General features: G+C 64.1%; 55 protein-coding genes (2 of these 55 cut by a window edge). 31 read left to right on the top strand and 24 right to left on the bottom strand.

Translation table 11 applies throughout. The features are described 5' to 3' along the window. From AC1DX6_RS20665 to AC1DX6_RS20635, 7 genes are all read left to right on the top strand, one after another. Positions 1-515, top strand: partial view of a sterol desaturase family protein gene (locus AC1DX6_RS20665; protein ID WP_477316705.1) — the 3' portion only. The gene continues 505 nt to the left of window position 1, outside the view; the window shows 515 of its 1,020 coding nt (coding positions 506-1,020); the start codon falls outside the window, past its left edge; it ends in the stop codon at positions 513-515. Between the two features lie 94 nt (positions 516-609). After that, positions 610-1,590: a sugar ABC transporter substrate-binding protein gene (locus AC1DX6_RS20660; RefSeq protein WP_477316703.1), complete on the top strand. Its 981-nt coding sequence runs from the start codon at positions 610-612 to the stop codon at positions 1,588-1,590. A 262-nt stretch (positions 1,591-1,852) separates the two neighbouring features. Then, positions 1,853-2,854 (top strand): ABC transporter permease, encoded by a 1,002-nt coding sequence (locus tag AC1DX6_RS20655; RefSeq protein WP_477316701.1) that lies wholly within the window; start codon positions 1,853-1,855, stop codon positions 2,852-2,854. After that, positions 2,854-3,678 (top strand): ATP-binding cassette domain-containing protein, encoded by an 825-nt coding sequence (locus AC1DX6_RS20650; RefSeq protein ID WP_477316699.1) that lies wholly within the window; start codon positions 2,854-2,856, stop codon positions 3,676-3,678. Before AC1DX6_RS20655 ends, AC1DX6_RS20650 begins: the two co-directional genes overlap by 1 nt. A gap of 111 nt (positions 3,679-3,789) precedes the next feature. Further along, on the top strand, positions 3,790-4,101 hold the full coding sequence (locus tag AC1DX6_RS20645; protein ID WP_477316697.1) for a MocE family 2Fe-2S type ferredoxin: 312 nt from the start codon (positions 3,790-3,792) through the stop codon (positions 4,099-4,101). A gap of 1 nt (position 4,102) precedes the next feature. Then, positions 4,103-4,885: a TIM barrel protein gene (locus AC1DX6_RS20640; RefSeq protein WP_477316696.1), complete on the top strand. Its 783-nt coding sequence runs from the start codon at positions 4,103-4,105 to the stop codon at positions 4,883-4,885. A gap of 9 nt (positions 4,886-4,894) precedes the next feature. Then, the gene (locus AC1DX6_RS20635; RefSeq protein WP_477316694.1) at positions 4,895-5,707 is read left to right on the top strand and encodes a 3-methyl-2-oxobutanoate hydroxymethyltransferase; all 813 of its coding nucleotides are present in this window, start codon (positions 4,895-4,897) and stop codon (positions 5,705-5,707) included. Positions 5,708-6,309: 602 nt separating this feature from the next. On the opposite strand, the gene AC1DX6_RS20630 is transcribed toward AC1DX6_RS20635, so the two are convergent. Then, entirely contained in the window at positions 6,310-6,894 is a 585-nt protein-coding gene (locus tag AC1DX6_RS20630) for a hypothetical protein (RefSeq protein WP_477316692.1), read from the bottom strand. Positions 6,895-6,927: 33 nt separating this feature from the next. Between AC1DX6_RS20630 and AC1DX6_RS20625 the strand changes: the two genes are divergently transcribed. Beyond that, positions 6,928-8,595: a glycosyltransferase gene (locus AC1DX6_RS20625; RefSeq protein ID WP_477316690.1), complete on the top strand. Its 1,668-nt coding sequence runs from the start codon at positions 6,928-6,930 to the stop codon at positions 8,593-8,595. Here the strand turns inward: AC1DX6_RS20625 and AC1DX6_RS20620 are convergent. Together AC1DX6_RS20620 and AC1DX6_RS20615 are read right to left on the bottom strand one after the other, a co-directional pair. Continuing rightward, positions 8,571-9,089, bottom strand: a complete 519-nt coding sequence (locus tag AC1DX6_RS20620) for a hypothetical protein (protein ID WP_477316688.1) — start codon at positions 9,087-9,089, stop codon at positions 8,571-8,573. The two genes, AC1DX6_RS20625 and AC1DX6_RS20620, sit on opposite strands and share 25 nt — an antisense overlap. A gap of 48 nt (positions 9,090-9,137) precedes the next feature. Further along, a complete protein-coding gene (locus AC1DX6_RS20615) occupies positions 9,138-11,276 on the bottom strand; it encodes a caspase family protein (RefSeq protein ID WP_477316686.1) in 2,139 nt (712 codons plus the stop codon). A 239-nt stretch (positions 11,277-11,515) separates the two neighbouring features. On the opposite strand from AC1DX6_RS20615, the gene AC1DX6_RS20610 reads away from it, so the two are divergent. Both AC1DX6_RS20610 and AC1DX6_RS20605 read left to right on the top strand, forming a co-directional pair. Beyond that, on the top strand, positions 11,516-11,788 hold the full coding sequence (locus tag AC1DX6_RS20610; RefSeq protein ID WP_477316684.1) for a hypothetical protein: 273 nt from the start codon (positions 11,516-11,518) through the stop codon (positions 11,786-11,788). A gap of 281 nt (positions 11,789-12,069) precedes the next feature. Next, a complete protein-coding gene (locus AC1DX6_RS20605) occupies positions 12,070-13,002 on the top strand; it encodes a Vgb family protein (protein ID WP_477316682.1) in 933 nt (310 codons plus the stop codon). 102 nt (positions 13,003-13,104) lie between these two features. On the opposite strand, the gene AC1DX6_RS20600 is transcribed toward AC1DX6_RS20605, so the two are convergent. Then, positions 13,105-13,722, bottom strand: coding sequence for a TetR/AcrR family transcriptional regulator (locus AC1DX6_RS20600; RefSeq protein WP_477316680.1), 618 nt, complete (start codon positions 13,720-13,722; stop codon positions 13,105-13,107). A gap of 254 nt (positions 13,723-13,976) precedes the next feature. Here AC1DX6_RS20600 and AC1DX6_RS20595 point away from each other — a divergent pair, with 254 nt between their 5' ends. The 3 genes from AC1DX6_RS20595 to AC1DX6_RS20585 are packed head-to-tail and all read left to right on the top strand — an operon-like array spanning position 13,977 to position 17,727. Then, positions 13,977-14,456, top strand: coding sequence for a (2Fe-2S)-binding protein (locus AC1DX6_RS20595; protein WP_477316678.1), 480 nt, complete (start codon positions 13,977-13,979; stop codon positions 14,454-14,456). Continuing rightward, a complete protein-coding gene (locus tag AC1DX6_RS20590) occupies positions 14,453-15,436 on the top strand; it encodes an FAD binding domain-containing protein (RefSeq protein ID WP_477316676.1) in 984 nt (327 codons plus the stop codon). The genes AC1DX6_RS20595 and AC1DX6_RS20590 overlap by 4 nt, the downstream gene beginning before the upstream one ends. Beyond that, positions 15,433-17,727: a xanthine dehydrogenase family protein molybdopterin-binding subunit gene (locus AC1DX6_RS20585; protein ID WP_477316674.1), complete on the top strand. Its 2,295-nt coding sequence runs from the start codon at positions 15,433-15,435 to the stop codon at positions 17,725-17,727. The genes AC1DX6_RS20590 and AC1DX6_RS20585 overlap by 4 nt, the downstream gene beginning before the upstream one ends. Before the next feature lie 208 nt (positions 17,728-17,935). Here the strand turns inward: AC1DX6_RS20585 and AC1DX6_RS20580 are convergent, their stop codons facing one another. The 7 genes from AC1DX6_RS20580 to AC1DX6_RS20550 form a co-directional block, all read right to left on the bottom strand. Then, positions 17,936-18,757 (bottom strand): outer membrane beta-barrel protein, encoded by an 822-nt coding sequence (locus AC1DX6_RS20580; protein ID WP_477316672.1) that lies wholly within the window; start codon positions 18,755-18,757, stop codon positions 17,936-17,938. Between the two features lie 69 nt (positions 18,758-18,826). Beyond that, a complete protein-coding gene (locus AC1DX6_RS20575) occupies positions 18,827-19,546 on the bottom strand; it encodes an outer membrane protein (RefSeq protein WP_477316670.1) in 720 nt (239 codons plus the stop codon). 79 nt (positions 19,547-19,625) lie between these two features. Next, a complete protein-coding gene (locus tag AC1DX6_RS20570; RefSeq protein ID WP_477316668.1) occupies positions 19,626-20,336 on the bottom strand; it encodes an outer membrane protein in 711 nt (236 codons plus the stop codon). A 227-nt stretch (positions 20,337-20,563) separates the two neighbouring features. After that, positions 20,564-21,523 (bottom strand): AraC family transcriptional regulator, encoded by a 960-nt coding sequence (locus AC1DX6_RS20565; protein WP_477316666.1) that lies wholly within the window; start codon positions 21,521-21,523, stop codon positions 20,564-20,566. Between the two features lie 272 nt (positions 21,524-21,795). Beyond that, entirely contained in the window at positions 21,796-22,560 is a 765-nt protein-coding gene (locus AC1DX6_RS20560) for a slipin family protein (RefSeq protein WP_477316664.1), read from the bottom strand. Between the two features lie 71 nt (positions 22,561-22,631). Next, on the bottom strand, positions 22,632-24,008 hold the full coding sequence (locus AC1DX6_RS20555) for an NfeD family protein (RefSeq protein ID WP_477316662.1): 1,377 nt from the start codon (positions 24,006-24,008) through the stop codon (positions 22,632-22,634). 226 nt (positions 24,009-24,234) lie between these two features. Beyond that, positions 24,235-25,341 carry a hypothetical protein gene (locus AC1DX6_RS20550; RefSeq protein WP_477316660.1) on the bottom strand — a complete coding sequence of 369 codons (1,107 nt, stop codon included), beginning with the start codon at positions 25,339-25,341 and terminating at the stop codon, positions 24,235-24,237. On the opposite strand from AC1DX6_RS20550, the gene AC1DX6_RS20545 reads away from it, so the two are divergent. Then, positions 25,340-25,564: a hypothetical protein gene (locus AC1DX6_RS20545; RefSeq protein ID WP_477316658.1), complete on the top strand. Its 225-nt coding sequence runs from the start codon at positions 25,340-25,342 to the stop codon at positions 25,562-25,564. The two genes, AC1DX6_RS20550 and AC1DX6_RS20545, sit on opposite strands and share 2 nt — an antisense overlap. A 200-nt stretch (positions 25,565-25,764) precedes the next feature. After that, complete coding sequence (locus AC1DX6_RS20540) at positions 25,765-26,232, top strand: hypothetical protein (RefSeq protein WP_477316656.1); 468 nt, start codon at positions 25,765-25,767, stop codon at positions 26,230-26,232. 21 nt (positions 26,233-26,253) lie between these two features. Here the strand turns inward: AC1DX6_RS20540 and AC1DX6_RS20535 are convergent, their stop codons facing one another. Next, positions 26,254-26,724 (bottom strand): N-acetyltransferase family protein, encoded by a 471-nt coding sequence (locus AC1DX6_RS20535; protein WP_477316654.1) that lies wholly within the window; start codon positions 26,722-26,724, stop codon positions 26,254-26,256. Between the two features lie 56 nt (positions 26,725-26,780). Next, the gene (locus AC1DX6_RS20530) at positions 26,781-28,490 is read right to left on the bottom strand and encodes a BTAD domain-containing putative transcriptional regulator (RefSeq protein WP_477316652.1); all 1,710 of its coding nucleotides are present in this window, start codon (positions 28,488-28,490) and stop codon (positions 26,781-26,783) included. Between the two features lie 175 nt (positions 28,491-28,665). Here AC1DX6_RS20530 and AC1DX6_RS20525 point away from each other — a divergent pair, with 175 nt between their 5' ends. Together AC1DX6_RS20525 and AC1DX6_RS20520 are read left to right on the top strand one after the other, a co-directional pair. Then, the gene (locus AC1DX6_RS20525; protein ID WP_477242181.1) at positions 28,666-28,947 is read left to right on the top strand and encodes a DUF4242 domain-containing protein; all 282 of its coding nucleotides are present in this window, start codon (positions 28,666-28,668) and stop codon (positions 28,945-28,947) included. 104 nt (positions 28,948-29,051) lie between these two features. After that, positions 29,052-29,228 carry a DUF1127 domain-containing protein gene (locus AC1DX6_RS20520; protein ID WP_477316650.1) on the top strand — a complete coding sequence of 59 codons (177 nt, stop codon included), beginning with the start codon at positions 29,052-29,054 and terminating at the stop codon, positions 29,226-29,228. Between the two features lie 23 nt (positions 29,229-29,251). Here the strand turns inward: AC1DX6_RS20520 and AC1DX6_RS20515 are convergent, their stop codons facing one another. The 3 genes from AC1DX6_RS20515 to AC1DX6_RS20505 are packed head-to-tail and all read right to left on the bottom strand — an operon-like array spanning position 29,252 to position 32,011. After that, a complete protein-coding gene (locus AC1DX6_RS20515; RefSeq protein WP_477316649.1) occupies positions 29,252-30,142 on the bottom strand; it encodes a ribokinase in 891 nt (296 codons plus the stop codon). After that, the gene (locus AC1DX6_RS20510) at positions 30,139-31,014 is read right to left on the bottom strand and encodes a MurR/RpiR family transcriptional regulator (protein ID WP_023672510.1); all 876 of its coding nucleotides are present in this window, start codon (positions 31,012-31,014) and stop codon (positions 30,139-30,141) included. The genes AC1DX6_RS20515 and AC1DX6_RS20510 overlap by 4 nt, the downstream gene beginning before the upstream one ends. Positions 31,015-31,027: 13 nt before the next feature. Then, entirely contained in the window at positions 31,028-32,011 is a 984-nt protein-coding gene (locus tag AC1DX6_RS20505) for a TIM barrel protein (protein ID WP_477316647.1), read from the bottom strand. Positions 32,012-32,273: 262 nt separating this feature from the next. On the opposite strand from AC1DX6_RS20505, the gene AC1DX6_RS20500 reads away from it, so the two are divergent. The 6 genes from AC1DX6_RS20500 to AC1DX6_RS20475 are packed head-to-tail and all read left to right on the top strand — an operon-like array spanning position 32,274 to position 38,088. Beyond that, positions 32,274-32,876, top strand: a complete 603-nt coding sequence (locus AC1DX6_RS20500; protein ID WP_477316645.1) for a CDP-alcohol phosphatidyltransferase family protein — start codon at positions 32,274-32,276, stop codon at positions 32,874-32,876. A gap of 23 nt (positions 32,877-32,899) precedes the next feature. Next, on the top strand, positions 32,900-34,681 hold the full coding sequence (locus AC1DX6_RS20495; protein WP_477317142.1) for a bifunctional alpha/beta hydrolase/class I SAM-dependent methyltransferase: 1,782 nt from the start codon (positions 32,900-32,902) through the stop codon (positions 34,679-34,681). 5 nt (positions 34,682-34,686) lie between these two features. Beyond that, entirely contained in the window at positions 34,687-36,033 is a 1,347-nt protein-coding gene (locus tag AC1DX6_RS20490; protein WP_477316643.1) for a phosphatase PAP2/dual specificity phosphatase family protein, read from the top strand. After that, positions 36,030-36,458 (top strand): hypothetical protein, encoded by a 429-nt coding sequence (locus tag AC1DX6_RS20485; RefSeq protein ID WP_477316641.1) that lies wholly within the window; start codon positions 36,030-36,032, stop codon positions 36,456-36,458. Before AC1DX6_RS20490 ends, AC1DX6_RS20485 begins: the two co-directional genes overlap by 4 nt. Positions 36,459-36,466: 8 nt before the next feature. Next, on the top strand, positions 36,467-37,135 hold the full coding sequence (locus AC1DX6_RS20480; protein WP_477316639.1) for a lysophospholipid acyltransferase family protein: 669 nt from the start codon (positions 36,467-36,469) through the stop codon (positions 37,133-37,135). 20 nt (positions 37,136-37,155) lie between these two features. After that, positions 37,156-38,088, top strand: coding sequence for a phosphatidate cytidylyltransferase (locus tag AC1DX6_RS20475; protein WP_477278190.1), 933 nt, complete (start codon positions 37,156-37,158; stop codon positions 38,086-38,088). A 24-nt stretch (positions 38,089-38,112) separates the two neighbouring features. Here AC1DX6_RS20475 and AC1DX6_RS20470 read toward each other — a convergent pair whose 3' ends face one another. Then, positions 38,113-39,651, bottom strand: coding sequence for an acid phosphatase (locus tag AC1DX6_RS20470; protein ID WP_477316637.1), 1,539 nt, complete (start codon positions 39,649-39,651; stop codon positions 38,113-38,115). A gap of 272 nt (positions 39,652-39,923) precedes the next feature. On the opposite strand from AC1DX6_RS20470, the gene AC1DX6_RS20465 reads away from it, so the two are divergent. Further along, positions 39,924-41,126, top strand: a complete 1,203-nt coding sequence (locus AC1DX6_RS20465; protein WP_477317140.1) for a cytochrome-c peroxidase — start codon at positions 39,924-39,926, stop codon at positions 41,124-41,126. A 13-nt stretch (positions 41,127-41,139) separates the two neighbouring features. Here the strand turns inward: AC1DX6_RS20465 and AC1DX6_RS20460 are convergent, their stop codons facing one another. The 7 genes from AC1DX6_RS20460 to AC1DX6_RS20430 form a co-directional block, all read right to left on the bottom strand. Then, on the bottom strand, positions 41,140-42,750 hold the full coding sequence (locus tag AC1DX6_RS20460; RefSeq protein WP_477316635.1) for an FGGY-family carbohydrate kinase: 1,611 nt from the start codon (positions 42,748-42,750) through the stop codon (positions 41,140-41,142). A 130-nt stretch (positions 42,751-42,880) separates the two neighbouring features. Further along, on the bottom strand, positions 42,881-43,609 hold the full coding sequence (locus AC1DX6_RS20455; protein ID WP_477316633.1) for an SDR family oxidoreductase: 729 nt from the start codon (positions 43,607-43,609) through the stop codon (positions 42,881-42,883). Positions 43,610-43,631: 22 nt separating this feature from the next. Continuing rightward, complete coding sequence (locus tag AC1DX6_RS20450; RefSeq protein ID WP_477316631.1) at positions 43,632-44,891, bottom strand: sugar ABC transporter permease; 1,260 nt, start codon at positions 44,889-44,891, stop codon at positions 43,632-43,634. Next, a complete protein-coding gene (locus AC1DX6_RS20445; protein ID WP_477316629.1) occupies positions 44,888-45,721 on the bottom strand; it encodes an ATP-binding cassette domain-containing protein in 834 nt (277 codons plus the stop codon). The genes AC1DX6_RS20450 and AC1DX6_RS20445 overlap by 4 nt, the downstream gene beginning before the upstream one ends. A 153-nt stretch (positions 45,722-45,874) precedes the next feature. Then, complete coding sequence (locus tag AC1DX6_RS20440; protein WP_477316627.1) at positions 45,875-46,939, bottom strand: ABC transporter substrate-binding protein; 1,065 nt, start codon at positions 46,937-46,939, stop codon at positions 45,875-45,877. Between the two features lie 264 nt (positions 46,940-47,203). Next, positions 47,204-48,088: a cupin domain-containing protein gene (locus AC1DX6_RS20435; protein ID WP_477316625.1), complete on the bottom strand. Its 885-nt coding sequence runs from the start codon at positions 48,086-48,088 to the stop codon at positions 47,204-47,206. 197 nt (positions 48,089-48,285) lie between these two features. Continuing rightward, on the bottom strand, positions 48,286-49,236 hold the full coding sequence (locus tag AC1DX6_RS20430) for a LysR family transcriptional regulator (RefSeq protein WP_477316623.1): 951 nt from the start codon (positions 49,234-49,236) through the stop codon (positions 48,286-48,288). Positions 49,237-49,329: 93 nt separating this feature from the next. On the opposite strand from AC1DX6_RS20430, the gene AC1DX6_RS20425 reads away from it, so the two are divergent. The 7 genes from AC1DX6_RS20425 to AC1DX6_RS20395 form a co-directional block, all read left to right on the top strand. Beyond that, positions 49,330-50,205, top strand: a complete 876-nt coding sequence (locus AC1DX6_RS20425) for a dioxygenase family protein (RefSeq protein ID WP_477316621.1) — start codon at positions 49,330-49,332, stop codon at positions 50,203-50,205. Then, complete coding sequence (locus AC1DX6_RS20420; RefSeq protein ID WP_477316619.1) at positions 50,202-51,260, top strand: maleylacetate reductase; 1,059 nt, start codon at positions 50,202-50,204, stop codon at positions 51,258-51,260. Before AC1DX6_RS20425 ends, AC1DX6_RS20420 begins: the two co-directional genes overlap by 4 nt. A 39-nt stretch (positions 51,261-51,299) precedes the next feature. Further along, positions 51,300-52,580 (top strand): ABC transporter substrate-binding protein, encoded by a 1,281-nt coding sequence (locus tag AC1DX6_RS20415; protein WP_477316617.1) that lies wholly within the window; start codon positions 51,300-51,302, stop codon positions 52,578-52,580. A gap of 2 nt (positions 52,581-52,582) precedes the next feature. Further along, entirely contained in the window at positions 52,583-53,302 is a 720-nt protein-coding gene (locus AC1DX6_RS20410; RefSeq protein WP_477316615.1) for an ABC transporter ATP-binding protein, read from the top strand. Further along, a complete protein-coding gene (locus tag AC1DX6_RS20405; protein WP_477316613.1) occupies positions 53,302-54,003 on the top strand; it encodes an ABC transporter ATP-binding protein in 702 nt (233 codons plus the stop codon). Before AC1DX6_RS20410 ends, AC1DX6_RS20405 begins: the two co-directional genes overlap by 1 nt. A gap of 242 nt (positions 54,004-54,245) precedes the next feature. After that, the gene (locus tag AC1DX6_RS20400) at positions 54,246-55,112 is read left to right on the top strand and encodes a branched-chain amino acid ABC transporter permease (RefSeq protein ID WP_477316611.1); all 867 of its coding nucleotides are present in this window, start codon (positions 54,246-54,248) and stop codon (positions 55,110-55,112) included. A gap of 5 nt (positions 55,113-55,117) precedes the next feature. After that, positions 55,118-55,680, top strand: the 5' portion of a protein-coding gene (locus AC1DX6_RS20395) for a branched-chain amino acid ABC transporter permease (RefSeq protein WP_477316609.1). It continues 526 nt past the right edge of the window; only the first 563 of its 1,089 coding nucleotides appear in the window; its start codon is at positions 55,118-55,120; its stop codon lies off the right edge, out of view.

The raw sequence follows: 55,680 nt of genomic DNA, 5'->3' as shown, positions 1-55,680 counted from the left end.
ACCCTGTCTATCTGGCGGCGCTGGTGCTGATCGCGCCGGCCATCCACGAGGTGCACTTCTTCTTCATCCACCGGCTCATCCACTGGGGCCCGCTCTACCGCTGGATCCATTCGGTCCACCACAATTCGATCAACCCCTCGCCGTGGTCGTCGCTGTCGATGCATCCGGTGGAAGGGTTTCTCTATCACGCGGTCGCCTTCTGGCACCTCGTCATCCCGTCCAATCCTGTTGTGGCGCTGTTCCAACTGCATGTCGCCGGATTCGGCGCCGTCAACGGCCATCTCGGTTTCGACAAGCTCGAGGTGAGCGAGGACACGGCCGTAGATAGCCACGCCTACACGCACTACCTGCACCACAAATATTTCGAGGTGAACTATGGCGGCGACGGGCTGATCCCGCTCGATCGCTGGTTCGGCACCTGGCACGACGGCACCCGGGACGGCGACGCCGCGATGGACGCCCGCTTCCAGAAAAAGAAAGAACGCCTGAACGCCAAGGCCGCGGCGAACCATTGATCAATTGAGGCGGCGCGCAACGGGAGAGGTGCGCGCCTGCAGAATTCAGAGTTTTTCTAAACCCGTCGGACGACGGCAACCGGGAGGAGACGACATGAAGCGTACAACGAGACTTCTGACGGCGATGATGACTGCGGCCGTGCTGGCGACAGGCGCTACTGCCGCAATGGCCGACGGGGCGAAAATCTTCGTCATCGGCGGCAAAGCGGACGACCCGTTCTGGTCGAAGGTCAAGAAGGGCGCGGACGACGCCGGCAAGGTCGCCGAACTGACGGGCGGCTCGGTCACCTGGCTCGGTCCGCAGAACTACGACAATCTCGGCCCCGACGCCGCCAAGCTGATCCGCACCGCGCTCAGCCAGAAGCCGAGCGCCATCGTCGGCCCGGATTGGGTGCCAGAGGCCATGGATGACGCCTTCAAGGAAGTCGTTGCCGCCGGCGTGCCGCTCATCATCTACAATTCCGGCGGCATGGATGCCGCCAAGCGGCTCGGCGCCATGAATTATGTCGGCAACGAGGAATACGCGGCTGGCCTCGGCGGCGGCGCCTATTTCGGCGGCCATGGCGCCAAGAACGTGCTGTGCGTCAACACTCTGCCGGGCTCCACCAACACCGAAGACCGCTGCAAAGGCATTGCCGACGCCATCGCCAAGAGCGGCGGCAAATCCACCCAGCTGCCGCTGCCTTCCTCCAGTTTTGGCAACCCGACCGCCGTCGCCGAGGCGATCAAGGCCGCCGTGTTGAAAGACAACACGCTTGACGGCCTCATCACCATCAGCGCCGGCGACGCCAACAGTGCGGCCAACGCCATCAGCCAGGCCAGTGTCGGCGACAAGGTCAAGCTCGCTTCCTTCGACATGGACGAGACCGGCCTGCAGCGCATCAAGGACGGCACGCAGCTGTTCTCGATCGATCAGCAGCCTTACCTACAGGGCTATCTCGCGGTGTCGCTGCTGAACGGCTTCGTGAACTACGGGCTCGACCTACCGACCAAGCCGGTGCTGACCGGACCGGGGATCGTCGACGCCGCCAACGTCGACGCGACGCTGGCCGGTGCGGCGGCCGGGGCGCGATAAAGCGCCGCCTCGCCTTCTCCCCTTGTGGGAGAAGGTGGATCGGCGCGCAGCGCCGAGACGGATGAGGGGTGTTGGACGGATCGCCGTCGCCGCCAAGCTGGAGCACCCCTCATCCGTCGCCTGCGGCGACACCTTCTCCCACAAGGGGGAGAAGGGGGAGCCATGTTTTCAAGCCACAACGCCAGGGACCACTTCGATGACATCCCAAGCCCATGACCAACCCGCCGTGGTAGCGACTGCGCCACCCACCCCGCATTCCTCCATGCCCTCGATCGGCAGCCTGGTGCGGCGCCCCGAGGTCGGCTCGCTGATCGGCATGATCGCCGTGCTGGTGTTCTTCTCGATCTTCGGCGGCGCCAATTTCATGTCGGCCGGCGGTGCCGCCAGCTGGCTCAACGTCGCCTCGGAACTCGGCATCATCGCCCTCCCCGTTGGGCTGCTGATGATCGCCGGACACCTCGATCTCTCCGTTGGCTCGATGATCCCGGCCAGTTCGATGACCATTGCCATCATCTCGGGCCACTACGGGGCACCGATCATCGTCGGCATCCTCGCCGCGCTCGGCCTTGGGCTTGCCGTAGGTTTCATCAACGGGGTCCTGGTGATCCGCACCAAGGTGCCGTCCTTCGTCGTCACCCTGGCAACGCTGTTTGCGCTGGCCGGGCTGACGCTCGGCCTTTCGATCATCCTGTCCGGCAGCACCAGTGTCGCGCTGAAGAGCGGACCGATCGCCAAGCTGGTGTTCGGCGACTATCTCGGCGGCAAGTTCCAGGTCACCTTGTTCTGGTGGATCGCCGTCGTCCTGATCGTCGGCTTCATCCTGAATTTCTCGCGCTTCGGCAACTGGATCCTGGCCATGGGCGGCGACGCCGTCAGCGCCCGCAATGCCGGCATCCCGACCGACCGCGTGACCATCGCACTGTTCATGAGCAGCGGCCTGTGTGCTGCCTTCGTCGGCATGTCGCAGGCTATCCTCTACAACAGCGCCCAGGTGGCGGCGGGGCAGTCGTTCATCTTCAACTCGATCATCGCGGTGGTGATCGGCGGTGTGCTGCTCACCGGCGGCTATGGCTCGGTGGTCGGCATTGTCCTGGGCACGCTGACCTTCTCGATCGTCAACCAGGGCATTTTCTACACCGGCTTCGACGCCAACTGGGCGAGCCTGATCATCGGCGTCCTGCTGCTCGCCGCCGTGCTGATGAACAACACTTTCCGCACCATGGCGCTGACCTACGCGCCGCGCACCAAACCGAGGGCACGCTGATGACCACGCCCCTGCTCCGGCTGACTGGAATCAACAAGTCGTTCGGTCCGATCGATGTGCTCCACGACATCTCGCTCGAGGTCAACAGAGGCGAGGTGCTGTGCCTGCTCGGCGACAATGGCGCCGGCAAATCCACACTGATCAAGATCCTCTCCGGTGTCCACAGGCCGACATCGGGGACAATGGAAATGGACGGCAAGGCGGTCGAATTCGGCAGCCCGCGCGATGCCAGCGACCATGGCATCGCCACCGTCCATCAGTTCGGCGGAACGTTCCCGCTGATGAGCATCGGCCGCTCGTTCTTCGTCGGCGCCGAGCCGACGCGGCGCTGGGGCCCGCTCACCATCTACGACCGCAAGCGGGCCAACGAGACCGCCGTCACCGAGATGCGCCAGCTCGGCATCACCCGCATCGACGATGGCGATCGCCTGGTCGGCGGACTGTCCGGCGGCGAGCGCCAGGCGCTGGCCATCGCACGCGCTGTCCATTTCGGCGCCAGCGTGCTGATCCTCGACGAGCCGACCGCAGCCCTTGGCGTCAAGGAAGCGGCGCATGTGCTGCGCATCGTGTTGCAGGCGCGCCGCAAGGGCATCGCGGTCATCTTCATCACCCACAATGTCGTCCATGCGCTGACCGTCGGCGACCACTTTGCCGTCCTCATCCGAGGCTCCAAGGCCGCCGATTTCCGCAAGGGCGAGAAAAGCCGCGAGGCGATCACCGACCTGATGGCGGGCGGCGAGCAGATGGCCGAGCTCGAAGCCGAGATCGAGAGCTTCTCGGCGACCAACGATACGCACGCGCCCCCTGGCGGAGCGCACGCGTGAACCCAGTGAAGATGCTCACCACACGGGGCATCTTCCCTCCCGGGCGGCCGGCGGACACATGGTCCGCCGSCCGACTTTTCGACCAACCGAGGACCAGCCTGCAGGACGACAATGGCTAAGTGGATTGATGCGTGCGCAACGGATGATATCGAGGAAGAGGACGTCATCCGCTTCGATCATGATGGCCGGACATTCGCCATCTACCGCAGCCCCGACGATGCTTTCTTCTGTACCGACGGCCTGTGCACGCATGAGAAGGTGCATCTGAGCGACGGGCTGGTTATGGAACACAGGATCGAATGCCCGAAACACAACGGCGTGTTCGACTACCGGACCGGCGAAGCGGTGCGCGCACCGGTCTGCGTGAACCTTAAAACCTACACCACGAAGGTCGAGGACGGCCGCGTGTATATCGAGGCCTGAGATGTCCGACACTTTCACGCTCGCGGGTTGCGCCGAAATGCTCTGGCGCGACCGGCCGATGGAATTCCGCGTCAAGCGCCTCACCGAAATGGGATTCCAGGTCGGCCTGTGGAATTGGCCCGAGCACGACCTCGCAATGCTGGAGAAATCCGGCGCGACCTTCTCGATCATGAACGGCTATTTGCGCGGCCGGCTTGCCGATGACGAAGGTGCCGCCGAACTGTTGAAGACGGCGAAGGAGACGGCAGCGGTCGGCAAGCGGCTCGGCGTCGCGCGGCTCAATCTGCACGGTACGGGGCTCGGCGAAGGCGGCCTGCCGGTGACGCCGTGCGAGACGATCACCGGCGCCATGTGGCTCAAGGCGCGCGAGACGCTGAACCGCATTGCGGACCTTGCCGAGGCAGAGGGCGTGACCTTCACGCTGGAGAATTTGAACCTGCCGGTCGACCATCCCGGCGTGCCGTTCGGGCGCGCGGAGGACACGCTGGCGCTGGTCTCGAGCGTGAACCGGCCGGGCCTGCGCCTCAATCTCGACCTCTATCATGCGCAGATCGGCGAAGGGAATCTGATCGAACTCTGCCGCGCCTGCCTGCCATGGATCGGCGAGGTCCAGGTGGCCGACGTGCCTGGGCGCATGGAGCCCGGCACCGGCGAGATCAACTATCGCGGCATCGCCCGTGCGCTGAAGGACATGGGCTACAGCGGCCCAGTGGGTATGGAGGCGTTTGCCGCCGGCGATCCCGAGGCGGCGCTGCTGGCCTTCCGCGAAGCTTTCACCGTCTGAGGAACAACAATGGTCACCAAGAGCAACCGCCCCACCGTCGCCGACATCCGCGCCATGAAGAGCCGCGGACAAAAGATCTCCATGCTTTACGTCACCTCGCTCGAGGAAGCCGCGGCGGCGGACGCTGCCGGCGTCGACATGCTGTCGATCGAAGGCCGTTTCTTCTCGCCCGAGATGCGCGACGCCGCCGGCCGCTGCTTCGTGCAGGTCGGGCTGCCCTACGGCCCGTTCGGCAATCTGATCACAGCCGAGGACTATCTGAAAACCGCCTATCACTACATGCGCATCGGCGGCGATTGCTTCTACTGCGCCGCCTCGCTCGATATCCAGAAGACGCTTTGCGACAACGCGGTGCCGGTCGTCGCCCATGTCGGCCTGATCCCCTCGCAATGCACCTGGACCGGCGGCTTCAAGGCCGTCGGCAGGACGGCCGAAAGCGCGCGTGCGGTGTGGGACCACGTCAAGCGCCTGGAGGCCATCGGCTGCTTTGGCGCCGAGCTGGAGGTGGTGCCTGACCGGGTCGGCGAACTGATCACCCGCAATACGCCGATGATCATGCTCGGCATGGGTGCCGGGCCGCATGCCGACGCGCAGTATCTGTTCAGCGAGGACGTGCTCGGCCACACCACCGGCCACAAGCCGCGTCACGCCAAGACCTACCGCAACTTCGCTGCCGAATATGAGCGGCTGCAGCGCGAGCGTGTCGCCGCCTATCGCGAGTTCATCTCCGACGTGCAGACGGGCGCCTATCCCGAGCCGCAGCACGTGGTCCCGATCACCGACGCCGAGCTTTCGAGCTTCAGGACGGCGCTCGGCCTCTAGCGCGGCCGCACGCCCAAACCAGCGAGCGAGAGCGATCGCGCAGTCCTGGTGCGGGGCGCCGACGAGATGCCGCCTGGCGCATGATCCGAGAAATTTGCCAGACAGATGAGTGCGGCACTGTCGTTTGCCGATGCTGGTACCGATACGCAGTGGCGTCTGCGTTGACTTGGCGCCCGGTTCGCGTTTACCTTACGTAAGCACAAGGGGGATTGGCATGCTCCTGAAACGCCTTTCAGTCCTGGGGTCGGTGTTCCTGGCCGCCTGCGTTCCTTGGCAACGGACAAACGGTCCAACCACCGTTGCGCCAAATTGCTACGACTACTCCCCATCCAAGACGGAATTGGCGGCTTGGCGCACCACAATCCGCGAGAATACGGCGAGCGCTTACCGGTCCTTTATCAAGAAGTATCCAAGAAGCTGCTATGTGCCCATGGCTACTGCAAAGATTTCGACCGAGATAAAGAAGACGTCGCCCAAGGTACGAAAGCTTCCCGCCGCAGCTCAGGGCGGCGCAGGCGAAGCAAAGTCCCGCTCATACTGAGAGGATTGTTCCGGCTGAGGCGGTCGTGCTCCGCACGGTCAATGCAGTTCGGTTCTGACCGTCAATTTGAGAGCGAGCCGTGAATTTCGACATCGTTCATGCGACGGACCTCGGTTGCCCCGGCGGGACCTCGTCGGCCGTGAGGGCGGAACTGAAGGCGGCCACACTGTCTGGCCTCAGCACAGCCGTCATTCCCTTCACAGGCTTGAGCCGCGGCTTTGCCCGCGCGTTCGAAAAGCGAATGGCCGATCTCATCGATGCGCTGGGCATTCCCCGGCTTGCGGGAGATGATGTTGCGACGTGCGATGTTCTCTACGCCCATCATCCGCAAGTGTTCGAGCACATGCCGGCAACCGCGGTCAGAATACGGCCGCGGCGTGTGGTTTGCGTCGTCCACCACCCACCCTTCGATGGCTATTGGAAACCGCAATACGATATCGATATCGTCGAGCGCAACATCGATCGCCTGTTCGGAACGCCGGTGACTTTCGCGCCGGTCGGCCCCAAGGTTCGTGCACAGTTTGACAGTCTTGCACAGCGCAAACCCGCCTTGCTTGGCCGTGATCTTTTGAACATGCTCGATCTGTCCGAATGGCGTCAAAGACAGCGGCCCGCGCCGACAACGTCCGCCGTGATCGGCCGTCACTCGCGTCCGCATATGCTGAAATGGCCAGACAGAGTGGAAGAGCTTCTCGCCGCCTATCCCGATCGCCGCTATCTTACGGTCAGGACGCTGGGCGGCATACCAGCCGAGTTGGAGGCCTGGATCGGATCGAACTGGCAGACATTTCCCTTTCAGGACGGCGGCGTCCCGGAATTCCTGAACTCGCTGGATTTCTACGTCTATTACCACAGCCGCCGATGGGTGGAGGCGTTTGGCATGGGCATCGCCGAGGCGATGGCGACCGGCCTGGTAACGATTGTCGATCCTTCTTTCGAAGCGCTGTTCGAGGATGGCGCGGTCTATGCCGAGCCCGACGGTGTCGCAGCCGCCATCGAGCGGCTGATGGCGTCACCCGATCTGTTCTCGAAGCAAGCGGCCAGAGCGAGGAAGCTGGTCGAGGCGAAGTTCTCGCTTGCCACTTATCCCAGCCGGATGAATGAACTTTGCGACGAGCTCGACCTTCGCCGCTTCCCTGCCTTGAAGCCGACGCTCCCGGTCAGGCTTCGCAAAAGGAAGAAGCAGCCGATGTCGCCTTCGGGCGAAATCCCGGCGACGGCGAAGTTGCGCGCCGCCAAGCGCCGGCGCATCCTGTTCGTCGCGACCAACGGCATTGGCCTCGGCCATATTACGCGGCTGATGGCGATCGCCGAACGGATGTCCGCCGATGTCGAACCGATCTTCTTCACGCGCTCGGCCGGATTCTCCCTGCTTCACCAGCGGGGACATGCAACCGACTATATCCCATGGCCCGTCAAAATGGGCGTGACCGAGGAGAGCTGGAACAAGGCCTATGGGCAGGAATTGCTGGCGACGATCGAAAATCTGGACGTCGCCGCGGTGGTGTTCGACGGCACATATCCTTTTCGCGGCTTGCTCGACGTGCAATCGATTCGCCCCGACCTCGCCTGGGTGTGGATCAGGCGGGGCCTGTGGGTCGACGGCCAGACTCTGGACGAAACGCTGCAGCCGCGTTTCGACATGATCATCGAGCCCCGCGACCTTGCGCAGGACGAGGACCATGGGCCGACCAGCCGTATGCCCGGCCTGGTGCACAAGGTTCCGACCATTCTGCTGACCGACCCGCATGAAAGCCTGGGCCGAGAGGAGTCCGCAGCATTTCTGAACACGGATCCCAGCAAGTTTACGGTTGCCATGCAACTCGGGTCGCAACGCAATTTCGATTTCGAGGAGTTGCCCGATCTTCTGGTCAAGGAGATCCTCAAGCGCGATCTTCAACTGGTGAGGATAGAGAACCCCCTTGCTCCTCGGGAGACGAAGTGGCCCGGCACCCTATCCACCACCCGATATCCGATCGCTGACTGCTTTGCCGCCATCGACTGCATGATCGCCAACGCTGGCTACAATAGCTTTCACGAATGCATCCATGGCGGCGTCCCCACGATATTCGTTCCGAACGAAGCGCCCGAGATGGACGATCAGCAATTGCGGGCCGCCTATGCCCATGCAACGGGCTTGGGATTGCGGCTTCGGGCCTCCGAACTCGGCCGCGTCGCCGAAACCATCGACATTGCACTGTCGGAGGAATTTCGCGCCGAGTTGAAACGCCGCTCAGCACGTCTGGGGTTTGTGAACGGCGCTTTCGAGGCTGCGCGCATTATCGAAGACCTGGTGTTTTCGGTCAGAACTCACGCGCCGCTTCACGCCTCGGTGGCGAGAGCGTAATCCGCGACCTGCTCCCGCAGAGCCAGTGCCGCCGGTTCGGCCCCCTGCAATTGCTGGGCAAGAAATGTTTCCAGGTCGATCGACAGTTCGATTTGCTTGGCGAACTGCCATTTCGCAATCATCAAGGACCAACGGCGCCGGACGTGACGTTCATACTCGTCCGGCTTGACCGGCAGGTAGTCTCGGGTCGGGAGAAATTCGATCGGCATCGTCGATGCGGCAATCAGACCCGGAGGCAGTTCGGTCATGACGGCCACTGGAAATTCGCGGTTTCGCCGGCAGACGAAGGCGACCGATTCCAGCACTTCGCCTATATCGCGCGGAGGCGTCCCTAGCACCGATATCAAGCAGCGTGGTTTGGCGTCTTCCACGGCGGAGCCAAGCACATATCGGATACTATCGGGATCGTCTTCGGCTTGCTCGGCGGACGCGACCGCAAAGCCGGACCGTAGCAAGGCGATCCTGGTGTAGGCTTGCTTCAGCAGACGGATCAAAATCAGCCCCTCGTCACATCTCGATCATCGCAGGCGGCGCCAAAATCTTCATTTGCCGTTCTGCTGGATAAACAGATCCGCCTCGGCCTCTATCTTGCGACGGGTGCCGGCCGGCAATTTCGCACCGATCTGCTTCTCCAGATCGCCTGCCTTTTCGACCTTGAAACGCTCTGCAAGAACAGCGTTGAAATAGGCCTGTTGCGGGTCGGCCTTGCCGAAGGAACCGTCCTGATAGCCATTTGCGAGATCGAGATAGGCGTCTTCGAAACCACGGCGCGCGGAGAGTTCAAACAGGGCCAATGCGCGCTTTGCATCCTTGCCGACTCCGCCTCCCTTGAGAAACAGCTGGCCGGCATATCGCGGCGCATACTGGTTTCCTGTGTCGCTCGCCTTCAACAGCAAAGCGAGCCCGCGCGCGACGTCCTTTTCCACGCCGGATCCGCCTACGTAGGCGCGCCCGAGACTGGTCATCGCATCGATCTGGCCGGCATCGGACGCGGCAGTGTAAAGGCTTGCTGCCTCGACGAGATTGGCTTCGACACCATTACCGCGGCGATAGGCGTCCGCGAGCGCATTGATCGCGTTCGACCAGCCGCTGGAAGCGGCAAGCCTGTACCACAGGACTGCTTCCTCGGGCACCTGCGGCACGCCCTCGCCACGCATGTAGGCCGTGCCGACATTGGTGCGCGCCCTTAGATTTCCGAGCGCAGCAGCCTGGAGGTAGAGATCGAAAGCGCGCGCGTAGTCCACCTTGCGGCCCATCCCGACCCGCGCCATGTAGCCGAGGTTGACGATTGCCGCGCTGTATTGCTGCTCGCGCGCGAGTTCATAGTAATGCTCCGCCCAAGTATAACTTCCGGCAATCTCCAGAACTCGCCCGAACTGGAACTGTAGGCGTGGATTGTTGATGTCGGCCGCCAGGGCGAAACCGCAGGCGCGCAGTGCATCACGAACATTGACCAGGCCGTTTGTGACGCCCGGCACCGCGCGCTGCGGATCATTGGGGTCGGCGGCGTACAGATCGCAGTCGGTGACTGTCGCCTTCATGCCCCGCTGGGTGTCGGGCAATGTCTTTGGCCAGACGCGGAAGGTTTCGGAGACCGCGCGCTCGCCCGCCTGCTGGAAGACGAACTCCTGGCTCGCTGCATCGCTCTCGCCAACCACCATCACATCGGTGGCGATTGACGTCGAAACCAGACTGCCCTTTGAATAGAGCCCGCGTTCCGTAAGCGCGGCTACCTTGACGTTCTTTTGTTCGGCCTCGACCGCAAAACGGCTTTTGGGAAAGACCCTGGCAAAACGCCTAAAATCCTCAGGATTCTGGCTGTCCTTGATGAAGGACCACAGCACTTCGTCTATGGTCAGTCCGGCGCCCGGCTCCGCAACCTGCTCGGGAGCCGCAGCATTGCCTCCCGCGTCACCTTTCCGGAATACGAATTTTGTTTCGATCGAGCCGGTGATCCAGGGTATTTGCGTTCCGCCGGTCGCCTGGCGAACGTCGCCCCGCACAGTTCGAAACGTATCGTAGATGTCGAGATTCGGCGTCTGCAGCGCGTTGGCAAGTGCCGATGAATAGGGGCTGTTGATGCCGGTGCCGTCATATGCGACCTCGCCTGCACCGGTGGCGAACGCGATGAGCACCTGGCCGCTGCCGGACTCCGTGTAAGCCAAACCCTGTTCCAGCCCTTTTTCCTTGGCCGCGGGATTGTTCCTGCAGGCGTCGAGGATGAAAAGCTTCACGCCGATCGGGTCGTCCTTGACGATATCGATCAGGTCGTTGAGACGAACGGCATCGTCCACGACGTCCTTGGCGGAAGAGGTGCGGGTGTCGACCGGGAGCAGCAGATTCTGGCGCTCGAACTGCAAGGCATGGCCCGCGTAGTAGAAGACAGCCATGTCGGCGCCGACAAGATGGGCGCGGATCGCATCCTTTAGCTCCGGTATTGCCGTCTTCTTGACATCGTAAAAAAGCAGAACGTCGAAGTTGAGCTCAGTCAGCGCGTTGGCAATGAGCTTGGCGTCGCTCCGGGGATTGGGAAGAGGAGCAAACGGATACTCGCTGTTGCCGATGACGATTGCCGCGCGTCTCTCGGCATGGGCCGGGTTCATGAAAAGGAGCCCGAGCACGGCCAGAATCGCGGAGAGAGTGGCCATTCTAGCGTGGGTGGAAAGGGCTGTTCTCGCCATATCCGCCTTTGTCGTTTTCACAGAGACAGCGAAGCATAGCTGAAATATCGACTGTATTCCAACGATGATCACCCCTCCCCGTGGTCGCGGCAGGAAAAGCCTGTCCGCCCCAAACCGAAGGTCGTCCATCAGCAACCGTGAATTGACAGCTTAGAGGAAACGGCGCTCACTCGCCGCGTAGGTGGATCGCAGCAAAGGCGGGCGATTTTCGACCCGCGGCGTCACCTTGGGAGGATGCCATGCCAACCGTTATTGGCCATCACAACATCACAAAGGACAGCAAGCACTGGCTCTCGTCACCGAAGCGCAAGGAGATCTTCGGCCCGCTCGGGATCACCAACATCCGCACTTTTGTCGATCCGCAGAACCCGAAACGGGTGGCTGTGATGATGGACGTTCCGGACATGGATAAGCTTGGGGCCTTGATGCAGAGCAAGGCAGCCGCTGACGCGATGGCCCATGATGGCGTGGTGCCGGAGTCGCTGGTGATCCTGGTGGAAGCGAAGGGGTAGTTGCTGCGACCACCAGGGTTTGCGCGATTTGAAGCGTGTTAGCCGGCGCGAGCGGCGCGCCGCTCAGCTTTTTACTAGGATCGGTCGCTCCACGAAACCACCTGGAAGTCTGGATCGGGGTGGTGAGCGACCACGGATGGGCTCGCCCTGGCACCGGAGTTGGTCCGGACATTTCGGGCGAAATCCGGCATAGTGATCTGCATAGTTCGCAGGCAATCGCCTGTCTGTTTCGACCTCCAACTGGCCGCAGAGGCGATGGACCTCAGTATCGGGAGGACGAAATGCGCCTGATCAAATCTCTGATATTGCTGCCAATTCTCGTGCTGACGCCAGCATCGAGCTTCGCGGCGGAAGAACTTCCCGCTGACATGCTTGTGGTTCAGGCGGAAATCCCAAGAAGCGGCGATTTCATCGGGTTCGGCTTCAATTCGCTTTGGATGATGAGCGGGAGGCTGCTTGTGCGTGTCAATGCCGCGGACAACAGCGTCATCGAAATCGATGTCGGCGGCCGCGGCGGATCGCAAGCTCCTGGGATAGGCGACGACGCCGTCTGGGTGCCCGCGACGGGCAAGAAGATGCTCCTCAAAGTCGACCCGATCGCCAACAAGCTGGCCCAGGAAATCCCGGCCCAGATACTCAGCAACGAAGGCAGTATCGGTGTCGGCGAAGGCGGGGTTTGGGTCGTCACCGGCAAGGGCGTCGCCGACACGAGACTGACGCGGTTCAATCCGCGTAGCGGGGCTGTCGAAGCGAATATCAAAATGCCAGCGTTGAGCGCCGGCGTCGTCGTTGACTTCGGCTCGGTGTGGGTGACCGGCTACAGCAACGGTGAGTTATACAGGATCGATCCAAAGACCAACGCTGTGGTCTCGACCACCAAGCTTCATTCGTCTCCGCGCTTCCTCGCCTCCGGCGAAGGCTCGATCTGGGTGCTCAATCAACGTGACGGCTCTGTTCAGCGAATCGATGGAAAGACCGGCGAGGTTTTGGCGACGATAGAAACAGGCTTGTCCAGCAATGGCGGCGACATCGTTTGCGGTGGCGGCTATGTGTGGGTATCGGTTCCGGGAACGCCAGTCGCACAGATCGATCCCAAGGCCAACATGCTGGTCCGCAAGTTCAAAGGCAGCGCGTTCGGTGACGCCATTCGCTACGGTGCAGGTTCGCTCTGGGTATCGGGATCGACCATTCATAGACTGGAGCCGCCACACTAGAGAATGCGTCCGTGTCTGGCGACGGGGGGCAGCAGGTCGAAGTTCCGCTTCGGGTTCGAAACGGAACTTTTTCTGACCGCGCGGCCGATATCCAAGTCGCCCTCACCGCGCCTTGGCAGCCCCAAACCGCAACCCGTCCATCAGCAGCTTGACCAGCCGGCGCGACCGGTCGCGCCAGTCCTTGGTGTCGGGCGCCGAATAGATGCCTCCCAATGCATGCAGCACATCGGAGGCGTCGACGTCGCTGCGGATCGAGCCGTCGGCCACCGCCGCCTCGACCAGCCGCCGCAAGGCCAGCGACACCCGGCCCGACATATCGGAGAACACAGCTGAGTTGGTGTTGAACAGGATGCGCAGACTGGCCGCCAGTCCCCGCTTGGTGGCGATGTAGTCGACGAAGCGCTGCATCCATTGTTCCAGCGCGACATCGGCCGGATGGTGGCTGGCGAGTTCGTCGGCGGCGGCGCACAGCCCCTCCACTTCGCGCCGGTAGACCACCTCGACCAGATGCTCGCGCGTCGGAAAATGCCGGTAGAGCGTGCCGATGCCGACGCCCGCCTGGCGCGCGATCTCCTCGAGCGAAGCATCGACACCCTCAGCGGCGAAGGCCTTTGCTGCGACCTCGATCAGCGCGTCGCGATTGCGCTGCGCGTCGGCGCGCAAGGGTTTTGTCCCTGCGGCGGGTTTCTGTTCGGCTATTGCGGGCGGCTCGGAAGCCAATTTTTTCTCCACATGCAGATCGGGGCTTGAACAGCCTAGTGCAAGCACCCAATTAAATAAACGGAGGCGCCTCCGATTTGTGGAGTGCCTTCATCATATAATCAAGGGGGAACCGCTATGTCACGTGCTGAGAGCTTGCAAGCCGTCGAGAGCGTGATCTCCCTCCTTGAGGGGGAGACTATCCCTGCGCTTGCCCTCCCCCGCTCAAGCGCCATCTCAATTCCCTCGCGTCAAGCAACTGGAGCCAGACGCCCATGACCACCACAATCCCCATCCATCTCGATATCAACGGACACCATCACGAATTGGAGGTCGAGCCGCGCGTCACGTTGCTCGACGCACTTCGCGACCGTCTCGACCTGACCGGCACCAAGAAAGGCTGCGACCAGGGCCAGTGCGGCGCCTGCACGGTGCATGTCGACGGCCAGCGTGTGCTGGCCTGCCTGACACTCGCCGCCCAGGCTGAGGGCCGCGCCATCACCACCATAGAGGGGCTGGCCGGAGCGGACGGCACGCTGTCGGCCGTGCAGGCCGCCTTCCTCGAACAGGACGCCTTCCAATGCGGTTATTGCACGCCCGGCCAGATCATGTCGGCGGTGGCCTGCATCCGCGAGGGACATGCCGGCTCGGATGACGAGATCCGCGAATATATGGCCGGCAATCTCTGCCGTTGCGGCGCCTATCCGCACATCGTCGCCGCTGTGCGCCAGGCAGCACTGGAGGTCGCATCATGAGGGATTTTTCCTATCTGCGCGCCAGCTCTGTCGACGCCGCACGTGAGGCGGCAGCGCTGCCCGGCGCCATGCTGCTTGCCGGCGGCACGACGCTGGTCGACCTCGCCAAATGCGGCGTCGCGGAACCGTCTACAGTGATCGACATCAGCCATATCAAGGGGCTCAGTGCCGTCGATGTCGATGCCAACCGCGCCGTGATCGGGGCGCTGGCCAAGATGAGCCACATCGCCGACCATGCCGACATCAAGAGCCTGTTCCCGGCGGTCTCGGAAGCACTATGGCAGGCCGCCTCGCCGCAGATCCGCAACATGGCGACCATCGGCGGCAATCTGATGCAGCGCACGCGCTGTCCCTATTTCCGCGACCCGCAAAACTTCCCGGCCTGCAACAAGCGGCAGCCCGGCAGCGGCTGCTCGGCGATCGGCGGGGTGACGCGCGGCCATGCCGTGCTCGGAACCAGCGAGGCCTGCATCGCCACCTATCCGGGCGATCTCGCCATCGCATTGGTCGCCTTCGATGCCGAGGTCCATCTCGGCGAGCGCAAACTCAAGGTGGAGGAATTCTTCCTCGCCCCCGGCGCCACCGCTGAGCACGAGCATGACATGCGCCCCGGCGAGGTGATCACGGCTATCGAGATCCCGGGGTCTGCCGCGGCGCGGCGCTCGACCTACATCAAGGTGCGCGATCGCCAATCCTATGAATTCGCGGCGGCAAGTGCTGCCGTCGGGCTGGAACTTGAAGCCGACGGCCGCACCATCCGCGACATCCGCGTCGCGCTCGGCGGCGTCGCGACAAGGCCGTGGCGGGCGCGCGCGGTCGAGGACGCGCTGAAGGGCAAGTTGCTTGAGGAAGACACGGTGCGGGCCGCCAGCCTGCTCGCCATGGAAGGCGCCGTCGACCACGGCGCCAACCACTACAAGATCGAGCTCGCGCCGCGCGTCGCAGCTAGAGCCATCCTCAAACTGGGAGAGACGGCATGACCGCTCATGAGATGAAACACGCAGCCTCCGACAGTGCGCGCCTCGAAGCGGTCGGCGGACGGCTGTCGCGCGTCGACGGCCCGGCCAAGATCACCGGTGCGGCGCATTACGCGGTCGAACAGCATCTGGAAGGGCTGGCGCATGCCGTGATGATCGAAAGCACCATCGCCGCCGGCACGGTGCGTGCGATTGACATACGGGCCGCGGAGACCGCGCCCGGCGTGCTTCTCGTGCTGACGCCCGACACCATCATGGAGCTCAAGGGCGCGTCGGACTGGCTGGGCAATCCGCCGACGCAGCAGACATACGCACCGCTCGCCCGCACGGTCACCTATTCCGGCCAGCATATAGCTGCCGTGGTGGCCGAGACCTTCGAGCAGGCGGTGGCGGCAGCAGCGCTGGTCAAGGTCAGCTATGACGAGACGCCGGCGATCGTCGACCTCAGCGACCCCAAGGCTGGCGACGGCATCCCGATCGAGGCGATGACCAAGGAATGGGGCGATGCGCAGGCGGCCTTTGCCGCCTCACCGGTGCGCATCTGCGCCGCCTACAACACGCCGCGCGAATTCCAGGCGGCGATGGAGCCGCACGGGCTGATCGCGCGCTGGCAGGGCGAGCAACTGACCATCTGGGAGCCCAGCCAGTGGCTCGACGGCATGGCGCGCACCTATGCCGAATGGTTCGCGATTCCATTCGAGGATGTGCGGCTGGTCTCGCCCTATATTGGCGGCGGCTTCGGCTCGAAGGCGCTGGCGCTGGCGCACAGCGCGGTGGCGGCGGCCTCGGCAAAGATGCTGGGACGGCCGGTGAAGCTGGTGTTGACCCGGCCGCAGAATTTCACCTCCTATGGCGGCCGCGCCGCGACCCGCCAGACGGTGGCGATCGGCGCCGACAGCGACGGCCGCATCCAGTCGATCGTGCATCGCGGCGTCAACGAGACGGCGGTCGACGGCATGTGGGTCGAGCCGCTCGGCTCCGTCACCTCGATCATGTACGCCACGCCGAACTTCTCCTCGAAGCAGAATGTGGTGCGGGTGAACACGGTGGTGCCGGGTGCCAAGCGGGCGCCTGGCGAAAACCCCAGCGCCTTCGGCATCGAAAGCGCCATCGACGAGCTCGCCTATGAGGTCGGCATCGATCCGCTGGAGATCCGGCTGCGCAACTACGCCGAACAAGACCCGCATGCGAAGAAGGCCTGGTCGACGCGCCAGCTGCGAGAAGCCTTTGCCGTCGGCGCCGAAGCCTTCGGCTGGGCGAAGCGCTCGCCCGCGCCGCGCTCGATGCGCAACGGCCACCACCTCATCGGCTGGGGCGTGGCGGCCGGCACCTATCCGGTGCGGCGCGCCCACGGCGAGGCGATGGTTAAGATCCTCGCCGACGGTTCGGTCGAGGTCGAAAGCTCCTCCATCGACATGGGCCAGGGCACCTACACGATCCTTGCCCAGACGGCGGCCGAGACGCTCGGCGTGCCGGTGGAGCATGTGGCGGTGAAGCTCGGCGATTCCCACTTCGCCCGTGCCGGCGTCACCGGCGGCTCGCGGCTTGCCGGCGTCATGACCGGCGCCGTCTACAAGGCGGCGGGCCAGGCGCTGGACGAGTTGATCGGTCTTGCGATTGCCGACCCGCGCTCGCCCTTCCATGCACTGCAGGCGAACACGCTTCAGGTGAGAGGCGGCCGCATCGCCTCGCCGCGCGGCGAAGGGCCGGACCTGTCGATCGCCGAGCTTCTGTCCGCCGTCGGCCGCGACAGAATAGAGGCCAAGGGCGACAGCATGCCGGCGAACTCCACGCCGGAGGAGCGCTACAAGAACTACACCACCATCGCCATGTCGATCCCGCACACCGAAGGCGACTATTCACGCCATTCCTGGTGCGCGCATTTCGTCGAGGTCAGGGTCGACGAGGATTTCGGCACCGTGCGGGTATCGCGCGTGGTGTCGGCGCTGGATTCTGGCCGGCTCTACAACCCCAAACTGGCGGAAAGCCAGTGGAAGGGCGGTATCATCATGGGCATCGGCCAGGCGCTGCTCGAAGAAGGCATCGTCGACCGCAGGCATGGCCGCATCGTCAACGGCAATTTCGCCGACTACATGCTGCCGACCAATGCTGACATCCCGGACATCGAGACGATCTCCGTCGGCATCCCCGACCCGCATTCCTCCGCACTCGGCGGCAAGGGTGTGGGTGAGTTGGCCATCGTCGGCATCGCGCCGGCGATCGCCAATGCGGTGTTCCATGCGACGGGGAAGCGGGTGCGCGATCTGCCGATTACGCTGGAGAAGCTGATCTGAGGTAGAAGCTGCCAATCTCCCCCTTGTGGGGGAGATGCCTGGCAAGGCAGAGGGGGGCGCGAAGGAACGCCAACCTCTCCGACAACCTTATGCGCACCGGGCAACTTGCAAGCGTGTGCTACATCGATCGGCTGAGATGCCGGCGGGACAGCGCCCCCCTCTGTCCTGCCGGACATCTCCCCCACAAGGGGGGAGATTACGCTTCGTCCTACTTCGTGCTGATCGCCGAGGCGGGCCTGTAGGTGTCCATGGTCGCTCCGTTGCGGTCTTCGTCGAACAGCGAGTCGCTGCCGAAGCTGGCGCGCAGGCCGATGACGAACTTGTTGGCCCTGGTGTCGTGGCTGAACGTTTCGACTTTCGTCCGTTCGAATTGGTAGCGACCGAACAACGACCAGGGTGTTTCATCGAAACGGTACATTGCCTGGACAGCAACGCCGAAGACGTCCTCGTCGATACCGTAGTTCGTTCTGTTGAAGGCGAGCTCGCCATCGAGGCGAAGGTTCTTGTGGACGAAATAGCGTGCCGTGGCGTGCACACCCCATTGGTTGCCACGAAAGGCGTTGATGGTGAGCTGACCTATGCTGGCCTGGCCGTAGAGGGTCAGATTGCCGAGATAGAGCTGGGCCTCGGGGCCGACCGCATAATTGTACGCCGTCACATTGCTGTCGATGCCGAATGAGGTGTAGGTGGCGAAGACGCCGGCGGCGAAGCTGTCGGGATCACGGTAGTAGAAATGGAGCGCACCGCGCGTCTCGTAAAGCGGGGCATAGTGACCCCAGATGTTGTCGTAGGTTACGTCGCCTTGCAAGTTCCAGCGCTGCGCAAACGCAACGTTGACGCGCGCGGCACCGCCGCCGGCCCGGGTCGTGTAGTCGTCACCGACAAAGCGAAGCCCGCCGAGATAGAGTTCGCCGTAACCGGAAATATGCGGTGTCGCCACCGTCTGCGTGGCGAGCGGCTGGACGGTGTCCGCCGCGCAAGCGGATGTCGCTGCGATCAGTGTCGCGACGACGATGGAACAACGAAGCATCAAGGCCCTCAAATGCGAAATGCGAGTCTGTTCCGGACCGGCGCCCGGAGGTGGAAAATGAGCAGCGGATCAGAATTTGTAGGCGATGCCGAGCCGGATATCGTGCGTCGTCAATTCGATTGCATCCGAACCGATAGGAGCCCCGTCGAAGGTCGAGTGACGCACAGAGGTGTGGTGGCCGAAATCGGCGAAGCGGTATTCGCCGCGAACCACCCAATTGTCCGTGACGGCATACTCGGTACCGGCGCCCAGCGTGTAGCCGGTGATCGTGTCCTTGACGTCGGCGTAGGGAACGCTGCCGGGAAGATCCACAGTGGTGTGTTTGTACGACCCCACTGCCAGGCCGCCGGTGACGAAGGGAAGCCAGCGATCCATCGCGTAGCCCGCCCGCAGGCGAATGGAGCCAACCGAATCCAGCTTGAGCACGCCACCAAAGGCCGGATCATCAACGCCGAGCGCACGGTAGAGAGTAGTGTCCTTTACGCTGGCGAAGCTGTAGTCGCCCTCGATGCCGAGAACCAGCCCACCGTCGAATTGATGGTTGAAACCGGCATACAATCCGCCGAAGCCACCCGACGGACTGTAGCCCCAGCCGTAGTTGTCGAAGCTGCCCGGGGCAAAGGTCTGCCCGACCCTTGCGTCTCCCCAGGCGTATCCGGCCTGGGCACCAATATAGGCGCCGGACCAGTTGTAGGTGGCGGCAACAGGCATGGACTCATTGGCGTCCGCCGTGGACACCATGCCGACTGGTGCGAGAATTAAGGCTGTAGCGAGAAGAATAGTTTTCATTGTTTGTCTGCTGCCCCAGAAATGCTGCGTTCCCCCGGCGCCGGAAAAGGCCGGCGCGGGGTTTGTTCGGTCCGGCAGATCAGAACTTGTAGCTGAGGCCGAACCGGACATCCTGCGTCTTGAGATCGACATGCGTTTCAGTGAGAAGACCGGCTGCTATCGAGAGATCCTTGCTGCCGAAGTCTGAGTAGCGATATTCGACCCGCGCGATCCATCTGTCGGTGAAGGCGTGCTCGACGCCGGCGCCAACGGTCCAGCCAACATGGGTCTCATCGTGGAACGGTATTTCAATGACGCTGGGGCCGCCGGCACCGATCGCAGTCACTTCATACTTTGCCGCGGCCACACCGGCAGCGATGTAGGGCAAAGTCCGATCAAATGCGTAGCCCGCTCGCAGCCGCGCCGCACCCGACCACTTGAGTTCGCTCTTAAGCAATGTGCTGAAACCACCGCCACCAGCATCGAGGGGTGTCAGTCCATCTGCATTACTATACGTGAGGTCAGCCTCGGCGCCGATGACGAAGCGGTTCGCCATTTCGTAGTTGGCGCCGATATGAATACCGCCAATAAAACCGTCTGGATCGAGGGGAAGGTCGAGGTCGGTGGCCCCGCCGATGCCGCCGCCGGCGATGAAGAAATTGGATTTTCCGGCCACGTAGCCGAAGTGAACGCCCGCGTAGAGGCCGGACCAGTCGTAGGCGGCGACAGGCGAACCCTCACTGATGTCCGCGGCGGATGCCAGGCCGACAGGCGAGAGAAAGATGGCTGTGGCGAGAAGAATTGTTTTCATTGTCAATTTGCTGCCCCAAAAATGTTGCGTCCCCCGCCGCGGAAATGCTTCGCGGAGATCCAGCTGTTGTCGACAACCCGGTGTTGCATTGTCCGCCGGCCGCGTCTTGGGCTGAGCCGCACCCGAATTGTCCTGGAGCGCGCCGCAGCACTTTCCCGGCCGGTGTGGCCATTCAGCCGCAGTCGATTGTCGCGCCATGTATTTGGCGGGACTCGTGGCCGCTGAGACTACCTGGCGCCGCTCGGCGTAGAGCCGAAACGACGGCGGAAACAGCGATTGAAATAGGACACGTCGGAGAAGCCGCTGAGCAGTGCGATCTCGCTGATCCGCATCCGGTCGTTGCGCCTGTCGGAGAGCATTCGATGGGCTCTCTGCAAGCGCAATTCGAGAATGCGCTCGGCGAAACTCACCCCGGTTTCCTGCAAGAGATCATGAACATAGCGCACGGAGAGCCGCAGTTGCTGGGCGACACTCTGGGCCGAAATGGCAGGATCGGCGAAATTTTCCCGCATCTTTTGCAGGATGGCCTGCAGCCTTGCCGCGCGCAGGCCGCGCAGGCCCGCCAGGTCGGCGGTCTCGCCCTTGGCGCCGGACGCCAGGCCGATGAGATCGACGATCGTTTCGGTGGCATGGGTGACAAGATCGGGCGAGACCAGGTCGGGGCCGGTTTCCAGAAAGCGGCAATAGCGCTTGAGCATGTCGAGGGCCTCGTTGTCGGCTCCGATGGTCAGCGCCAGCCGGTCGTCGATATGAGCGAAGGCCTTCTCCAGTACAGCGCGGGGAACAACCACATTCGCCCAGATATTCTTGTCGCCGCCGATCATTTGCAGCGCTTCCGAAGCCGAAACCAGAGCGGCTTGCCCTTTGCCCACGTGATAGTCGCGGCCGACCTGGGCGCCACTGAGTATCGTATCGCCATTGTTGACCAGCAGGAGGTAGCCGTCGCGGCCGTCAGCGGCGATGTTGCTCGCCTTGCGGCTGGCATGCCGGATCGTTCCTGCCATCTGCCCGAGCACCAGCTGCCCGACGGCCCGGGCTTCGATATCAGCCGCAAACGGCAAATGGTCCGAAGTGGCATATTCGACTGACCATATCTCAGCGACGTGGATGTCCTGCCAGAGGGCGAACCGCGCCTGATCGTCGAGATGGGCCGGCAGATCGTTGGATGAGAAGACGTTCTTTTTCAAGGGCAACCGAGCCTTTTCTGCGCGCGCGTCTTCACTTGGAAGTTCTATGTATTGGGCCAGATCACCTCTTGTCCAGAGCTGGCAATATCCATGCCATGCACGACAATTTCACTGCTGTTTTCGACAGGAAATCGTCCGAACTTTGTCAGCCTGGCCGGCACAATTTTCGAAATACTCGGAAGTATCGATGAGAATCAGCACGGTGGACAGCGCCGGGGACGGCGTGGCGGGAAGATCGGCGCCGCCGCCGCGGGCTCCCCTTCCTCACCCGCTCACTTCTGCTCGCCGGGTTGCTTGATGAAATGGCTGATAATATCCATCGGCACCGGAAAGACCACCGTCGACGAGCGCTCGCCGGCGATGTCGTGCAGAGCCTCGAAGTAGCGCAGCTGCATGGCCTGCGGCTCGGCCGCCAGCATCTTGCCGGCCTCGACGAGTTTTGCCGCCGCCTGCTGTTCGCCATCGGCGTTGATCACTTTCGCGCGCCGCAGCCGTTCGGCCTCGGCCTGCTTGGCGATGGCGCGAATCATGCTCTCGTTGAGGTCAACATGCTTGATCTCGACATTGGAGACCTTGATGCCCCAGGCATCGGTCCGCTGATCGAGGATCTCCTGAATATCGCTGTTGAGCTTGTCGCGTTCGGCCAGCATTTCATCGAGTTCGTGCTTGCCGAGCACCGAGCGCAGCGTGGTCTGCGCCAGCTGGTTGGTGGCGGCCATGAAATCCTCGACCTGGATGATCGCCCGCTCGGCGTCGACGATGCGGAAATAGAGCACCGCGTTGACCTTGACCGAGACGTTGTCGCGCGAGATCACGTCCTGCGGCGGCACGTCCTGGACCACCACCCGCAGGTCGACCTTCACCATCTGCTGCACGAAGGGGACCAGGATGATGAGGCCGGGACCCTTGACCCCGGTGAAGCGGCCGAGCGTGAAGACCACGCCGCGCTGGTATTCCCTCAGGATGCGAATGGCCGCGGACAGGAACATGACCACGACAAGCGCCAGAACGAGATAGGCCACATAACCGATGCTCATTGCCTTGCTCCACTATCAGAGCATGTCGCCCAAAAATGTGCAGCGGTTTGGGACATGCTCAAAACAAAGACTCACCTCCGGCGCCGGATCGTCAGCACTAGGTCCTTGACTTCGGCCACCTCGACGCTGTCGCCCGGCGCGAGCGGTTCATCGGCTTTCGCCCGCCAGCGCTCGCCCTGGGCCAGCACATGGCCCTCGCCCTGCGACCAGTCGAGGATTTCGGCCGGCAGTCCGTGCATGGCCTGCGCGCCGACGCGCGGAAGGCTCCTGCGCGCCGCCCACAGATAGCTTCCGGTCAACAGCGCCAGGCCAAGCGTCAAGGCCGCGGCGGTGCCGATGACGGCCCACGACATCTCGAAGCCGGGACCCTCGATCTTGAGCAGCATGGCAGCGCCCAGCAGAAAGGCGGCCACGCCTCCCAGCCCAAGCACCACGGTGGGGTTGAAGGCCTCGACGATGAGGAAGGCGATGCCAAGCAGCATCAAGGCAAGGCCGGTATAGTTGATCGGCAGGAGATTGAGCGCATAGAGCCCGAGCACGAGGCAGATCGTGCCGATCACGCCCGGCGCGACCGCGCCCGGGCTGGTGAACTCGAAGACGATGCCGTAGACGCCGACCAGCATCAGGACGATGGCGATGTTCGGATCGGTGATGACGCCGAGAAGCCGGATGAACCAGCCGGGATCGAGCGTTTCGACCGGCAGCCCTTTGGTCGCCAGCATCTGCTTCTTGCCTGACACCTCGACCGTCCGCCCGTCGGCCAGCTGCAGCAGTTCGGTGGTGTCGCGGGCGACGAAGTCGATGACATGTGCCTGCAGCGCCGCATTGGCCGAGAGGCTCGCCGCCTCGCGCACTGCCTTTTCGCCCCAGTCGGCATTGCGCCCGCGCAGTTCCGCCAGCGAACGGATCAGGGCAACCGCGTCATTCGTCACCTTGGCCATCATTGCGTCGCCCGCCGGCGGTGGCCCGGTGGCGTTCTTCTGGTCCTTGCCGGTGTCCTTGTCGCCGCCGGGACCAGGAAGCGATGGCAGCGGCCCACCGAGTTCGATCGGCGTTGCCGCCCCCAGATTGGTGCCGGGGGCCATCGCCGCCACATGGGTCGCGTAGAGGATGTAGGTGCCGGCGCTGGCCGCGTGGCCGCCGGCCGGCGCGACATAGCCGATGACGGGAACCGGCGAGGCGAGGATGTCGGCGATCATCTCGCGCATCGAGGTGACCAGTCCGCCGGGCGTGTCAATCTGCAGGATGACGACCTCGGCGTTTCGCCCTGTGGCGACCGCCAACGCTTCCTTGAGCTGCCTGGCGCTCGCCGGACCGATGGCGCCGTCTATCTCGACGTTCAACGCAACCCTCTCCCGGCCGCTCGCCTCTCCTGTTGCGGACGAGGGACAAACGACCACAGCGGCCACGAAAGCCGCGGCAAGAAGGGCCACACGCGCGAGGTTCACGCTCAAAGCTCCTTTTACAAGATATGGGTGCGATTTCGCCGAAATCCATGATGTAGGGAGTGGTGCCGGCGATTGGCTAACGGCTGGGCGCAGAATCTCCCCACTCGTGGGGGCCGGCAGGCCAGAGGGGGGCGCGAAGGATCGCGGCATTATTCCGGCCCCGGGTTCCTCGCCCTCAAAGCTGATCCAGGGCGCTTCAAGTTCGAGCCCTTTCGCCAATCTCGGCCTATCCGGGAATGTCCCAGTTCGATCGTGTCAGAACATCGCTGGGCGGAAGGATCTCGTCGGGCTTGAGGTCCCTGCGTTGAATCTCATCGGCGACAAATTTTTCCTGCGGCGTCCATGCCCCACCGCTGTCGATCTTCAGCGGAATTCCGTCCCGCGTCAGACACTGGGAGAGGTCCGCATCGGCTATGCCCGGTGCCATGTCGAACCAGTCGCACGTCTCGCCGAGGACACTGTCCGTGCGACCGATGCTCTTGGGGATGATGTCATGGCCAAGGACGATAGACATTAGATCTCCGGGCCGACATTTCTGGCATAGGAGGATGCGCTCAAACGCGCCCCCCTTGGCCGCCCCGAAAAACAATTCCTGTCCCGTTCGGGCGTTCCGGATGCTTAGTTTTCGCCGGCCATCCGGATAGGATGTTTCGTTGTAGATCCACGGGTCATGCCGCCGCAGTACCCTGACCGCACCATTCCATTGCATGTGCATGGCAAAATCCGGAAGCCGTTTGGCGGCGGTTGCAGCTTGTGCCGGCTGGTCGTCGAAGTGCAACCATTGAGCAACATCGAGCAAGTTGGCGGGCAGCTCGACCTCCCCGGCGGGCACTGACCGGCGTTCGAGTTTGACAAGCGTCGTGGGTGGCAGCAGCGAGCCGTTCAAAAACACCTTGGTGGCAATCTCGATACCGTCGGCTGTCAGGCAACTCAGCCATTGCAGTGCGGGGTTCCGGTTGTCTGGATCGCGCCGCTGAACCTCCCGCACGTCACATCGCTCGCCGGCATGTGTCTCGGTCTTTCCGGTTTCGATCATTCCGCGAATTCTTGAGTAGGAAGTAGACGTCTCACGGCTTATCGAAACAAACGAAAGGCCCGCCTGCGCATCCCTTTGGAAAGCGACTGATATTTGCTTTGACGGATTTCCATAGATTGTGCCCTGGCCTTCGTCGATGCGGACCCAGCCGCCATGATGTGTGACGATCCTCGTATGGGACCCGGCCGATCCTTCCGCTGCCGTCATAGTCGCAACATAGTCGGGTACATTGGCGGAGGGCGAATAGGGCAAGTCGCCCGCCCGCACCGCCGAACTTGCAAGGACAAGGCCCACCATGATCGATAGTCTCGTCATGGCTCCCCCCATGTCACGAAGCTGGTTCCGAATGATTTCCGGCAAGAGCGGCGATTTTGCGACGGCGATGCGACCGGGCGCCGCCCTCCCCCCCTATTTCCCCACCTTCCCCTTTCAAAAACTGGCTGAGCAGGTCTACCGGCAGCAAAGGAACACTACCGTGGACGAACGCTCGCCGGCGATGTCGTGCAGGGCTTCGAAATAGCCCAGTAGCAGTTTGTTGATGTGCCGGCGGGACAGCGCCCCCTTGCCCTGCCGGGCATCTCTCCCACGAGGAGGGAGATTGCGCGCTCAGCCGTTTTCGCCAATTATCAGCGTAACGGCACGGCATCACTTATTCGTCACTGCGGATGCCGCGATGGCTCGGGAGGGGCAATCATGAGAAGCGGATTGGGGAGATTGATCGTGGCCGTCGCGGCCGCAGTGCAAGCCGCGCAGCCGGTGTTTGCGGCGCCGTGCGGCTGGACTGCGAAGATGGAGGAAGACGAGGGCGGCAGCGTGCTGACGGCCTCGGTCTGCGGCGGACCGAAAGCCGACGCCAACCTGATGCTGGCCTGTTTCGACAAGCCGGTGCTGAGCTACGATCTCGGCGCCGCCGGCCAAGCGCTGGAGCCCGGCATCAGCGGCTCGTTCGTGTTTAAGGCCGGCGACAAGGCCGTGACCAAGAAGCTCGATCTCGAGGCGATGTACAATTACTTCACGGTACAGCTGGAAAGCGCCGACCCACTACTCGCTTTGCTGCGCGCCAAGGGTGAGGTCACGGTCACCTCGGACAAATATGGCGAGAACAGCTTTCCGCTTGCGGGCTCATCCGCCGCCATCGGCAAGGTGTTGGCCCAGTGCGGCAAAGCAGCTTCCGGCGACGGGGACTGAGGCCGGCGGAGTGCCGGCTCGTCAAGGCTCGACCGACAGCGCCATCTTGTAGCCGAGATGATTGGCGCTGAAGCCGAGGCGCTCGTAGAAAGCGTGCGCCTGCGCCCGGCCTTTGTCCGTGGTCAGCTGGACAAAGCTGCAGCCGCGCGCTCGGCACTGTTCAATCGCCCATTCAATCATCAGCTTGCCGACGCCGCGCGAGCGTAATTGCCGGGCGACGCGAACCGCTTCGATCTGGCCTCGCCAGGCGCCCTTCCTGGAAATGCCGGGAAGAAAGGTGAGCTGCAAGGTTGCGACTACCTGCCCGGCCTCCTCGGCCACGATCAGCAGCTGGTTTGGGTCGGCGTCGATGGCGCTGAAGGCATCGAGATAGGAGGGTGCGAGTGGCGTCGACGGGTCTTCCCGGCCAGCGCCCAGCGCATCGTCGGCAAGCATGGCAACGATCGCCGGCAAGTCGGCCGCTTGTGCGCGACGGAATTCGATTTCACTCATCGAGGGGAGACATACGGCGCGGGTTTTGAGGTGGCAAGAGTGGGTCAGCACACACCCTACCCCTGCCCACCAATAAACGCCGCCGCACGCGCCACATGCGCATCCCTGTGTGTGCGGGCGGCCAGTGCCAGCCATTCGCGGCCGAAGGCGTCGGCGACTTCAGGGCGGCCCTGCTTGAGGCTGATCTCAGCCTGGCTGGCCAGGATCTCCACCTGTAGTGCGGCGTAGACGTCGGTATCGCGCGCGCAGCGTCGGCCGGCCTCGCCAAGCCACTCCATCGCTTGCGGCAGCGCATCATCGGCGGCATAGGTCAGAGCCAGGGCGCGCGCCACCGCCCCTTCCCAACACGGGTCGTTCATCTGGCAGCTCAGCGCGAAGGCCTCTTCCAGCCTGGGCCTCAGTTCCCGCGCGGGCGCTTGCTGGCGGGTGCGGGATTCGCTCAGCACCGCGACCGGCCACGGCCGGAACGAAATCCAGCGCTGTTCGTCGACCAGCGTCAGGCAATCGCCCAGCCAGCTGTCAGCTTCCTCCAGCCGGTCGGCGGCAAGCAGGCCCCAGCCGCCCAGGCCCAGCGACCAGATCTCGCGGCGGCGATTGCCGGCCGAGCGGGCATGCTCCAGCGAGACGGCATAGTGGTCCATGCCGTCTTCGACCCGGCCCCAGTCGACCAGGTTGAAGCCGATGACGCCATGGATGCCAGCCAACGCGTCGCTGTCCTCGGCGAGGCCCTCCGCTTGCACCAGATAGGCGGCGGCGGTCGGCCGGCGCCCGGCCAACGCCTCGACATAGCCCAGTTCCCGAAAGGCCGCCGAAGCGATGCCGGCGCTGCCGGCCTTGCGGGCCAGCTCGGTGCTCTGGCTGAGCAGGATCGAGCCCTCATCGTCATAGCCCCTGACTGAATGCACCAGCGCGGTGCCGAGCTCGAAAGCGGCTGTGGCGCTGAGATGCGGGTCCTTGATCTTCTCGGCGTCGCGGACGGCGCGGCGCAAGCAGTCGATGCCGGCGTCGGCCGCACCGGCGGCAAGCGCCGCAAGCCCGGACTGCATCAGCGACTTGACGAAGGCTTCCGGTGAAATGCCGCCAGGCTGCGAGGCGATGGTGCGCCGCGCAGCACTGCGCAAGGCGGCCGAAGGCTTTTCACCAAGCTCGGCCAGGAACACCGCCTCGGTTGCTTCGACCTGCTCGAGCGCTGCGGGGTAGCGCCCGGCCATCGCCAGGCTCTTGACCAGAAGGATATGCGAGCCCTCATCGTAGGGGCTGCGCCGCACCCCAAGCCCAGCCAGCCTGACGGCGCGTTCATAATCCTCGACCGCCATCGCCCGGATGGTTTCCTGCCTGATCCTGGCTTCGACAATGCCGGCAATGCGCTGGCGCTCGACCAGCAGCCAGGTCGAGAATTCCGGGCTGCAGCGTGGCTCCAGCGTACCGAGCAGTGGGCCTGCAACCTCGACGTCGAAATCGTCGCGGTCAAGCCGCAGCACATCGACCTCGATATCCCCGGCAAAATTGCATTCGACCGGATCGCCGTTCAGGCATTCCGAAGCGTTGAGCGCCTTGCGCAGCGAGGCCAGGCACCAGCGAAGCGAACCCAGCGGATCGACGGTTTCGGGAAACAGTTCCGAAGCCAGGCTGCGGCGGTCGAGCGGGGCGCGCGCCAGCACAACGCGGGCAAGCAGCGCCCAGGCCTGATGGCCGCGCACCGGCTGGCTTTGTCCATCGGTATCGAAGATCGCAGGTTCGCCGAGAAGCCTGATTTTCCTGCCCATCAAGTACCCACCATTCGACAGCAACCGCCCTGCCCCCATCGGCCACACCCGTGTGACCAAGCGTGTGACGGCTTCGCGCCGTTTTTTCGCGAACCCGGCACGCAAGGTCCAACGGCGGCCGGTTCCAAGGCGGCGTCAACGCAACAAACGTCAACGTAACAATGGAGATCGGTACATGCCAACATTCATCATCGAGCGCGAGATCCCGGGCGCAGACAAGCTCAGCCCGGCTGAGCTCAGGGATATTTCGGCGAAGTCCAACGAAGTCGTGGCCGGACTGGGCGAGCCCTACACCTGGGTGACGAGCTATGTCGCTGGCGACAAGATCTACTGCGTCCACGAAGCCGACAGCGCCGACACCGTCGAGCGGCATGCCCGCGAGGGCGGCTTCCCCGCCAACAAGATCACGAAGATCGCTGCGTTCATCGGGCCGGAGACGGCGCACGCCAGGGGCTAGCCATCCCGGACTGAATCAGGATCCGGCTCTATCACTTTGATTGGGCACGATCTTTTGCAGCAGGCCGGGCCCGACCGGCTTGCTGCATTCCCAATGGAGAAACCATGACCATCACGCTCAGAACCATGCTGGCTGCTGTCGGACGCGGTTGGCGCGCACGGCAAAGTCGACGTCACCTGGAGGCGATGCCCGACTTCATGCTGAAGGATATCGGCCTCAGCCGTTCCGACATTGACCGCGTCACCACCCATGGCGAGACGCGCGGCAGGTCCCGAGGCTAGGCCGAACCCCGGGGTGGTGTCGCTCAAATCGCCCCGCGCTCCCCCTCCGGCGTCGCCACCAGCAGAGCGGCGGCGGCGTTGGCGGCGGCGATGGCTGCTTCGATCTGATGGCCGTGTGCAAGGCCTGCCGCGAAGGCGCCGACGAATTCGTCGCCGGCGCCATGGGTGCTGACGACCTTGACCGGGATGGCGGCCAGCGCGAAGGTCGTGCCCGCCCGATCGCAATAGGCGACGCCGTCGCTGCCGGCGGTGACGATCGCCGAGGGGTAGGTATCGACGAGCCGCCGTGCGGCTTCGGTGGCGCCTGCGAGCGCGTCGACGACCGGAACGCCGGCCAAGAATTCCGCCTCGATGGCGTTGACGATGACGATGTCTATCAGCGCGATCAATTCGGCCGACAGTTTGCGCGCCGGTGCGGCGTTGAGCACGACGCGGCCGCCTTGCGCCTTCACCGCGCGGGCGGCAGCGATGTTGGCAGCTTCCGGCACCTCGTTCTGCAGCAGCAGCACGGCCGTCTGCGCGACCACCTCGCCGGCAGCCGCGATGTCGTCATCGCCCAGAGTGAGATTGCTGCCGGAGACGATCACCGCACCATAGTCGCCATCGCTGTCGAAGATCGCCACGCTCATGCCGGAGCCGGCGCCTGCCGCCACGCGCACGAAGCGCCGGTCGACACCGGTGCGATCGAGATTGGCGAGCAGCGCCGAGCCGAAATCGTCGTCGCCGACGGCGCCGATCATCGCCACACGCACGCCGGCCCGCGCCGCTGACACCGCCTGGTTGCCGCCCTTGCCGCCGCATTTCGGCTGCCAGGCACGGCCCGTCACCGTCTCCCCCTTGCGCGGACGGTCGGGCGCGTCGACCATGATGTCGTAATGCAGGCTGCCGAAGACGGTGACCAGCGGAACCGTCATGTGCCCCGGTCTTTTCGTTTCGAGGTGACCGCCGACATGGTGCGGCCGAGATTGCGCTCCGCCGCCTGATAGTCGCGCTGCGCCACCGCTACGAACAGCGCATCGAGGATGTTGAGCTGGGCGATGCGCGCCGCCGCGTTCTCGCCCATCAGCGGCGAGCCTTGCGCCGTCGAGCACAGCACGATGTCGGCAATCTGGGCCAAGGGTGAGTTGTCGTAATTGGTGATGGCCAGCGTGCGGGCGCCGCTCTTGCGGGCGAGATGGATGGCGTCGATGACGGCTGAGGTGTTGCCGGAATGCGAGAAGCCGACGGCGATGTCGTCGGCGCCGAGCAACGAGGCCGACATCAGCATCATGTGCGAATCATCATAGACTGAGGCGCGGATGCCGATGCGCAGGAATTTGTGCGAGACGTCGCGCGCGATCTGCGCCGAGCCGCCGACGCCGTAGAAGTCGCGGTTCCTGGCGCGGTAGAGCAGATCGGCGGCGCGGTCGAAATCGTCCATGTCGAGGATGGCGAGCGTTTCCTCCAGCGCCTGGATTGAGGTGCGGAACACTTTTTGCACGATCTCGGCCGAACTGTCGTCGACCGACAGTTCCTGGTGCATCTCGGCGGTCGGCAGGCGGCTGTATTCATAGACGGCGGTGCGAAAGTCGCGATAGCCGGAGAAGCCGAGTTTCTTGGCGATCTTGACCACCATGGCCTCCGACACGCCGGCCTCCTCGGCGATCTGCTTCAGCGGAATGGTCTCGTCGAAACCGCGCCGGCCAAAAACGGTTTCTACCACCTTGGCCTCGAGCGGCGTGAGATGCGGCATCATCATGCGGATGCGCGGCCCTACGGCTTTCAGATCGAGATTGCTCAACGTCATCCACGTCCCCTCGTCACGACCCTAGCATGGCTTCCTGGACGATGGCCTGCGCCGTGACGGCGTCCTGGCTGCCCATGGCGGCGGAGAGGCGGTTGTCCTTTTCCAGCCGGTCGACGATGCGCAGCATGCGCTTGACGGTGGCGATGTTGACTTCGCATTCGCGCACCGGATCGAGACCGGTCATGTCGGGGAAAGTGTCGAAGTAGATGGCGCCGGCGTAGCCGTCGCGGCGGATCTGGCGCAGCAGTTCGATGGTCTGCAGCGTGTGCACCGCGCCGACCATCAGGCCGTCGTCGCGCTTGGCGTAGCCGTCGTTGAGGTGGACGCCGAGCAGCTTGCTGTGGCGGGCGATCAGCGCCGCGGCGAAGGCCGGCTGTTCGTCGGCATAGAGCACATGGGCGAAATCCAGCGTGACGCCGAGATTGGGCAGGCCGACATCACGGATCGCCAGCAAGGTGGTCGCCGCATCCGGCATCAGGCTGTAGGAGCGCGGCTCGTTGGGCTTGTATTCCAGGCTGATCTGGCAATCAGGGTCATGCGCAGAAACTTCACGAATCCCATCGATTTCGTGTTGCCATAGCGTCGCATAGTCGGCCTGGAAGCCATAATCGAAGCCATCCTGGCCAAGCCAAAGCGTCATCAGACTGGCGCCGGCCGCGCGCACGGCGTCGATGCCGGCCTTGGTCAGGTCGATGGCTTCGCGCCTCACTGCCGGGTCCGGATTGGTGAAGGCGCCGAGTTTGAAGGCCGGATTGGAGTAGTAGCGCATGGCAAAGCCATTGATGGAAAGCCCGAGATCGCCGAGCTTTCGCGCGATTTCGACAGGCTTTTCAGCGACATGGTCGGGAAAGTTGAGATCGAGGTCGGTGAGCCCGTCGACCTTGGCAGCGCGGGTGGCCATTTGCATCAGCGACGGCTTGCCAGTGAGATCAGGCCACTCGGCCTGCGGCCGCGAGGCAAAGGAATTCAGGCGGGTGGCGAAACGATTGGTTGTCATGATTGACCCTTCGATGGATACCACTTCACACAATCACAGATACTTGTAAAGTTCCAATTTTCGAGACGACAGCGAATGGCTGGCGCCAGCCATCGGCTAGGGCAAGACCATAGCCATCCCGCCCAAGTTCATCCAAGCGAATGTAGCGGCCGGCGCGCCCGCCGCTACCGTCGCCTGGCAAAACCATCCCCAGCCCTTGCGCCCTGCCCGCCGATTGACCAATCTCTGCGACACTGTCATGAGCCGCGGTTGGGGATCGCACATGCCGACGCTTTATGCTCTGAAACCAGCCTTCCAGGCCAAGCTGCGGCCGCTGGCCGACCGACTGGCCAAAGCCGGCGTCACCGCCAACCAGATCACGCTGCTCGCCGCCGCACTCTCCATCGTCACCGGCCTAGTGGTTGCGGCCTTTGCCTCCTATCGCGCGGTCTTCCTTTTGATGCCGGTGGTGCTGTTTGCGCGCATGGCGCTGAACGCCATCGACGGGATGCTGGCGCGGGAACACGGACAGGCCTCCAAGCTCGGCATGTATCTCAACGAACTCTGCGACGTCGTCTCCGACCTGGCGCTGATCCTGGCCTTTGCCACGCTCTTCCCGGGCTGGGGCGTGGTTGCTTTCGCCATCGCAGCGGTCATCGCGGAATATGCCGGCGTGCTCGGCGTCGCCGCCGGCAGCGGGCGCAACTATGCCGGGCCGTTCGGCAAAAGCGATCGGGCGCTGGCGCTCGGCGTCATCGCTTTTCTCCTCGCCTGCGGCCTTTGGGTCGAGGCGATCGCGCCGTTTGTGTTTCCGGCCATGGCTACACTGTCGTTGATAACCGCCATCAACCGGATACGCAGCGGCCTTAGAGCGGGTGGCAACTGATGCCCCACCGCCAGAGGGAAGCCATGATCCACCAGCAGAATATCGCCGCGCCGAAAAACCTCGAGCGGGTGGCACAGGAGCGGACCTTCAAGAGCCATGACGGCACCGAGATCTTCTACCGCTACTGGCCGGCGGTCGGGGAAACGCCCAAGGGCGCCATCCTGTTGTTCCATCGCGGCCACGAGCATGGCGGGCGGATGGCGCATCTGGTTGATGAACTGGCCATGCCCGACCACGCCTTCTACGCCTGGGACGCGCGCGGCAATGGCCGCTCGGCCGGCGAGCGCGGCTATGCACCGTCCTTTGCTGCCTTGGTGCGCGACATCGATTGTCTGGTGCGCGAAATCGGCAGAGACGGCTTTGGCCAGCGCGACATCGCGCTGATCGCGCAATCCTTCGGTGCGGTGCTGGCCGCCGCCTGGGTGCATGATTATGCGCCCGATATCCGCGCGCTGGTGGTGGCCTCGCCGGCCTTTTCGGTGAAACTCTACGTGCCCTTTGCCAAGGAAGGCATTGCGCTGTGGCAGAAGCTCAAGGGCCGCTTCTTCGTCAATTCCTACGTCAAGGCAAAATTCCTGACGCATGATGCCGAGCGCATCGCCTCCTTCGACGCCGATCCGCTGATCACGCGGCCAATCGCCTCCAACCTGCTGGTCGAGCTCTATGCTCATGCCGACCGCATCGTCGCCGACGCCCGCGCCATCACCGTGCCGACGCAGTTGCTGATCTCGGGCAGCGACTGGGTGGTGCGGCACGGCCCGCAGCACGAGTTCTTCGTCAATCTGGCGAGCCCAGCCAAGGAGCGGCATGTGCTGCCCGGCTTCTTCCACGACACGCTGGGCGAGCGCGACCGCAGCCAGGCGCTCGACCTGATCCGGCCGTTCCTCGAAAAGCAGTTCGCCGCACCGGAAAAGCAGATCGACCTGACCAGCGCCGACCGCGCCGGCTACACACGCGACGAGTCCGACAAGCTGGCCTCGCCGCTGCCGCTTTTGTCGCCAAAGGGCCTCTACTGGGCAATGAGCCGCGCCTCGATCCGCATGGGCGCCTGGCTGTCCACGGGCATGAAGACGGGCATCGCCACCGGCTTCGATTCCGGTTCGACGCTCGACTATGTCTATGAGAACGAAGCGCGTGGCATCAGCCCTGTCGGCCGCATGATCGACCGCACCTTCCTCGACGCCATCGGCTGGCGTGGCATCCGCCAGCGCAAACTGCATCTGGAAGAGCTGATCGGTTCGGCCACCAAGACGCTGAAGGCCGCCGGGCGGCCCGTGCACATCGTCGACATCGCCGCCGGCCATGGCCGCTACGTGCTCGATGCCGTCGCCAAATGTGCCGAGCCGCCAGCGAGTGTGCGGCTGCAGGATTATTCCGAGCTCAATGTGGGGCTCGGCCGCAAGCTGATCGCCGCGCGCCAGCTGCCGCAAAGCGTCACCTTCCGCCAGGCCGACGCCTTCGATGCCGCCATGCTTTGGGGCCTCGACCCGGCGCCTGACCTCGCCATCGTCTCCGGGCTCTACGAGCTGTTTGCCGACAACGCGCTGATCGCCCGCTCGCTGGGTGGATTGGCCAGCGCCATGCAGCCCGGCAGCCTGCTGCTTTACACCAACCAGCCCTGGCACCCGCAGCTTGAAATGATCGCGCGCAGCCTGACTTCGCATCGCGGCGGCCAGGCCTGGGTGATGCGGCGGCGCACGCAAGGCGAGATGGACCAATTGGTTTCGGCGGCCGGCTTCGAGAAGATCGACCAGCGCATCGACCAGTGGGGCATCTTCACCGTTTCGGTCGCGCGGTGCGTCTGAGAACCATGGCCGTGCCCATCTCCGATCCTGCCCCTGCCCCGGCGCGAGAACCCTATTTTGGCATCGTGCTCAGGGCCGCACTTTGGCTGGCATTGCTGGCGCCGCTGTTCTACTCGACCTACGGCTTCGCCAACTGGCTGGCATCGCAGCGCGACCATGTCGGCAGCATCGTCTTTGGCTGGGAACATCTCATTCCGTTCATGGCCTGGACGATCGTGCCCTATTGGTCGATCAACCTGTTCTATGGCCTGTCGCTGCTGCTCAACGACACGAAGAGCGGCGTCAACGGCCTCGCCGGCCGTTATCTCACCGCGCAATTCGTTGCCGTCTCTTGCTTCATCCTGTTTCCGCTGACGGCGACTTTCGTGCGGCCAGCGACCACAGGCTTGCCGGGCTTCCTGTTTGCAGTGCTCGGCGGCTTCGACAAGCCGTTCAACCAGGCGCCGTCGCTGCACATCGCGCTGCTGGTGATCATCTGGGACCACTGGCGCCAGGCCCTGGGGCGGTTTCGTCTGGGCGGTGTCTTCAAACCCGTCTGGCACGCCTGGTGTTTTCTGATCGGCGCCTCGGTGCTGACGACATGGCAGCATCATTTCATCGACATCCCGACCGGCGCGCTGCTTGGCTTTTTTGCGCTGTGGCTGTTTCCGGCCCAGAGCGACCTGCCCTTCGCCGGTTTCAAGCTGACCACCGATCCGAAGGCGCGGCGGCTGGCGCGGTTCTATGCGCTGGGCGCGGCCTTTGCGCTGGCCGCGGCCGCAGCCGGGGCGTTCGTCTCAGCCATCGCGCTCATCCTGTTGTGGCCGGCGCTGGCGCTGGCCATCGTCGCCTTCGCCTATGCCGGGGCCGGCCCGCGTGTTTTTCAGAAAGCGGCCGATGGCAACGTGTCGCTGGCCAGCCGCATTTTGCTACAGCCTTACCGGCTTGGCGCCAGGGTCAATGTGTTGATATGGACGCGCAAACTTGAGCCTCAGGTGGCGATCACCGACGGCGTCTTCCTCGGCCGCTTTCCGACCGCCACCGAAGCCAACGGCTTCGGCACGGTGATCGACCTTGCCGGCGAGCTGGAGCGGCCGCGCGGCGCGACCGGCCGCTGGATCAGCGTTGCCATGCTCGACCTGGTGGCGCCACCCAGGGATACGCTGGAGCGAGCGGTGGCGTCGATCGAGCTGGCGCGCAGGCGCGGCACGGTGCTGGTCTGCTGCGCGCTCGGCTTCCAGCGCAGTGCTGTCGTGGTCGCCGACTGGCTGGTTGTGTCCGGCCGCTCGCACACGCCGGCGCAGGCGCGAAAAAAGCTCGCGGCGTCCGGCCGGCCGGTGCATCTTCACAGCGAGGTGGACAAGCCGGCATGAGCGTGAATTTTCCCGAGAAGGCCGAGGCGTTCGCCGCCGGGCTGATGCTGCAGGCGGCGTGGCCGATCCTGCTGGTGGTGGCCGCCTTGATGGCGGCGCCGGTCATTGGCCTGGTGGCCGCGCCGCAGACGACACCGGCAGCGGTCGCATGGTTGGTTGCCGCAGCGAGCGCCGTGGCCACCCTCGCTCTCTCCGCCTTGCTTTTATTCGACGCGCTGTTGTTTCGGCTGATGGCCAGCCACGCCGGCGAGGCCGGCGGGGGTGCTGCGGTCGACGACGTGCTGGCGCGCATGCGGCTGAAACCCACCGCTGCCGGCGGCCGAACGCTCGACCAGCGCATGGCAGGCACGCGCCGCCTGCTTGCGAAGCAGCGCATTGCCTTCGCCCTGTTTGCGGTGGCCTCGTTCGTCGCGGCATTGCTTTGAGCCCGTCGATGACAAAGCTTCACATTCGCGCCAACACCTTCACCTTGCTGCAGACGGTGACCTCGGTCGGCCTGTCGGCGCTGGCCTGGGTGGTGACCGGTGTGCGGCCGATCTGGAATGGCAGCCAGCCGTCGGAGCGGCAGCGCATCTACTTCGCCAACCATGCCAGCCATGGCGACTTCATCCTGCTGTCGGCGTGCCTCAGCGAAAAGGTGCGAGCCCGCACCCACGCCGTGGCGGCGGCCGAATATTGGGGCAAGTCGCGGCTGCGCCGCTTTATCGCCGAGGACATGCTGTCTTCCGTGCTCATCCACCGGCAGTGGACCGACGAGACGCAGAACCCGATTTCGATCATGCTGTCGGTGCTCGACGACGGCCACTCGCTGATCCTGTTTCCCGAGGGCACCCGCAACACGACCGACGCGGAATTACTGCCGTTCCGTTCCGGCCTCTACAATCTGTCGATGGCGCGGCCCGAGGTCGAGCTCATCCCGTGCTGGATCGAGAACATGTCGCGCGTGCTGCCCAAGGGCCAGTTCCTGCCGGTGCCGCTTTTGTGCCGCGTCGTCTTCGGCCCGGCGGTGACGATTGCGCCCGGCGAGGAACGCCGCGCCTTTCTCGAGCGCGCCCGCCTGACGCTGCTTGCGCTCAACCCCCGCCCGGATCGAGACGACTGATGCCACTTTCGCTGCCGCCGATGCATGAAACCATGATCCTGGTAATCGGCCTGGTCGGCGTGCTGTCGACTGCGAGCCTCGTCGCCGGCATCCTGTCGTGGCGGGCGCCCAAGCCGCTGTCCTCGGGGCTCACCAACCTCAACCAGCGCATCAACGCCTGGTGGGTGATGGTGGTGGCGATCACCGTTGCCTTCTTTTTCGGCCGCACCGGCATGACCATCCTGTTTGCGCTTATCTCGTTTGCGGCACTGCGCGAATTCGTGACGCTGACGCACAGCCGGCGCAGCGACCACTGGGTGCTGCTCGGCATGTTCGGCATCATCATCCCGTTCCAATACTGGCTGGTATGGACCGCCTGGTACGGGCTCTTCACCATCTTCATCCCGGTCTACTGCTTCCTGTTGATGCCGGCGATCACCGCGCTCAATGGCGACACCGAGCGCTTCCTCGAGCGCGTTTCGGCGCAGCAATGGGCGATCATGATCTCGGTCTATTTCGTCAGCCACGTGCCGGCGCTGCTGACGCTCAACGTGCCCGGCTTCGAAGGCCGCAACCTTTTGCTCATCGCCTTCCTGATCATCACCGTGCAAGGCAGCGACGTGCTGCAATACATTTTCGGCAAGCTGTTCGGAAAACACCTGCTGTCGCCGACCGTGTCGCCGTCAAAAACCTGGGAAGGGTTGGTCGGCGGGCTGGCGGCGTCGAGCCTGCTTGGCGCGCTGCTGTCGTTCCTGACGCCGTTTTCGCCGCTGCAGGCGGCGGGCGTCGCCTTCATCGCCTGCCTGATGGGCTTTCTCGGCGGGCTGGTCGCGTCGGCCATCAAGCGCGACCAGGGCGTCAAGGACTGGGGCCATCTGATCGAAGGCCATGGCGGCATGATGGACCGCGCCGACAGCCTGGTCTTCGCCGCCCCGGTGTTCTTTCACACGGTCCGCTATTTCTGGACCGTGTGAAAGAACGAAACCGTCCGGACCGGTCTAGCGGCTGAGATCGAGCGCTGCGCTCAAATCACCCATTGGCGGCTGGTCGTTGTTGCGCAACGCCTTGTCGCGGGCGACGATGCCGGGAAGCACCGGCAAATCGTAACGCTCGGTGATGAAGCGCAGGATCGACGCCGTGTCGTATTGCGTGTGATCGACGGTTCCCGCTTTCGCATAGGGCGAGATGATGAAGGCCGGGATGCGGTTGCCCGGTCCCCAGCGATCGGCCTTCGGCGGCGCGACATGATCCCAGAAGCCGCCATTCTCGTCATAGGTGACGACGACCAGCATGTGGCCCCATTGCGGGCTTTTTTCCAGATGCGAAACGATGTCGGCGAGATGCTGGTCGCCGCTGCCGACATCGGCATAGCCGCCATGCTCGTTGAGATTGCCCTGCGGCTTGTAGAAGCTCACCGCCGGCAGTTTGCCATCGTCGATATCCTTGATGAACGCCACACCGTCGAGGCCGCCGTCCTTCAGATGCTCGGCGCGGGCAGCCGTGCCGGGCGCATAGGCGGCGAAGTAATTGTAGGGCTGGTGATGGAACTGGAAGTTCGGCACCGGCGTCGCATTCTTGCCGCCGAGCGCGGCCTGCCAGGCGCCGGAGTACCAGGCCCAGGCGATGCCCCGCAGCGACAGGAGATCGCCGATGGTGATCTCGTGCTGCGGTGGCAGCGTGGTCGGCGCCGCCGGGTCGGCAAGCGCCTTGTCGCCGCCTTCGGCCGGTTTGTTGGCGCTCGGCTGATAGGGCGGCTGCATGGTGTTGACCGCGTAAAAATCAGGCGTGATGGCGCCGTCATTGACGAATTTTGGCGCGCCGCCGAGCGCCGACGGCGGCGAGTTGTCGGCGACCTTCAGCGTCTTGCCGTCGGCGTCCACAACCGCGATCTGATCCTTGATCGGGCTGGTGTCCGCGTGCGGATAGACTGGCACGCAAGCGCAGGCCAGCTGGAAATGGTTGATGAAGGAGCCACCGAAGGCGCCCTGGAAGAAATTGTCGGCCAGCACGTATTTTTTCGCCACCGCCCACATCGGCAGGACGGAGCCGTCATAGTGGCCCATGACGACGCTGCCCGAGTCGGCCCAGGCGACGAACTTGTCGTTGCGGCCGCCATTGATCTGCATCTGCTCCTGATAGAAGCGATGCCAGAGGTCGCGGGTGATGACCGAGCTCTTCAGATTGAAGCCGTTGGGATCGTCGATGGCGAAACCGGCGTTGGCGAGATGCGCGGTCTGCGCCTCAGTCACCGGCGGGGTGACGCCCTTGCCGGTCAAGCCGCCCCAGGCCGGCGGCAATTCGGCCAGCGGCTTGCCGTCGCGATCAAGCTGGCGCACCTGGTCGGCCGGCGCGTTGGAGAGGCCATTGGCGCCGGGGAAGCCGCCATAAAGGTTATCGAAGCTGCGGTTCTCGGCATAGATGACGACAACCGTGTCGATCTTGTCGTAACCGGCGGGAGCGGCGCTGGCCACTGTCGTGAAGGAAGCCAGCGCTGAGCCGGCCAGATAAAGCGAATTGAAGAGCTTGAGCCTCGACATGGAAGTACCTCATGGCTGGATGGTGGCTAGAGGGGGCAATGCATGGCCGGGGGCGACGAACCACAGGCATGCAGGTACTTCGATGCCTTGTCACCTTTGTGACAGTCTCGACCTTTGCGAACACGGTTGCGTGAGTGCGGGAACCGGTCATCAATCCGTTGCAGTGCTTCCTTATTTCCGCAACGAAAATCGGGCTGAGCCACATGACTGCTGGACGATGGAAGAGCCAGACGATCGCGGTCGTCGCGGCGTCGGTGCTTGGCCTCGCCGCGATGGCGCCGGGAAACACGGCCGAACCGGATGGCGTTCATCCCGGACCGCTGCCGCGCGCGCAAGCCTTTGCCAGGGCGACGGCCTTGACCGCACTCGGCCGCAAGCTGTTCTTCGATCCGTCGCTGTCGGCCTCGGGCCTGCAATCCTGCTCTTCCTGCCATGATCCAAAACGTGCCTTCGGTCCAGCTTCGGCCACACCTGTCGAGATGGGCGGTCCCAAGATGGACCAGCCGGGACTGCGCGCCGTGCCGTCGCTGCGCTATCTCCAGGCGACGCCTGCCTTCACCGAGCACTTTTACGATTCCGACGACGAAGGCGATGAGAGCGTCGACAATGGTGCGACCGGCGGCCTGACCTGGGACGGTCGTGTCGATCGCGGGCAGGATCAGGCGAAGATCCCGCTGCTATCGCCGTTCGAGATGGCCAACAAAACTGCCGGCGATGTCACTGCCGCACTGCGCAAAGCCGCCTACGCCGACGACTTCAGGGCGGTTTTCGGCGACCAGGTATTCGACCATCCGGACGATGCTTTTGACGCGGCTGCCGAAGCGCTCGGCACGTTCGAGCAGAGTGCCGCCGATTTCTATCCCTATTCCAGCCGCTACGATGCTTTCCTCGCCGGCAGGGCGACACTGTCGGTGCAGGAATTACGCGGGCGCGCTTTGTTCGAGGATGAGGCCAAGGGCAACTGCGCCAGCTGTCACCTCAGCGAGCCGGCCAATGACGGCGAGCCGCCGCAGTTCACCGATTACGGTTTCCTCGGCATCGGCGTACCGCGCAACCCGGCAATTTCCGCCAACGCGGATCCGAATTATTTCGATCTCGGCCTGTGCGGCCCGCTGCGCATCGACCTCATGGGCCGGACCGCGTATTGCGGCCTGTTCCGCACGCCGACGCTGCGCAACGTGGCGCTGCGCAAAAGCTTCTTCCACAACGGTTATTTCCACTCGCTGCGCGACGCGGTCGCCTTCTATGCGAGCCGCGATACCGATCCCGGCCGCTGGTATCCGAAGGCCGCCGACGGCACGGTTCGCAAGAATGATGACCTGCCCAAGGTTTATTGGCCCAACCTCAACCAGGACCCACCCTTCGGCAAGAAGCCCGGCGACAAGCCCGCACTGACCGATCCGGAAATCGACGACATCGTCGCCTTTCTCCAGACCCTTACCGATGCCGACCAGCAGGCCGACGCGGCACCTTGAGCCTCGGATCGGCTCAGCCGCGGATCGCGCGACCTGCCTGCTGCAGCAATTCGAAGGCGGCGAAGCGCTTGTCGTGCCAACCCTTCAGGGTGCCATTCGCCGGCCGATAAATCTCGCCGATGCGCGACATGCCGGTCATCGCCGATATCACGTCGGGATAGATTTTCGCTGCCACCGCGCCCAACATGGCGGAGCCGAGCAGCACCGGTTCGGGCGACGTCGATCCGGCGACCGTCAGCCCTGTGGTGTCGGCCAACAGCTGGCGCACCAGTTCGCTTTGCGCGGCGCCACCGCTGACGACGATGGTGTCGATGGCTATGTTTTTTTCGGCCATCGCCGCCACGATCTGGCGCACGCCATAGCCGAGCCCGCACAGGCCGGCGACGTAGAGCGCGACCAGGTTCTCGATGGAAGTGTCCATGCCGAGACCGGCGATCAGCGCCTTGGCCTCAGGGTCGGCGAAGGGCGAACGGTTGCCGAGGAATTCGGGCACGACATGCAGGCCATCCGCCAGACGCGCCGCCTCGGACAATGAGGCTGACTGCGTTGCCGCCTGCTGGCCAAGCCAGGCCGCGAGGCTGGTGCCTTGCGCCTTGGCCTTTGCAGACGCTTCGACCGAGGCTGGGTGAAAGGCGATGAGATGATCGATCGCCGCGCCCGCCGCCGACTGACCGCCTTCGTTGAGCCATAGGCCCGGCACCATCGAGGAGAAATACGGGCCCCAGACGCCCGGCACGAAGGCCGGTTCGCGGGTGCTGGCCATGGTGCAGGCCGAGGTGCCGAAGACATAGGCCATACGCGATTGCAGCGTACCGACATCACCTTTGCCGCCGACGGTGCCGACGCCGCCGGCATGGGCGTCGATCAGCCCGGCGGCGACCGGCGTACCAGGCAGCAGGCCGAGTTCGTTGGCAGCGGTCGCGGTCAGGCCTTGAGCGAGTGCGGTGCCACCCTCGACGATCTCGGTGCCGATCCGGGCAAAGCCTTCGTCGGCGAGCTGGCCAAGGCCGATGGCGCGGAAATACGCCTCGTCCCAGCGCCGCTCATGGCCGAGATAGGTCCATTTGCAGGTGACCGTGCAGATCGAGCGCGCCAGGCTGCCGGTCGAGCGCCAGGTCAGGTAGTCGGTCAGGTCGAAAAAATGGTCCGCCGCGGCAAAACTCTCGGGCAGGTTTTCGCTCAGCCAGAGCAGTTTTGGCGTCTCCATCTCCGGCGAGATGGTGCCGCCGACATAGTCGAGCACGCTATGCTTACCGGCATTGATGCGCTGCGCCTGCTCGAGCGCGCGATGGTCCATCCAGACGATGATGTTGCGCTGGCTGTCACCCGACCGGCCGGCCGGCAACGGCGCCCCGCCCTGCCCAACCACCACCAGCGAGCAGGTCGCGTCGAAGCCGATGCCGGCAATGTCGCGCGGACCAAGCCCGGACTTCGCCACGGCTTCGCGCACGCTGGCGCAGACCGCGCGCCAGATATCCTCGCTCGACTGCTCGGCGATTTCGCCCGACTCGATGAACAGCGCGATATCGCGCTTCGCCGACGCCAGCATGGCGCCGTCAGCGTCGAACACCCCTGCCCTGGCGCTGCCGGTGCCGACATCGATGCCGAGGAAGTGGGAGGGCATGGGGGAACCTCGAGGGTTTGGCGAGTAGTGAATAGCGAGTAGCGAGTAGCGAGTAGCGAGTAGCGAGTAGCGAGTAGCGAGTAGCGAGCGATAATTTTGCTATTCGCTATTGGCTACTCCCTATTCGCTCCTACAAATCATTGCTCTGCGGCAGGATCACCAGATCCCGAATGGTGATGTTGCGCGGGCGCGTCAGCATGAACACCACGGCTTCGGCGACTTCGGCGGGTTGCATCAGGCCGCCAGCGGCCAGTTCCTCGTCGAGCTTTTCCTTCGGCCAGTCGCTGATCAGTGCCGTCACCACGGGTCCCGGCGCCACGGCGCCGACGCGCAGGCCATGTTTGGCGACCTGGCGGCGGACCGTATGGACGAAGGCCTGCACCGCGTGCTTGGAGGCGGTGTAGATCGGCTCCCAGACGACGGGAACGAGCCCGGCGATCGAACTGGTGACGATGATGTCGCCGGTCTTGCGCTCGACCATGTGCGGTAGCACGGCGTGCACGGAGCGGAACACCGCATTGATGTTGAGGTTGAGCATGCGATCCCAGGCATCGGGATCGCCGCCGAGGATTTCGCCGCCGACATAGGCGCCGGCATTGGCATGGAAGATGTCGAGCTGGCCGGCCTTCTCCAGGATCTGCGGCATCATCGTCGCGACGCTGGAAGGCTTCATCAGATCGACCACCACGGGAAGCGCGTTGGGACCGAGCTCGGCGCAGACCTCCTTCAGCCTGTCCTCGGCGCGGTCCACCAGCACGACGCGTACGCCGGCGGCGATCAGCGCCCTGGCACATTCGAGCCCGATGCCCGATGCGGCGCCGGTGATTGCCGCGACTTTTCCACTCAAATCCTGAGCCATTTTCTTATTCCTGTTACTGGGTTCAGGCTCGGCCGTGGGAAACCCGCGAGCGGCGCGCCAAGGAGTCGACGATGACCGCGATCGCCAGAACGGCGCCGGTGATCATGTAGCGAAGCGACGATGACAGATCGAGCAAGGTCAGCCCGCTGGCGATCGACTGGATGACGATGATGCCGAGCAGTGCGGAATAGGCGCTGCCGCGGCCGCCGAACAGGCTGGTGCCGCCGATGACGGCTGCCGCGATGGCGTTGAGGTTGACGTCGCCGGTGCCGGCCTGCTGGCTGGCCGAGGCAAGCCGTGCGGCCGACAGCACACCACCGAGGGCGGCGAACATCGAGCACACCGCAAAGGCGCTGAGATAGATCAGCCGCACCTTGATGCCGGCGCGGCGCGCCGCCTCGCGGTTGCCGCCGACGGCGGTCATCGAGCGACCCCATTTCGTGCGGGTCAGCGCATAGTTCATCGCCACGACCAGGCCAACGAACAGGCCGAACATCCACGGAATGCCACGCGCCTGGTTGAGATAGGCGACGATCAGCTCGAGCACGATGGTCAAGGCTGCGACCTTTACGACCAGGCCGCTCGCCGACGGCGCCGACAGGTTGACAGCACGGCGGCGGCTGACGGTGCGCAGGCCAGTGATCAGCATGACGATGCCGGGAACGGCCGCCAGTGCGAAGGACACCCATTTGGGCATGACCAAGAGCTGGCCGAAATTCACCAGGTTCGAGCCGTAAGGCAGATTGATCGAACCGGTGGAGCCGAGGATATAGAGCTGCAGCCCAAGCACCGCGAGCAGGCCGGCCAGCGTCGAGACGAAGCTCGGCATGCCAAGCCGGTTGAACAGCAGCGCATAGAGCGAGCCGATCAGCGCACCGAAGGCGACCGCGGCGAGGATGGCGAGCGCCACCGGCCAGCCCTGGTTGACCCACAGCGTGCCGACAAGGGCCGAGGCGAAACCACTGATCGAGCCGACCGACAGGTCGATCTCGCCGACCATCAGCACGCAGACGATGCCGAGCGCGATGACGCCGACGGTCGAGCAGTCAAACAGGAGATTGACCAGGTTGCTCGAGGAGACGAACACCGGATTAAGCGTGGTGAACACCGTCCAGATGATCACAAGTCCGACGACGACCGGCAGCGAGCCGAGATCGCCCGAACGCACCCGGTCGAGGAAGGCGCTGATCGTGCCGCCAACCCCTGTCGCGTGCTTGACGCGCACGTCGCTGCGGTCGAGCGCCGTCGACGCCGAGGTGTCGTGCTTGGGCTCCGCGCTCATGGCCGCTGCTCCTGCTTGTGCTCTTGCCCGGGTTTTTGCTCCAGCCTGCGTCGCTCGGCACGGCGCGACACCGCATTGTTCGAGGCGCCGGTGATGGCGCTGACCAGTTCCTGGTTCGAGGCGTCGGGTTCGAAGACGCCGTTGTTGCGGCCGAGCCTGAGCACGACGATGCGGTCGGCGACGGCGCGCACGTCTTCCATATTGTGGCTGATCATCAGAACGCCGAGGCCGCGCTCGCGCACCCGGTCGATCAGGTTCAGCACCTCCGCCGTCTGGGCAACGCCGAGTGCGGCGGTCGGCTCGTCGAGCAGGATGAGTTTCGGTTCGAGCAACAGCGAGCGGGCGATCGCAACCGTCTGGCGCTGGCCGCCGGACAGCGAGGCGACCGCTTCGCGCACGCTCGGAATCCGTGCCGACAATTCGTTGAGCAGCGTCCAGGCGCGGATTTCCATCGCCACCTCGTCCAGCCGCAGCGGATTGAGCTCCTTGCCGAGAAAAATGTTGGCGACGACGTCGAGGTTTTCGCACAGCGCCAGGTCCTGGAAGACGGTGGCGATGCCCAGCGTCAGCGCCGCGCTGGGGTCGGGCATCGTCACTTGCCGACCACGAAAATTGATCGTTCCCGAGCTTGGCTGGTGGACGCCGGCGAGGATCTTGACCAGCGTCGACTTGCCGGCGCCATTGTCGCCGACCAGCGCCACCACCTCGCCGGCATGCACGTCGAGATCGATATCGGTCAGCGCCGAAACGGCGCCGAAATTCTTCGAGATGCCGCGCAGGCTGAGCACCAGCTCGCCTGTGGCAACCGGTCCGTCAGAAATGTCGGTCATGGATGGCAAGCCTTTCCGGAGGGCCGGTCAAGAGTGACTTGTGGACTTCCGGCTGCCACAAGACGGCCGGAAGTCCAGATCAGGATTCTACGTCTTCCTTTTATGCATGTCGTTGTCCCAAAACCGCTGGGCACTTTTGGGCGACATGCATTGTCAGTTGGTGATGCCGAGCTTCTTGCAGCCTTCGACATAACGGTCGACGCAAAGCTCGGCGGCCATGTTGATCTTCTTGTCGATGATCTCGGCCTTGAGGTTTTCCTGCGTCACCACCGCCGGCGTGAACAGCTGCGAGGGCGTATCGTAGAGCGTCATTTCGGCTTTCGGCGTTTCGCCCGACAGCAGCTTGACGGCGACGTTGGCGGCAGCCGCCGCGACGATCTCGCTCGGCTTGGAGATGGTGTTGTACTGGTCGCCGGCGATGATCAGTTGCAGTGCCGCTATGGTCGCGTCATTGCCCGTGACCGGCGGCACCGGATCGACGCCGGCTGCCTTGAAGGCGGCGATGGCGCCGCCACCGGTGCCGTCATTGGCGGCGACAACGCCGAGGATCTTGGTCGAGAAGCGGGTGATCTGGCCGCTCGCCCACTGCTGTGCCTTCGGTGGCGCCCATTCCGGCGTGTCGAATTCGGCCAGGATCGGATAGCCGCTGTTGTCGAGGCTGGAGTGGATGCCTTTCTTGATCAGGCCGGCGGCCGCGTCGGTCGGCGAGCCGTTGATCTGCAGCAGGCCACCGCTGGCGGGATCGACCTTCAGCGCCTTCAGGTGCTCGACCAGCGAATCCGCGATCGCCTTGCCGATGCCTTCATTGTTGAAGGAGACGTAGAAATCGGCCGGAGCAGTCGGGATCGGCCGGTCATAGGCGATGACCTTGACGCCCTGGCTCTGCGCCAGCTTGACCAGCGAGGCTGCGGCGGTCGAGTCGACCGGGTCGAGCACGATCGCCTTGGCGCCTTGCGAGATGACGGAGTTGAACTGCTGCTGCTGGCGCGAGGCGTCGGCATCGGCGTTCTGGTAGAGCACCTTGCAGCCGGGGCAGAGTTTTTTCATCTCGGCGACGAAGCCGGGATAGTCGTGCTGCTCGTAGCGCGTCGAGGCCTGGTCGGGCATCAGGAAGGCAACCGTGGCGTCGGTGACCTCAGCGGCAAAGGCGGCGGTGCCGCTCAGCAGAGAGAGCGCCAGTGCTGCTGCACCGGTCGATTTCCAAGCAAATCTGGTCATTCGAATGTCTCCGTTTCAAGGAATGGTTTCACGATGGGCCTGACGCGCATTTCCAGCGCCCGGGCCCTTGACTGCAAGTCGAACAGTTGAGAGGATTTTTTGCCCGAAACATCGGCGGGATCCGCCTGGATCATCGCTCTGTTCTGGTTCTATCCTCTTGATATTGCTGGATTTCAGGACAAGCGATCTCCAGCACGGAGCGCCTCCAACGCGCCCCGCGTTCTTTCCTTCTGCTAATGTTCAGGCTCCTCCCGGTCCTCCCTGTTAGGCGGCAATCTCCGCGCTTATGTTTTCCGCCAGCAAGGCCCGAAAGCGCGAAGGCGACATCGCCTTCTGCGCCAGGAACTGGCGGTTGAAATTCGAGATGTTGTTGTAGCCGGCGGCGTAGCAGATCTCGGTGATCGACATCTGGTCCTCGCTCATCAAGAGCTGGCAGGCGAGATTGATGCGCAGCCGGTTGACGTACTGGACCAGCGCCATGCCGGTGTGGCGGCGGAAGCTGCGCGAAAACGCGCTGGGGCTGCGGCCGGCAATGGCGGCAAGGTCGCTTTCGCTGAACGGCTCGGTCAGATGCGCGTTGATGTAGGCAAGCGCCTTGTTGACGCCGGCCGACATGAAGCCGGAGGGGTCAGGCAGGTAGCTGGCGCTGGTAAGCGTCCGCACATCGGCGGCGCGGCTCAGAATATCGATGAGTTCCATGAACAGCGCGATGCGGCGCACGCCTTGTGCCTCCACCAGTTCCGCCAGCACCGGCCCGGCAAGTTCTGCCGTGGCAGCCGAAAACAGCGCGCCGCGGCGGCTGAGTTCCAGAATGCCGGTGCAGCCGGCGAGCTCGGGAAGTGCTGTGGTGGCGTCGGCGATGAATTCTTGCGAGAACTGGACGACGCGGCCACGCAGCGGCACGCAAACGCCGGCCGGCACGTCGCTCACCCAATTGTGCGGCAGGTTCGGGCCAGTGAGCACGAGGTTGCCGGGCTCGAATTCGCCGATGAAGTCGCCGACGAAATAGCGGCCTGTGGTGGCGACGACGTGATGGATTTCGTATTCGGGATGGAAGTGCCAGCGCACGGTGTGAAAGGGGTAGCCGTGGGCCCAGGCCTTGAACGACTCGCCTCGTCTGATCTGGACAACTTCCAAGTCCGGATTCATCTTCGTTCCTCCCGGCGCCGGTCCGGTCGTGCGACCAGTTGCAGTGCCTTGTCCCGCAGGCCGCGTATGCCGCTCTCCGCAGTGATCAAAGCTTAGGCGGCAATTGTTGCAGCCGCCACCACGGTCTGTCCATGTGACTGATACTTTTTTGACATTTTTACGGTCGAGGCGACGCGTTTGCGAGTATGCGGGAGAGATCAAGCGCCCCAGACGACCGCCTGCTCGTGGCGTTTTATCAGGTGTTTCAAATTGTCGAAGCTCTGGCGGATGTGCCTGGCGAAGGCATCGACGGCCGGTGCGCGCGGCGTGTCGGCGCGCCTGAGCAGGCCGAGCGCGCGCTCGGGATGCGGGATGGCTACCGGCAGCGCCGTGATCGACTTGTCCCTGCGAAAGGCAAAGACGACACTGTGCGGCAGCACGGTCAGCGCGTCGGTTTCCTTCATGTAGTTGATGGCGCTGGTCAGCGATCCGCCGGAGTAGCGGATTTTTATCTCGGTTGCGCCGAGCGACAACAAAAGGCTGCGCAGGTCTTCCAGCAGCGGGCTGCCGGGCGGCGGCGCGATCCAGGGGTAGTCGAGCAGATCGCCGGTTTTCAACTTGCGGCGCAGCAGCAGCGGATGCGTAGCACGGCAAGCGACGACATTGCGTCCGGGCAGGATTTCGCGGAACTCCATGCCCGACCCCTCCTCCAGAATGTCGATCGGGCAGACGGCAAGGTCGATGCGGTCGGCATTGATGGCGGCGCGTAGGTCGGAGAGATAACCATAGCTCTGGTCGACGCGGACATCGGGATAGGCGTTCTGGAAATCGGCGATCATGCCGGAGATCAGCGCATCCATAAAGAACGGCGTGCCGCCGACCCGCACCACGCCCGAGCGGCCCTGACTGAAATTGGCGACGATGTCGGACGCCTTGCGCGAAGCCGCCAGCATCACCTGGCCATGATCGGCGAGCGCGCGGCCGAGCGGCGTCGGCTGCAGCGGCCGGCGCCCTTTGAGGAACAGCGGCTCGCCAAGCCGCTTCTCCAGCATTGACAAAGTGCGCGACACCGCCGGCTGCGACAGACCAATTAGGGCCGCGCCTTCGGTGACGCCGCCGGCCTGGACCACGGCCGCGAGCTGAACCAGATGCCGTTCGTCGAGTTTCATAACGATATGATATATTAATCCGAGGAGAAATCATCATCTTCATGCACGGCCTGCGTTAATGTCCCCTTCGCGAAGTGAAACCTGGGGAGGACCATGTCGCAGGCCGGCCCATCATCGTTCAACGAGGCCAACTCGTCCGAACTCGTCGCCCAGCGCCTGCTGAAGGCCACGGCCGGGCCGTTGCCGCAATTCCTGGCCAGCGTTGTCGATCATCTCCACCAGATCGTCCGCGAAACCCGCCCCACCGCCGCCGACTGGCGGCAGGCCATCGCCTTCCTTACCGAAATCGGCCATGCCAGCGACGAGAAGCGGCAGGAATGGGTTCTGCTTTCCGACCTGCTCGGTGTCACCGCGCTGGTCGAGGAGATCAACTCGCGGCGCCCAAGGGGCGCGACGCCCAACACCGGGCGCGGCCCATTCTATCGCGGCGACGCGCCACGGCTGCCGCTGGGCGCCGACATTTGCCTCGATGGAGTCGGTGCGCCGCTGACCGTCTCCGGGCGCGTCGCCGATCTCGACGGCATGCCGATTGCAGGCGCGACGGTCGAGACCTGGCAGGCGAATTCGCAAGGGTTTTACGAAAACCAGCAGCCGGACTTGCAGCCGGAATTCAATCTGCGCGGTGTCTTCTCCACCGACAAGGACGGCCGCTTTCACTACCGCACGGTCAAACCCGCCGGCTACAGCGTGCCGGATGACGGGCCGGTCGGGCAATTGCTCGGCCGCATCGGCTATCCGCTCAGCCGGCCGGCGCATCTGCATTTTCTCATCCGCGCCGACAATTTCGAGACGCTGACGACGCAAGTGTTCGAGCGCGGCGACCCGCGCCTCGACGAGGATGCGCTGTTCGGCGTCAAGCCGGAACTGGTCGGCGACTTCAACCGCGTCACGGGGCAAGGCCGCGACAGCTGGTCGCTCGACTTCGGCTTCGTCATGGTGATGGCGCGCAAGGGGAGCCGGGCAGCATGACACGTTCGTTCACCTATTCCGGCAGCCCGGCGCATATCGTCTTCGGCAATGGTGCCTCGGCCGATGTCGCAAGTTCGGTCGAAAAACTCGGCTGCAAACGCGCGCTGGTGCTGTCGACACCGCACCAGGCGGCCGATGGCGAGGCGCTGGCGAAAAAACTGGGGTCCTTGGCGGCCGGCACTTTTTCCGGTGCGGCCATGCACACGCCGGTCGAGGTTACCGAGGCGGCGATGGCCAAGGCAAGCGAGGTCAACGCAGACTGTGTCGTCGCGCTCGGCGGCGGCTCGACCACCGGCCTCGGCAAGGCGATCGCCTGGCGCACCGACCTGCCGCAGATCGTCATCCCGACCACCTATGCCGGCTCCGAGGTGACGCCGATCCTCGGCCAGACCGAAGCCGGCGTGAAGACCACGCTGCGTGACCCAAAAATCCTGCCGGAAGTGGTGATCTACGATCCCGAACTGACAATCGGATTGCCTGTCGCGATGAGCGTCACCTCCGGCCTCAACGCCATGGCGCATGCGGCCGAGGCGCTCTATGCGCAGGACCGCAATCCGGTCTCGACGCTGATGGCGAGCGAAGGGCTGCGCGCCCTGAAGGCAGCGCTTGCCGTGCTGGTGAAGGAGCCCAAGAATCTCGAAGCGCGCGGCGAAGCGCTCTATGGCGCCTGGCTGTGTGGCACGGTGCTCGGAACCGTCGGCATGGCATTGCACCACAAGATCTGCCACACGCTGGGCGGCTCCTTCGACATGCCGCATGCCGAGACCCATGCGGTGATGCTGCCGCACACGATCGGCTTCAACGCCGCCGCCGTGCCCGAGCTGCTGAAGCCGGTCGCCGACATGTTCGGCAGTGCGGGCGGCGGTCTGCATGATTTCGCCAAAGCCATCGGCGCGCCTCTGACGCTCAGGGAACTCGGCCTCAAGCAAGCCGATCTCGACCGCGCCGCCGAGATCGCCACGCAAAATCCATACTGGAATCCACGGCCTTTCGACCGTGCCGCAATCCGCGCCCTGTTGCAGGACGCGTGGGAGGGAAGACGCCCGCAGGACTGAAGACGAGCAGAGCTGAAGGTAACAAAGGGAGGAACAGCAATGATCACCAGACGCGAATTCATCAGGAACACCGCCGCGACCAGCGTGCTCGCCGGCACATCGGGGCTGGCCATGCCGGCGATCGCCCAGAACGCGCCGATCAAGCTCGGCTATGTCAGCCCGCAATCCGGCCCGCTGGCAGCCTTCGCCGAGGCCGACAAGTTCATCATCGACGGCTTTCTCGCCGCCACCAAGGCTGCCGGCCTCAACTACGAGGTCGTCGTCAAGGACAGCCAGTCGAACCCGAACCGGGCGGCGGAGGTCGCCAAGGAGCTGATCGTCAACGACAAGGTCAATCTGATGCTTGTCGCCTCGACGCCGGAGACCACCAACCCGGTCGCCACCACGTGCGAGGCCGAAGAAGTTCCTTGCCTGTCGACGGTGGCGCCCTGGCAGCCCTGGTTCATCGGCCAGCAAGGCAATCCCGGCGACCCGGCCTCATGGAAGCCGTTCAACTATGCCTACCATTTCTTCTGGGGGCTGGAAGACGTCATCGCCGTCTTCACCAACATGTGGGCGCAGGTCGAGACCAACAAGAAGGTCGGCGGGCTGTTTCCCAATGATGGCGACGGCAACGCCTGGGGCGACGGCACGGTCGGCTTCCCGCCGGTGCTGGCCAAGGGCGGCTACGGGCTGACCGACACCGGCCGCTACCAGAACCTGACCGACGATTTTTCGGCGCAGATCAACGCCTTCAAGGGCGCCTCGTGCGAAATTATCACCGGCGTGATGATCCCGCCCGACTTCACCACCTTCTGGAACCAGGCCAAGCAGCAGGGTTTCACGCCCAAGGTGGCCTCGATCGGCAAGGCGATCCTGTTCCCGCAATCGCTCGAGGCGCTTGGCAAGTCCGGTCACAATCTGTCGTCGGAGGTCTGGTGGACGCCGAACCATCCGTTCAAGTCGTCGCTGACCGGCGAAAGTTCGGCGCAGGTCGCCGCGGGCTTCACCAAGGCCACCGGCCGGCAGTGGACGCAGCCGATCGGCTTTGTCCATGCGCTGTTCGAGATCGCCGTCGATGTGATGAAGCGGGCCGGCGAAGCCGGTGATGGCGACAAGGTGGCGGCGGCAATCGCGGCGACCAAGCTCGACACGCTGGTCGGACCGATCGCCTGGGACGGCGCCAAGCTGCCGCCCTTCGCCGCCAAGAACGTCGCCAAGACGCCGCTGGTCGGTGGCCAATGGCGGCTGAAGGACGGCGGCGGCTACGATCTCGTCATCACCGACAACAAGACCGCGCCGAACATTCCGACCGGCGGCAAGATGGAAGCGATCGCCTAGCCATGGCCATCCTCGCGCTCGCCAATGTCTCGAAACGCTTCGGCGCCCTGACCGTCGCCGACGCGGTTTCGTTCGAGCTTGGCGAGGGCGAGGCATTGGGCATCATCGGCCCGAACGGCGCCGGCAAATCGACGCTGTTCAACCTGATCACCGGCAACATTTCGGCCGATGCCGGTACCATCACCTTCGACGGAAGCGACGTGACAAGGCTGCCGCCGATGCAGCGCTGCCTTGCCGGCGTCGGCCGTTCTTTCCAGATCCCGCAACCCTTCGAGAAACTCACCGTGTTCGAGAACCTGCTGGTCGCCGGCGCCTTCGGCGCGCGTAAGAGCGAAGCCGAGGTCGGCGAGCGCTGTGCACAGATCCTGGTCGAGACCGGACTGATCGACCGCGCCAACCATCCCGCCGGGACTTTAAGCCTGTTGCAGCGCAAACGGCTGGAACTGGCGCGCGCGTTGGCGACCGAACCCAGGGTGCTGCTGCTCGACGAGATCGCCGGCGGCCTGACCGAGGGCGAATGCGGCATGCTGGTCGAAACCATTCGCGCCATTCACAGAGGCGGCATGTCGATCATCTGGATCGAGCATGTGCTGCATGCGTTGAACTCGGTGGTCGAGCGGCTGCTGGTGCTCAATTTCGGCAAGATCATCGGCATGGGCGCGCCGGATGCCGTCATGGCGTCACGCGAGGTCCGGGAAATCTATCTCGGGATCGAAGTCTGATGGCGCTGCTCGAGACCAAAAACCTCACTGCGCGCTATGGCGATTTCCAGGCGCTGTTCGGCGTCGACATCGCGCTCGACCAAGGCGAGACCATCGCCATCATCGGCGCCAACGGCGCCGGCAAGACGACGCTGATGCGCTCGATCGCGGGCATTCTCGCCAACCAGCCGGACGCGGTGCTGTTCGACGGCGAGAAGATCGGCGCCCTGCCCGCCCCCGACATCGTCGCGCGCGGCATCGCCATGGTGCCGGAGGGGCGAAAACTGTTCCCCTCGCTCAGCGTCGAGGAGAACCTGCTGATTGGCCGCTATGGCCGCGCGGTTGCCGGTCACTGGAGCCTTCAGACCGTCTATGAATTGTTCCCGATCCTGAAGGAGAGGCGCGCCAATCCGGGCACGGCATTGTCCGGCGGCCAACAGCAGATGGTGGCGATTGGCCGGGCGCTGATGTCCAACCCGCGCGTGCTTTTGTGCGACGAGATCAGCCTTGGCCTGGCGCCGGTGGTCATCAGAGATATCTACGCCGCCTTTCCCAGCATCCGCGCGGCCGGCGCCTCGATCATCATGGTCGAGCAGGACATCGGCCAGGCGCTGAAAGTGAGTGACCGCGTCTATTGCATGATGGAAGGCCGCATCACGCTCTCCGGCGCGCCATCGGCGCTGACGCGTGAGGATATTCACGCTGCGTATTTCGGGCATTGAGGGATGGCAATGGGAAACCATCTGCATAGTCCGCGCCCAGGCACCCCCCTCTGGCCTGCCGGCCATCTCCCCCTCAAGGGGGGAGATTGGATGTCGCTGCGGCCGTGGCCATTTCCAAACGTTAAAAGAGAGGCACGGCGGCCGAAGCTGCCAATCTCCCCCCTTGAGGGGGAGATGTCCGGCAGGACAGAGGGGGGCGCGAAGGAACTCGGCTTTGCCAATCGGCGATCGAGTCAAACGCCATGACCAGCGCCCTCGACACCATCATCCAGGGCATCCTGCTCGGCGGGCTCTATGCGCTGTTCGCGGCGGGCCTCAGCCTTGTCTTCGGTATCATGCGGCTGGTCAACCTGGCGCATGGCGACCTTATCGTGCTTGCCGCCTTCCTGATCCTGGTGCTGGTTTCGGCGCTCGGGCTCAATCCGTTCGTGGCAGCCCTTGTGGCGATGCCTGTGATGTTCGCCATCGGCTGGGCGCTGCAGTTCTATCTGCTCAACCGCACGCTCGGCGCCGACATCTTGCCGCCGCTGCTGGTCACCTTCGGCCTGTCGATCGTCATCCAGAACGGGCTGCTCGAAGGTTTTTCCGCCGACAGCCGGCGCATCCCGGTAGGCGGACTGGACTCCGCCTCGGTGGCGCTCGGGCCGATCAATGTCGGTGTCATGCCGCTATTTACGCTCGCCTCCGCCATCGGAGTGATCGTAGGTCTCAACCAGCTGTTCTACCGCACCGCGCTTGGCCGCGCCTTTCGCGCCACTTCGGACGATCCGGTCACCGCCGGGCTGATGGGCATCCAGCCGAAGCGCATTTTTGCCACAGCCACCGGCATCGCCATGGTGGTGGTGACGATCGCCGCGCTCTATCTCGGCACACGCGCCAATTTCGATCCGACCATCGGCCCGGCGCGACTGATCTATGCCTTCGAAGCGGTCATCATCGGCGGCCTCGGCTCGCTGTGGGGAACGCTGTTCGGCGGCATCGTCATCGGTGTCGCGCAGACCTTTGGTGCGGCGATCAACCCGGAATGGCAGATCCTCGCCGGACATCTGGCGTTTCTGGCAGTGCTGCTGGTGAAGCCGCGCGGCCTGTTTCCTCGGGCCGTGGATTGAGCGCGATGACCGACGCCTCCCTCACAGGCTGGAAAGTCGAAACGCGAACCAGGGCGTCGGCGACATTCGCCATTGTCGCCGCGTTGGTCATCCTCTTCGCCTTCGCCGCGCCACTGTTCGCCTCGCGCAGCGTGCTGCAGGACCTGTTCTTCATCCTGACCATGCTGGTGCTGGCGCAGAACTGGAACCTGCTCGCCGGCTATGCCGGGCTGGTCTCGGTGGGACAGCAGGCCTTTGTCGGCTTCGGCGCCTACGCCATGTTCGCGCTGGTCATCCTCGGGGGGCTCGACCCGCTGGCCGCGATCCTACTCGCCGGCGTCGCCAGCGCCTTGCTCGCCCTCCCCACCGCCTTCTTCCTGTTCCGTCTCCAAGGCGCCTATTTCGCCATCGGCAGCTGGGTCATCGCCGAAGTGGTGCGGCTGGGGCTGGCGCAGTGGAAGATGCTGGGCGGCGGCACTGGCACCTCTTTGCCGCGCGAGGCCACCCGCGACATGCCGGCGCTGAAGCTGGTCGGCGAGCTGTTCGGCGTCAAGTCGTCTGAAGCCGGCGACATCCTGACCTACTGGCT

This window comes from Mesorhizobium sp. P2_C4 (assembly GCF_056404575.1).
This window is presented reverse-complemented; position numbering and strand designations above follow the sequence as displayed.

What these genes read in the sequence shown, in the direction of transcription:
- AC1DX6_RS20660 (WP_477316703.1), top strand. Translation starts at nt 610, where the DNA reads ATGAAGCGTACAACGAGACTTCTGACGGCGATGATGACTGCGGCCGTG.
- AC1DX6_RS20655 (WP_477316701.1), top strand. Translation starts at nt 1,853, where the DNA reads ATGCCCTCGATCGGCAGCCTGGTGCGGCGCCCCGAGGTCGGCTCGCTG.
- AC1DX6_RS20650 (WP_477316699.1), top strand. Translation starts at nt 2,854, where the DNA reads ATGACCACGCCCCTGCTCCGGCTGACTGGAATCAACAAGTCGTTCGGT.
- AC1DX6_RS20645 (WP_477316697.1), top strand. Translation starts at nt 3,790, where the DNA reads ATGGCTAAGTGGATTGATGCGTGCGCAACGGATGATATCGAGGAAGAG.
- AC1DX6_RS20640 (WP_477316696.1), top strand. Translation starts at nt 4,103, where the DNA reads ATGTCCGACACTTTCACGCTCGCGGGTTGCGCCGAAATGCTCTGGCGC.
- AC1DX6_RS20635 (WP_477316694.1), top strand. Translation starts at nt 4,895, where the DNA reads ATGGTCACCAAGAGCAACCGCCCCACCGTCGCCGACATCCGCGCCATG.
- AC1DX6_RS20615 (WP_477316686.1), bottom strand. Translation starts at nt 11,276, where the DNA reads ATGGCGAGAACAGCCCTTTCCACCCACGCTAGAATGGCCACTCTCTCC.
- AC1DX6_RS20610 (WP_477316684.1), top strand. Translation starts at nt 11,516, where the DNA reads ATGCCAACCGTTATTGGCCATCACAACATCACAAAGGACAGCAAGCAC.
- AC1DX6_RS20605 (WP_477316682.1), top strand. Translation starts at nt 12,070, where the DNA reads ATGCGCCTGATCAAATCTCTGATATTGCTGCCAATTCTCGTGCTGACG.
- AC1DX6_RS20595 (WP_477316678.1), top strand. Translation starts at nt 13,977, where the DNA reads ATGACCACCACAATCCCCATCCATCTCGATATCAACGGACACCATCAC.
- AC1DX6_RS20590 (WP_477316676.1), top strand. Translation starts at nt 14,453, where the DNA reads ATGAGGGATTTTTCCTATCTGCGCGCCAGCTCTGTCGACGCCGCACGT.
- AC1DX6_RS20585 (WP_477316674.1), top strand. Translation starts at nt 15,433, where the DNA reads ATGACCGCTCATGAGATGAAACACGCAGCCTCCGACAGTGCGCGCCTC.
- AC1DX6_RS20580 (WP_477316672.1), bottom strand. Translation starts at nt 18,757, where the DNA reads ATGCTTCGTTGTTCCATCGTCGTCGCGACACTGATCGCAGCGACATCC.
- AC1DX6_RS20575 (WP_477316670.1), bottom strand. Translation starts at nt 19,546, where the DNA reads ATGAAAACTATTCTTCTCGCTACAGCCTTAATTCTCGCACCAGTCGGC.
- AC1DX6_RS20570 (WP_477316668.1), bottom strand. Translation starts at nt 20,336, where the DNA reads ATGAAAACAATTCTTCTCGCCACAGCCATCTTTCTCTCGCCTGTCGGC.
- AC1DX6_RS20560 (WP_477316664.1), bottom strand. Translation starts at nt 22,560, where the DNA reads ATGAGCATCGGTTATGTGGCCTATCTCGTTCTGGCGCTTGTCGTGGTC.
- AC1DX6_RS20545 (WP_477316658.1), top strand. Translation starts at nt 25,340, where the DNA reads ATGATCGATAGTCTCGTCATGGCTCCCCCCATGTCACGAAGCTGGTTC.
- AC1DX6_RS20550 (WP_477316660.1), bottom strand. Translation starts at nt 25,341, where the DNA reads ATGGTGGGCCTTGTCCTTGCAAGTTCGGCGGTGCGGGCGGGCGACTTG.
- AC1DX6_RS20535 (WP_477316654.1), bottom strand. Translation starts at nt 26,724, where the DNA reads ATGAGTGAAATCGAATTCCGTCGCGCACAAGCGGCCGACTTGCCGGCG.
- AC1DX6_RS20530 (WP_477316652.1), bottom strand. Translation starts at nt 28,490, where the DNA reads ATGGGCAGGAAAATCAGGCTTCTCGGCGAACCTGCGATCTTCGATACC.
- AC1DX6_RS20525 (WP_477242181.1), top strand. Translation starts at nt 28,666, where the DNA reads ATGCCAACATTCATCATCGAGCGCGAGATCCCGGGCGCAGACAAGCTC.
- AC1DX6_RS20520 (WP_477316650.1), top strand. Translation starts at nt 29,052, where the DNA reads ATGACCATCACGCTCAGAACCATGCTGGCTGCTGTCGGACGCGGTTGG.
- AC1DX6_RS20515 (WP_477316649.1), bottom strand. Translation starts at nt 30,142, where the DNA reads ATGACGGTTCCGCTGGTCACCGTCTTCGGCAGCCTGCATTACGACATC.
- AC1DX6_RS20510 (WP_023672510.1), bottom strand. Translation starts at nt 31,014, where the DNA reads ATGACGTTGAGCAATCTCGATCTGAAAGCCGTAGGGCCGCGCATCCGC.
- AC1DX6_RS20505 (WP_477316647.1), bottom strand. Translation starts at nt 32,011, where the DNA reads ATGACAACCAATCGTTTCGCCACCCGCCTGAATTCCTTTGCCTCGCGG.
- AC1DX6_RS20500 (WP_477316645.1), top strand. Translation starts at nt 32,274, where the DNA reads ATGCCGACGCTTTATGCTCTGAAACCAGCCTTCCAGGCCAAGCTGCGG.
- AC1DX6_RS20495 (WP_477317142.1), top strand. Translation starts at nt 32,900, where the DNA reads ATGATCCACCAGCAGAATATCGCCGCGCCGAAAAACCTCGAGCGGGTG.
- AC1DX6_RS20490 (WP_477316643.1), top strand. Translation starts at nt 34,687, where the DNA reads ATGGCCGTGCCCATCTCCGATCCTGCCCCTGCCCCGGCGCGAGAACCC.
- AC1DX6_RS20485 (WP_477316641.1), top strand. Translation starts at nt 36,030, where the DNA reads ATGAGCGTGAATTTTCCCGAGAAGGCCGAGGCGTTCGCCGCCGGGCTG.
- AC1DX6_RS20480 (WP_477316639.1), top strand. Translation starts at nt 36,467, where the DNA reads ATGACAAAGCTTCACATTCGCGCCAACACCTTCACCTTGCTGCAGACG.
- AC1DX6_RS20475 (WP_477278190.1), top strand. Translation starts at nt 37,156, where the DNA reads ATGCATGAAACCATGATCCTGGTAATCGGCCTGGTCGGCGTGCTGTCG.
- AC1DX6_RS20470 (WP_477316637.1), bottom strand. Translation starts at nt 39,651, where the DNA reads ATGTCGAGGCTCAAGCTCTTCAATTCGCTTTATCTGGCCGGCTCAGCG.
- AC1DX6_RS20465 (WP_477317140.1), top strand. Translation starts at nt 39,924, where the DNA reads ATGGCGCCGGGAAACACGGCCGAACCGGATGGCGTTCATCCCGGACCG.
- AC1DX6_RS20460 (WP_477316635.1), bottom strand. Translation starts at nt 42,750, where the DNA reads ATGCCCTCCCACTTCCTCGGCATCGATGTCGGCACCGGCAGCGCCAGG.
- AC1DX6_RS20455 (WP_477316633.1), bottom strand. Translation starts at nt 43,609, where the DNA reads ATGGCTCAGGATTTGAGTGGAAAAGTCGCGGCAATCACCGGCGCCGCA.
- AC1DX6_RS20450 (WP_477316631.1), bottom strand. Translation starts at nt 44,891, where the DNA reads ATGAGCGCGGAGCCCAAGCACGACACCTCGGCGTCGACGGCGCTCGAC.
- AC1DX6_RS20445 (WP_477316629.1), bottom strand. Translation starts at nt 45,721, where the DNA reads ATGACCGACATTTCTGACGGACCGGTTGCCACAGGCGAGCTGGTGCTC.
- AC1DX6_RS20440 (WP_477316627.1), bottom strand. Translation starts at nt 46,939, where the DNA reads ATGACCAGATTTGCTTGGAAATCGACCGGTGCAGCAGCACTGGCGCTC.
- AC1DX6_RS20435 (WP_477316625.1), bottom strand. Translation starts at nt 48,088, where the DNA reads ATGAATCCGGACTTGGAAGTTGTCCAGATCAGACGAGGCGAGTCGTTC.
- AC1DX6_RS20430 (WP_477316623.1), bottom strand. Translation starts at nt 49,236, where the DNA reads ATGAAACTCGACGAACGGCATCTGGTTCAGCTCGCGGCCGTGGTCCAG.
- AC1DX6_RS20425 (WP_477316621.1), top strand. Translation starts at nt 49,330, where the DNA reads ATGTCGCAGGCCGGCCCATCATCGTTCAACGAGGCCAACTCGTCCGAA.
- AC1DX6_RS20420 (WP_477316619.1), top strand. Translation starts at nt 50,202, where the DNA reads ATGACACGTTCGTTCACCTATTCCGGCAGCCCGGCGCATATCGTCTTC.
- AC1DX6_RS20415 (WP_477316617.1), top strand. Translation starts at nt 51,300, where the DNA reads ATGATCACCAGACGCGAATTCATCAGGAACACCGCCGCGACCAGCGTG.
- AC1DX6_RS20410 (WP_477316615.1), top strand. Translation starts at nt 52,583, where the DNA reads ATGGCCATCCTCGCGCTCGCCAATGTCTCGAAACGCTTCGGCGCCCTG.
- AC1DX6_RS20405 (WP_477316613.1), top strand. Translation starts at nt 53,302, where the DNA reads ATGGCGCTGCTCGAGACCAAAAACCTCACTGCGCGCTATGGCGATTTC.
- AC1DX6_RS20400 (WP_477316611.1), top strand. Translation starts at nt 54,246, where the DNA reads ATGACCAGCGCCCTCGACACCATCATCCAGGGCATCCTGCTCGGCGGG.